Below are 55,655 nucleotides of genomic sequence, written 5' to 3'. Positions count from 1 at the left end.
ACGAGGATCTCAAGTTCTTCGTCGCCGGCTCCGCACAGCATCCCTACTTCGCCGGCGTCAACCCGGACTTCTCGCTCAACAACCCCTACGTCGTGGTGGGTCTGCTGTTCGGTGGTCTGTTGCCGTATCTGTTCGGCGCGATGGGCATGACGGCGGTGGGACGCGCCGCCAGCGCGATCGTCGAGGAGGTGCGGCGTCAGTTCCGCGAGAAGCCGGGCATCATGCAGGGCACCGACAAGCCTGACTACGGCAAGGCGGTCGACCTGCTGACGAAGGCGGCGATCAAGGAGATGATCATCCCCTCGCTGCTGCCGGTGCTGTCGCCGATCGTCGTCTACTTCGTGATCTACTTCATCGCGGGCGGCGGCGCGGTCGGCAAGTCGGCGGCGTTCTCCGCGGTCGGTGCCATGCTGCTCGGCGTGATCGTAACGGGCCTGTTCGTCGCGATCTCCATGACCTCGGGCGGCGGCGCCTGGGACAACGCCAAGAAGTACATCGAAGACGGTCATTTCGGCGGCAAGGGCTCGGATGCCCACAAGTCGGCGGTAACAGGCGACACCGTCGGCGATCCCTACAAGGACACGGCGGGTCCTGCGGTGAACCCGATGATCAAGATCACGAACATCGTGGCCTTGCTGCTGCTGGCGATCCTGGCGCACTGAGCAGCGACAGCTCTCCAAGACAAAACCCCGCGGCGCGAGCCGCGGGGTTTTTGATGATGAAACTTCGCTCCAACTGCGTTTCCCGGACGCTGCGCATCACGAAGTGATGCGCCTGCAGATCCGGGGTCCACACTCGAGGCTCTGGGTCCCGGCTCGGCGGCGCAGCGTTGCACGCTGCACCGCGTCCGGGACGCGAGAGCTACTGCACGTCCATCTGCAGCCCTTCCTTCTGGATGATGCCGGCGAACTTCTTGGTCTCGGCGTCCACGAAGGCGGCGAATTGCTGCGGCGTGCCGTAGTCGGCGCGCGCGCCCATGGCGGCGATCTGCTTCTTGACGTCGTCGCGCTCGAGCATCGCCTTGATCTGGAGATTGAGCGCGTTCAGCACCTCCGGCGAGACGCCCTTCGGCAGGAAGACGCAGAACCAGGAGGACACGTCGAAGTTCGCCAGCTCCGGCGCGCTCTCGCGCATGGTCGGTAGGTTCGGCGCGAGCTCGCTGCGTTCGGTCGTGGTGACGCAGAGGCCGTTGAGCGTGCCGTTCTGCACCTGCGGCAGGCTCGGATAGAGATTGTCGAACAGGATCTGGATGTCGCCGGCAAGCGCGGCCTGGAGCGCGGGGCCGGCGCCGCGGAACGGGATGTGCGTCATCTTCAGTCCGGTGAGCTGGAGAAACCAGGCGCCGGTGAGGTGAGGGCTCTGACCGACGCCGGAGGAGGCGTAGCTGAGCTTGTCCGGATTGGCCTTGAGATAGGCGATCAACTCGGGGATCGACTTGATGCCGGTCTTCGGATGCGCCGACACGATGTTCGGAATCCGGATCATGTTGGAGACCGGCTGAAGCTGGTCCGGCTTGTAGGAGAGATTCTTGAAGATGCTGTAGGCGATCGCGTTCGGGCCGGGATTGCCGACCAGGATGGTGTGGCCGTCAGGCTTGGCGCGGACCACCTCGGCCGTGCCGATAGTGCCGCCGCCGCCGGAGCGGTTTTCCACGACGGCCGACTGGCCCCACGCGTTTTGCAGATGCGCGGCCAGAAGCCGGCCCATCACGTCGGTCGAGCCGCCGGCTGCGGCCGGCACGACCAGACGGACGGTTTCGGTCGGCTTCCAGTCCGCAAGGCTCGATCGCGGCAGGATCGCTGCGGCCGAAAGGCCGGCAGCAGCGGTAAGCACGCGACGTCGGGAAAAAGTCTTAGGCACGAATCTACTCCCTGCTTCTTTCTTTGCAGAGAGCCTAGGAAACCGCAGATGCGACGGCAAGCCGCGCGCGAGCGCAAGCGCCGCATGGAGGGCGGCACGACGCCGCAGGCGAGCACTATTTACCTTGCGGCGGAATTGGAAGGCGCTCCAGACACTTGTCTTGCAGGCTCTGCTGCGTTGTCTCGAGGCGAGCCGGTCCCGACGTCGCTCGAAAACGCTTTCGCGACTCAGTTGAAGCTGAGCAGCTTGAACAGCGGCGTGAGGTAGCTCATCTCCTGACCCGACGTCGGCGTGGTGCGGCTGATGAAGTCGAAGATCTTGCCGTCCTGCAGGCCGTAATTCGCCAGCCGCCGCACGCGCCGGTTCTTATCGAAATAGACCGCGATCACGCGCTGGTCGACCACCTTCTGGTTCATGAAAGCGACCACGCGCTCCGAGCGCTGCGAGATGTAGTAGAAGACTTCGCCGTCGAGCGTGGCGACGGTGGAGGGCGTGCCCATCACGATCAGCACCTGGTCCTGGCTCGCGCCGATCGGAATCTGCTCCAGCGCGCCGGGCGGCAGGATGTAACCCTTCTGGAATTGCTCGCCGGTGCAGCCCGCCAGCGCAGCGCCGACCAGGGTGGCGGCGGCGAGCATGCGCAAGGCGCGCCAGCGTGCATGGAGGCCGCGCCGCGTGTTCGCGCGCAGGCTGGTCTGGTTCGTTGTCGTCATAGCGGAACTGATTCCGTCCCCTTGCGTCGCGCGAGGCGCTGAAGTACCGGGCTGGGCGTCTGAATGCAACTCGCGCGCGCCCGCTTGCGGAAACCACAATGCTTTGGCCGTTCAATCACTTCAGGAAACCCCGGCGAACCCCGCCGGACACCATTGAAGCCATCTATGGCATGATCGTGACGCAGGCGCGAGAACCCATATTTTACCGCGACTTGGCCGTGCCCGATACGGTTAACGGGCGTTTCGACCTATTGCTGCTGCATCTGTGGCTGTTGCTGCGACGCCTGCGCACGGCTCGAGGCGCCAGCGAGCTGTCGCAGGCGCTGTTCGACCGCTTCTGCGAGGATATGGACGACAATCTGCGCGAGATGGGGGTGGGCGACCAGACCGTGCCGAAGCGGATGCGGGCTTTCGGCGAGGCCTTTTACGGCCGCGTCCAGGCCTATGACCAGGCCATCGAGGCCGGGGATAAGGCCCTGGCGGAGGCGATCTGCAAGAATATCTTGAACGGGACCGGCTTGGACCAGGCGGAGCGGCTCGCGGCCTATGCCCGCGCCAGTGAGGCCGCTCTCGGCCGGGCCGAGGAGGCTGCGGTGCTGCAGGCCTCCTTCAGGTTTCCTCCAGCGCTTTCCGAGGACGTCACGCCATGAGCCGACCAGCGACCGGATCCCAGCCCGATCCTTGGCGGGCACCTGTCATCGTTGCCCAGATCCCCGACACCGGCCTGCACCGCAAGCTCGAGGCCTCGGCCGGCGAGCGGCAGGCCATCGCCGAGGTCGGCGGTGTGCGGGAGGTCATGTCCGCCAGCGCCGACCTCGACGTGGTGCCCAGGAGCGGCGGCCGGGTTCAGGTGACCGGCACCGTCCGGGCCAGGGTCGGGCAGACCTGCGTGGTCACGCTGGACCCGATCGAGAGCGAGATCGAGGAGGAGGTGGACCTGATGTTCGCCCCCGAGGCCGAGGCGCGGCGCCTCGCCGACTTGATCGAGGAGGGCCAGGATGACGCGACGCCTGAGGTCGCCGATCCGCCGGAGCCGATCATGGGTGGCATCATCGATCTCGGCCGGGTCGCCACCGATGCCCTGTTCCTCGCCATCGATCCCTATCCGCGCAAGGAAGGGGCCGTGTTCGAGCCTGATGTCACCGCCCCCGATCCGGAGGACCATCCGTTCGCCGCGTTGAAGGCACTTCAGGACAAGAAGAAAGGCCGATAGCCGGGTCCTTCCGCGTGGGATCGCCTTGCGAAGGCACGCGAGGCCTTTGCCTGGATGGTTTCAAAGCATCCTTTATCCGACTGATTTCAATGGATTTCTTGCCAGTTCGGGGCGTTCTTGACCGGATCGCTCGGAAAGCAAAAGGCTGGGGGCAAGAGGTTGTTTCGGGGTAACAAAACGCTATTGTCGCGCCCCGGTCGGGGCGCGGCGTGGCGCCTCACCGGTCGCCACGTCCGTGGCGAACCCATTCCGCGGCCCCGCTCGTTCAGGACCGCACCAGACCAGGTTTTCCAGGACTTTTATGCCAAGCAAGGTTCGCATTGCGCTTGACGCCATGGGGGGCGACGGCGGCGCCGCCGTGGTCATTCCGGGCGCGGCCATCTCGCTTGGCAGGCATCGCGACACCGAATTCCTGCTGGTCGGGGACCGCGCCAGGATCGAGCCCGAGCTCGACCGGCATCCCCAGCTCAAGGCCGCCTCCAGGATCATCCACACCGACGTGGCCGTCAGCGGTTCGGACAAGCCGAGCCAGGCGCTGCGGCGCGGCCGCAAGACCTCCTCGATGTGGCTTGCCATCGACGCGGTGAAGAAGGGCGAGGCGGACGTCGCGGTCTCCGCCGGCAACACCGGCGCGCTGATGGCGATGTCGCGGTTCCACTTGCGCACGCTGAAGGGGATCGATCGCCCGGCGATTACGGGGATCTGGCCGACCAGGCGTGGCGAGTCCGCCGTGCTCGACCTCGGCGCCACCATCGGCGGCGACGCACACCATCTGGTGGCGCTGGCCCTGATGGGCGCCGCGATGGCGAGCGTGCTGTTCGACAAGAAGCGGCCCACGGTGGGGCTGCTCAATATCGGGACCGAGGAGATCAAGGGGCACGAGGAAATCCGCGAGGCCGGGGAGATCCTGCGGGCCAGGAACCTGCCGGAGCTCGACTATATCGGCTTCGTCGAGGGCGACGGCATCGGCAAGGGGCTGGCCGACGTCGTCGTCACCGAAGGTTTCAGCGGCAACATCGCGCTCAAGGCCGCCGAGGGAACCGCCAGGCAGATGGCCGAATTACTCCGCGACGAGATGAAGCGGAGCTGGATGTCCAAGCTCGGCTATCTCTTTGCCCGCAGCGCCTTCCAGGCCCTGCGCGACAAGATGGACCCGAACAAGTCCAATGGCGGCGTGTTCCTGGGTCTGAACGGATTGGTTGTCAAAAGCCACGGCGGAACCAGCGCCGAAGGCTTTGCCTATGCGATCGATGTTGGCTATGAGATGGCTCACTACGATCTCCTGAACAAGATCAATCAGATGCTCAACCGCGAGGGTGGTGCACTCAATTCGGTGCAGGCCGCGCAGGAGGTTGTTTCGTGACTCAAATTCGTTCGGTCGTGCTCGGCTGCGGCTCCTACCTGCCGGAGCAGGTGGTGACCAACGCCCAATTGGCGGCGCGCATCGACACCTCCGACGAGTGGATCGTGCAGCGCACCGGCATTCGCGAGCGGCACATCGCGGCGGAGGGCGAGTTCACCTCGCACCTGGCGATCAAGGCGGCGCAGGCCGCGCTCAGCGACGCCGGCATGGATGCGCAGTCGATCGACCTCATCGTGCTGGCGACCTCGACGCCGGACAACACCTTTCCCGCCACCGCCGTCGCCGTGCAGAACGCGCTCGGCATCAACCACGGCGCGGCCTTCGACCTCCAGGCGGTCTGCTCGGGCTTCGTGTTCGCGCTCGCCACCGCCGACAATTTCCTGCGCACCGGCGCCTTCAAGCGCGCGCTGGTGATCGGCGCCGAGACCTTCTCGCGCATCCTCGACTGGAACGACCGCGGCACCTGCGTGCTGTTCGGCGACGGTGCCGGCGCGGTCGTGCTGGAGGCGCAGGAGCAGCCGGGCAATGCCGCCACCGACCGCGGCGTCGTCACCACGCATCTGCGCTCCGACGGCCGCCACAAGGCCAAGCTGTTCGTCGACGGCGGGCCGTCCTCGACCCAGACCGTCGGCCACCTGCGCATGGAGGGCCGCGAGGTCTTCAAGCACGCGGTCGGCATGATCACCGACGTCATCGTCGATGCCTTCCAGGCGACCGGGCTCAATGCCGACAGCATCGACTGGTTCGTGCCGCATCAGGCCAACAAGCGAATCATCGACGCCTCCGCCCACAAGCTCCATATTGCGCCGGAGAAGGTGGTGCTGACCGTGGACCGTCACGGCAACACCTCGGCCGCCTCGATCCCGCTGGCGCTCTCGGTGGCGCGCAAGGACGGCCGCATCAAGAAGGGCGACATGGTGCTGCTGGAAGCCATGGGCGGCGGCTTCACCTGGGGCTCCGCGCTGGTGCGCTGGTAGAGCCACACTCGATAAAATTTTGCCGGAATCAGCCGCGATTATCGATGCGCCTGCATTGATGAGCGCTGTTGACCGCCGTATCGTAAGCTCATAATTTCAGACAACAATTGTTCGCCGTGAGGTGGGGCAGGGCGATGACCGATCAAAGTAAAACCGTAACGCGAGTCGACCTGTGCGAAGCCGTCTACCAGAAGGTGGGCCTGTCGCGCACGGAATCGTCCGCCTTCGTGGAATTGGTGCTGAAAGAGATCACCGACTGCCTGGAGAAGGGCGAGACGGTGAAGCTGTCCTCGTTCGGCTCGTTCATGGTGCGCAAGAAGGGGCAGCGCATCGGCCGTAATCCGAAGACCGGTACCGAGGTGCCGATCTCGCCGCGCCGCGTCATGGTGTTCAAGCCGTCGGCGATCCTGAAGCAGCGGATCAACGGCCAGCACCGCGCCAATGGCGACGCCACCAGCAAGGCTCAGCAAGAGGCGTAACCCTTTCGCAAAGGATTTGGCATTTGGACAAGGCGCCGGATGCGTTCCGAACCATCAGCGAAGTAGCGCAGGAACTCGACATTCCGCAGCACGTGCTGCGGTTCTGGGAGACCCGGTTCTCCCAGATCAAGCCGATGAAGCGCAGCGGCGGCCGCCGCTATTACCGCCCCGACGACGTCGACCTGCTCAAGGGCATCCGCCGCCTGCTCTACGGCGAGGGCTACACTATCCGCGGCGTGCAGCGGATCCTGAAGGAGCACGGCGTCAAATCGGTGCAGGGCCTCGCCGACAGCGCCGCCGCGGTCTCGTTCGGCGCCATCGAGGACGCCATCGGCGCCAGCCTGATGGAGCCCGAGGACGAGGAGGCGCCGATCAAGGGCGTCACCGACACCGACGACGACGATTACCAGGGCGACGAAGAGGAAGGCATCGACTTCCGCTTCACCGAGGTCGACGACGAGGAGATCCTCACCACGTTCCGCAAGGGCGGCGCCCCCGCCGCGCCCACCGGCCCCAGCGCGCTGGATCGGGAGCGCCTCGGCCGCGCGCTCGCCGACCTCGTCGCCTGCCGCGAGATGCTGGATCAGGCGCTGAAGGACGGGTAGGGCGGTCTTCGGACCGCTTGCGGCCAGTTCCGGGCCTGTGGGGGCGGACCGGCAAAATGCTGCGGCCTCGCCTTGCACATCGCGCCGATCCTAGCTAATGGAACGACGTTCGGAGCGTGGCGCAGCCCGGTTAGCGCACTAGTCTGGGAGACTAGGGGTCGGAGGTTCAAATCCTCTCGCTCCGACCATTTTTCTCGAAGCATCGGTTGGGTGATCGGACCGGGACGTAGGGCTCGCTCCGGCGGTGACCCATGTGCGACGATCGGCGGCGGTGGCTGCTTGGGTGGTCGGTAAACAAAAAATTCCGAAGACGGTTTTGCAGCGCCCTGCTTGGCGGTAGCTGAAGATTATTCATGGATAAATGGGGATGATCGTCGCACTACATTCTTTGCGTCTGTTTGCATCGCGAGATTCCAAGCGGGTTATCGACAGTTGGCTCCTTCGATGGCTTCTGAATTGCCTCACAGCAGTTTAACGGTGACCTTAGCCTTGCCTCCGTTGTTCGGGTAAAACGTGTCGCTGAACCATGGCAGGCCGATCACCGCATCGTTGACGTAGAGAAACAACTCACCGCTGCGCGCAGCCTTGAACGTTGCCTTGTACGTCTGCGGTGTCGTGTTCGGAAGCGGGATGGGATCAAGGAAATACTCGTCCACGCCGGTCTCGCCCACTCGAGCAATGATGCGGTACCAGGGTCTGAACAGGATGCGGCGGAGGAAAATGGCGCTGCGAAACTTCCAACGGTTGGCAAGTTCGACGGTGGAGGTCCGGAAACCAAAGGGTGTAGTCGGCCGCTCTGCGTCGGTCCAGGGCTCGGTGACAGTGATCCTGATCTCATACGAGCGACCGGAAAAGACCTTCAGGCCTGTCGGCGCACAGATCGATGAGGTCGCAAAGTCCGCGCCATCCTGCTCTATGCCCTTATTGACCGGGACGAGCGTTGCCTCCGCCGTGCCCTTGCAGAATGCCCCCATCGAATCCGCGACGTTGAACAGGAAATGGCTCGCGATCGTCGCGCCGACCCAGACCATCACCACCACCAAAACAAAAGGCAGGACGTGCCGCTTCCCGGTGCGGATGATAAACTGATAGGCCGGGTGGGTCCTGAATGCGTAAATGGCGTCGTGCATCAGGCCGGAGAGCGGCACCGGCGCTGCCCGGTCACGCCAGAGCAGGCGCATCCGGTCTTTGATTTTGGCGCTAAGGCTGCTGCCAAGAACCATAAGGATGACTACTGCGGCGATGCCGCCGGCGAACCATTCAGGGTTGGCGGCGTACCAGTCCGTCCACCAGTGAAATGATTTAGGCAGGAACGACTCGATGAACCGCACGAGTTCGGAGACCATCCGGATGGGCGACTCGAACTCATGCTCCTTGATGCGGTCGTGGAACAGCCAGAACGCCGCAAGATGCAGCGTGGCGGCTAGGGTCGCGAAATACGCCAGCCGACGCATCCAGACAAAATTCCAGAGCTTTTCCTGTGCCGCAAAACGGGCGGTCGCGCCCGCTGGCGTCTCGAATGTCGTCGGTCCGAGCGGCGTGAGCTTGCCGTTGCGGGAAACCACCAGATATTCCGGCGGCAAGCCGATCGGAGCATAGGCATTGCAGCCGCTGTCGATACGATCGAACACACTTTCGTGGATCTTCGGCAACTTGACGCTGACGCCGACATACGCGTCATTGCACAGGTCTGAGACCTTCCGTGGGCCATAGCGGTAATAGGAGCCGAGGCCGGAACGCGAGTCGTAGAGGCGGCCGTCCTTGTCCTGCGCTGAATCGATCAGTTTGATGGAGTCGGGGTCTGCGAAGGGGGCCTCCTTGAAAACGAGACCGCGCTTGATGGACTCGTCGACAAGCCAGGACAGCGGCACGAACGATACGGCATCGTCGGGATAACCTCCGCCCACGTTGGCGTGCATACCAACGAACCAGACCTGGACCAGGCGCTCGTCGTCAATGGTGGTGGGGACACTTGGCTTGGATTCGCCTTCCTCGGTCCAGAGCACGGGATGGAAGGTCGTCCGCTCATCGTCGAGCGCAAGCGCGTGCCTTGCGCATCTGACGCGTTGGCTCAGGATCCGGTTCGGAAGCTCAAGGGGCCAGATCCAGTTGCTGACGCCGCGCGTCATCTCGTCCATGGGCAGGCCGTAGGCCGCAACGGTGTCCCACACGCCGATGAACTCTATGGATGCGATGTCCTTGCGGACAATCTTTGCGTAGGGCTTGTTGCCCCGCAGGAAGTCGAACACCGGCACCAGGACGTAGTCGCGCAAGGCGCGGAAGAGCACCTCGATCTGCAAGATCGAGTGGTAGCCCTTGGCCCGGTAGGCCCTGTAAGCCTTGACCGCGCCGTTATGCAGCTCTGCTTCGGTATCCGCCACAACCAGGCCCTGCTGGAGGATGAGCGCGCCGAGGACGCGCACGGTGAACGCGCCGCGGCTGAAGCCGAAGAGGTAGATCTTCGAGCGGTTCTGGTGATCGTAGTTGCGGCAGATGAACTTGTAGGCGTCGAGGATGTTGCGCTTGAGGCCGTATCCGAATGCGCCGCCCAGCACGGCGAGCGGCACGAAGGACGAGGTACCCACGCCATCGTCGTATTTTGCGGCCTGGCTATTGCCTTGCAGGTCGAGCGCCTGGAACATCCGCCAGACGTTCGTGCGCCAGACGCTTGAGGCAGCATTACCGGTGCCATCAGACAGGATAATGATCTTGGGGCTGGCCATGCGAGCGCCGTCCCTCAAAAATGATCGATGAATACGGTGAGCGTAACAGGTGCCGATAGAATTTCAACTTTTGATTGTCGTTGTTCAGATCTAGAATGTTAGACAAAGATCTGGGGCTAATGCCTCTCAAGATCACCTCGGCCCTGCTCAGCACCGTGTTGTGCGCGACCGCTTCGATCGCGCTGACGCAGATGAAGGGCGCGACGTCGAAGTCGATCCTGCGCATCTCCTTGCGGCGGCTTTTCAGACAGGTGCGCACGAGCGCGTGGACCTCGCGGCTGAAGGCCTAGACGTCTTTGAGCTGGCCGGTGCGGGGGATCTGCTCGGCGAGCACGCGGTGCAGATTCGGGTTGATGTGATGGGCCTCGAGCGCGACCGTGACGACCGACGCGGTTGTCAAGCTCCTGTTGACGGCGGCTGCCGCGTATCCGTCCCGCGAGCGACCTGCGCCGCCCCTCCGGCGCCGCGTAGCACAGGATACTCGAGGGGAGCGGTGCTTTCCGGCGCCTTCTTTCCATCGACCGGACTCTCATGTGAAGATTTCTCCACGCGCTTCGACCAGGACCTGTAGTAGGCAACCGCCGTCATGATCGCGATTCCTGCAGCTCCCACGAGCAGTTGAGCGAGGATGCCGTTCCCTGCCAGCTGCAGGATGAAGTACCCGATGAAGGCCAGGAGGATGCCCACACAAAACACTTCGAGGGAGTGCTGGCCGCACTTTACCAGGGGGTGCCAGATGGCGGCTCGTAGCCCGGGCGCATCGATCGGTATGAACCGGGCACCAAGGATGATCAGCACCATCAAATGAAGATAGCGGTAGGGCGCCAGATTGGTCTTGTCGTTGGGATTGAAAAGCTCGAACACGGCAGGCGCAAACAAGGCCCGGAGCTGAGGCTGGTGAGCAGCCAGCGTCATGAGCGCCGCAAAAATCAAATAGGCGATAGCAACAACCAGCACGATCCTGGACCGCAGCAGGAAATGCAGGCGCCCCGCACCCGTCAACGCGAGCCATGCGCCCGTGACAAACAGAAGCTGCCACGCCAGCGGATTGAAGTACCAGCTTCCCGACGGATAGGAGGGCAGGCTCCAATAGAATTGCCGCGCAGCCAGATACAACAGCACCGACCCGATCATGACGGCGTCCGGAAACCTCAACATCAACCAGAGGATCGGAGGAAACAGGCCCATCAAGACGACGTAGAGCGGCAGCACGTCCAAGTTCAGAGGCTTGTATCTCAGCAGGAGCCCCTGCGTCATCATCTCGCTCGGCGCGCCGGTGACCGGTCCGGCGTTGAACAGATCAATCAGATCAGGCGCGTTGAACCTCTCCGACAGGAAATGGACGAAAGCCAGGTAGATTACGAATAGCAGGATATGCGCCGTGTAGATTTGCCAGACGCGCCTGAACAGCCTGCTGGCTCCGAACACGAAACCTCGCTCCATCTTTCGCGTATAAACGAGCGCTGAGGTGTAGCCGGAGATGAACACGAACAGGTCGGCCCCGTCGCTGAACCCATAATTTCGGAACGAACACCACGCCAGCACCGTGCCGGGGACATGGCCGAGAAACATCGCCCAGTTGGCGAGGCCGCGAAACAGGTCGAGACGCAAATCACGTTGCGGTGGTGGCAGCGCAAGCGCGGGCTTCATTCTGCTTTCCATCGTGTAACGATTCACGATCGATGTCCACGATCCGGCACTGCGAAGCCGCCGAGACGCTCACGCTAGAGAGCAGGCTGAGAGCCTCGCTTCAAAGGATCAAACGTGTCTTCGCCCAAGGCAACCTGCACTCGTCAGCAAAATTCTTGGCGGCCTTCCGCGAGTTCAGTTTGATGTAGCTAACAATGTTGGCGCGCTGAGGCCAGCAGGATATTGACCTGGGTCAAGCGGCCTGCCGGGAGCCCCGGCATTATGCACGGTGGCTTAGTCCCGCGCAAAACGCGCGCTGTGTCATCGGGCCAGGCGAGGTGGGCGTTTCCTCGATCCGTCGTGTTCGGATCAGTAGTTTTGCGGGGCCGTCAGGCGTGGCCCTTGATCTCGTAGTGGCCCGGCACGCATTTGTAGCGCTCGAGGCGCCAATTGGCGTGATAGATCGGATGCTCGCCCATCCATTTCGCCAGGGGGGCCTGTGCGCCGACAGCGCACTGCATCATCGAAATCTCGGGCGTCATGTTGCTGTCAGTCACGATTTCCTCGACACAACTGCCTGAGCTGGCTGCGCTCAGCCGGCAGAGCACGGCTACGACGGTCACGAACATTCCTGTCACCTCATCGGTTGTTTCTGACCACGACAAGGATGCAAGCGGAGTGCCAGAGCCTGTGACACGCAAACAACACGCTGGCCTGGCCGACTCGACCCAGCGTCCGAGTGTCCATTTGACGATTCGGATTGTAAAAAATCTGCCCATAAACCGAAGCCGGACAAATACGGGAAAAGTCAACGAAAATGCCGCGCCGCTGCTGCTTCCCTAGGGTAAGCGCGCATGAAGCGGGATGGTCTGCCGGCTTGCTCCGCCTCTCCCGCTTGCGGGAGAGGCCGACGCGCTCGCAGAGCGCGGCGGTCTCGCCGCGCAGGGACGTCCTGATCACTCTCAATAATCCCTGTGCGGAGACACCCTCTCCCCAACCCTCCCCGCAAGCGGGGGAGGGAGCCTACTGCCGATGCCTCATCCTCAGGGCCCGCCAACGGCGGGCGTCTCGAAGGATGCGCCGCGAGCACCCGGGCGGCCGATAGTCCGCGCGCCGAAATAATTGATGATCGCCGATCCGCTTTCATTTGCGCATGCCGCGCTGCTACATTTTGCGCGCGCCGGCGGGCGGCGCGGTGACGAAGAAACATCCCGAAGAAACATACCGACAAGGGAGGGGCCGAAAGTCCCATGAAGGATTTTGCTGGAAGGATCGCGGTCATCACCGGCGGCGGCACGGGCATGGGGCGCGAGCTCGCGCGGCAACTCGTCGCCGAAGGCTGCAACGTCGCGATGTGCGACGTCTCCGAGGCCGCGATGGCCGAGACCAAGCGGCTGTGCGAGAGCGAGAAGCTGCCGCAGGGCCTGCGCGTCACGACCCATGTCGCCGACGTTGCGATCGAGGATCACCTGAAGCGCTTTCGTGACGAGCTCGCCGAGCAGCAGAAGACCGACAGGATCCACCTGCTGTTCAACAATGCCGGCATCGGCGGCGGCGGCAGCCTGTTCACCAACACGCGCGAGCAGTGGGAGCGCACCTTCAACATCTGCTGGGGCGGCGTCTATCTCGGGGTGCGCACCTTCCTGCCGATGCTGGTGGCGGCGGACGAGGCCCACATCGTCAACACCGCGAGCGTCAACGGCTTCTGGGCCTCGATCGGCATGAACCAGGCGCACACCGCCTACAGCTCGGCGAAGTTCGCGGTGAAGGGATTCACCGAAGCGCTGATCAACGACCTGCGCCTGCACGCGCCGCACGTCAAATGCTCGGTGGTGATGCCCGGCCACATCGGCACCTCGATCGTCTCCAACTCGCGCAAGGTGCAGAGCGCCGACGGCTCGGAGCGGCTCAGCGACGACGAGGTCGCGCTGACGCGCAAGCGCCTGGTCGCGGCCGGCGTGCCGGATGCCGACAAGATGTCGGACGAGGACGTCCAGGCGGTGTTCGCCGAGCGCGCCCGCAGCTTCCTGGAGGATGCGCCGACGACGGCGGCACAGGCCGCCAAGATCATCCTCGACGGCGTCAAGGCCGAGCGCTGGCGCATCCTCGTCGGCGAGGATGCCAAGCGCCTCGACGAGCGCGTGCGCGCAACGCCCGAGCAGGCCTATGACCGCGCCTTCTACGAAAGCTTCACGCAGGAGGTCGGCTGGCGGCTCGGTTGAGAGCCTCGGCGGACGCGCGAATGTAGGTAGGATAATCGTCATGACAAGAGGTGCGCGTGCGATGATGCGTGCCACCTCTTGCCAATGTCCGGCCTTCATGCCGGATTGGAATGACAAGCATGCGGCGTGATCGTTCGTTCAAGCGATGGTGATCTCCAGCGGCGCTCATTCGGTGCGCGGCTGCTTGGTCGGCGGACTGAAATGGTTTAGTAAGTCAGGGATAGCGCGATGATAGAGCGTAGCTCCCGATGATGCCCGCATGCCTCTCCGACGACTGGACCCTTTGCCCGGAGCGAGAGGACATCTCCGCTGAGTTCACGCGGCTGCTGACCGCGGCCCAGGAAGGCGGCGCCACCATTGCCGAATGCCTGATGATCGCGCGGCAATTGAAGCGGGGCGACGACGGCTCCTGGCATCGGGAGTGGAAGAAGCTGGCGCAAGCCAACCGGCACCGCGCCGAGGCCGCCTTCGCGGAAGGCCACATGGCGAGCGCACAGCGCAACTGGCTGCGGGCCATGAACTATTATGGCGCGGCGGCGATGCCGCTGGAGCCGGACGACGAGCGCCGTTGGGTCGCCGTGCTCGCGATGCAGGAATGCGCGCGCCGCTACCTTTCGGCGCGCAGCCCGGCGGGCGAGGTCGTGACCATTCCCTGGCTCGAGGGACATGCGCTGCAGGGCTACTTCGTCCCCGCGCCGTCCGGCAGTGTGCGAGCGCCGACCGTGATCTGCATCGGCGAGCCCGGCCACCGCAAGGAAGAATTCCTGTTCAAGCTCGTGCCGCACGCGCGCGAGCGCGGATTCTCGCTGCTGGCGCTGGATCTGTTCGGCGAGCAGCGCGACGATTACATCGAGGCGCTGTTGCGGCGCCGCGATCTCGAGAGCGCGATCCCCTGCGTCATGGACTATCTGGAGGCGCGCAGCGACATCGATTTCGCGCGCGTCGGCATCATCGCCGATGGCTGGGGCTCTTCCTTCGTGGCGCGCGCGGTGCTGCAGGAGCCGCGGCTTGCCGCCGCGGTCTGCGACGGCGGCCTGTGGGATCTGCACGAGCGGGCTTTCTTTGCCAGCCGATTCGCGCTGAGCGACGTCAGCATCGTGCCGGTGCCGCATGCGCCGCTGATGGCCTCCAGCGCCGACTGCCAGGTGCTGATCACGCTCGGCGAGGACGGCTGGCTCAAGGCCGACCGGGCGCGTCAAATCGTTCAGAGCTCCCGGCTCGGCAGCTCGAACGTGGCGTTGAAGGTGTTCACTGCGGCCGAGACCGGCGCGGCGCAGTCCCATGCGGACAATCCGAGCCTCGCCAACGAATACATCTTCGATTGGCTCGAATCGCGGCTCGGCGCCGCCGCCCGGCGAATCTGAGCGGCCGAGGGCTAGAAGTCGAGAGAGATCCGGACGCAGGCCTTCTCGAGGCGATTCTTCAGTGTCGCGAGCTTGCCGGTGAATTCCGTCAGCTCGTCCTCGTCGAACTCCTGGAAGACGAATTCGCGGATGGTCTTGTATTGCTCGTTGAGGCTTGCGATGTGCTTCTGCGTCTTCTCGGCCAGCGACAACCGCACCACGCGGGCATCGGTCGGTGAGGGACGACGGCGCAACAGGCCCTTCTTCTCGAGCAGCTTGGACTGGGTGGTGACGAAGGACGGATCGACGTGGAGGAGCTTGGAAACGACGTTGACCGGGATGCCGTCGTCCTTGTCGAGGTCGGAGATCGCCATCAGGATCAGCCATTGCGGGCCGCTGATGCCGAGCGTCTTCGCCCAGAACTGACGCAACTCCTCCAGATACATGTTGATCGACGAGATCTCCCAGGTGAAGCGCCTGATGATATCCAGATTGCCGGTCGAGCGCAGGCGCGCTCCTTCTTTCCTCGTCGCGGACACAGCGTCACTCCCGTGAACCGATTGTTCAGGCCGGTGTTCGTGGAAGGCCATAGTCCACGCAAGCCTGCCCTGACGCAAGTGCAGGGCAGGGTAATTTCGTCACGAAAATTACAAATATGATCAGCTCAGCTGATCGGCCGGTCCGCGTGTGTTGCTCGCGGGGCACACAGTTAGTGAAACCACAAAGCTTACTAGATAAAGTATTTTGAGTAGTTGTTTGACGCAGATATGTTGCTCGTGGCGGTGGGGGGTACTCGATCGTCCCGTTGCAGGCGGTTCGCTCACGTCCCTCGCGTCGAAAGCGAGTGTGTCCGAAAGCGCAAAGTGGCCGGGCGGATTTGGAGAGACGGGGATCTGGGGGGCCTCACGGTCCAGTCTCCGTAAAATGAGCAACTTGGAGGTTTTAAATGAAGATGGTGAAGAGCCTTTTGCTCGGCACTGCGGCGGGACTGATCGCCGTCGGTGGAGCTCAGGCGGCTGATCTGCCCGTGAAGGCCAAGGCGGTCGAATACGTGCGCATCTGCTCGCTGTACGGCGCCGGATTCTACTACATGCCGGGCACCGACACCTGCATCAAGCTGGGTGGTTACATCCGCGCCGACATGATCCTCGGCGGCGGCGGCGACTATGGCTTCGCGAACAGCTCGGGCAGCGCGAACGGCGGGTCGAACAACCGTCTGACCAACTACTACTACAGCCGCGCTCGTCTGGACTTCAACGTCGATACCCGCACTGCGACCGAATACGGCGTTGTTCGCACCTACGCCGACCTGGTCGTCAGCTACGACACCACGAACGTCACCGGCAGCAGCCCGTCATCGGTTTCGACCAGTGCGGCTTCGCTAGCGCTCTACCACGCGTTCATCCAGTTCGCCGGTTTCACCTTCGGCCGCACCGTCTCGATCTTCGACGCTCCCTGGCAGAGCTATATGGCGGGCGGCCCCGATACCATTCCGGGCGGCTCCAACCACGTCAACGGCGTGAACCAGGTTGCCTACACGGCTGACTTCGGCCAGGGCATCACTGCTTCGTTCGCGCTGCAGGACGAGACTTCGGCGAACAATGGTCAGTCGAACCTCTGGAACGTGTCGTCGGGTACGGCGGCGCAGTTCGTAACCGGCGTCTATGGTGCCAATGCCTGGGGCGGCACGCGTTCGCCCGACATCATCGGTCAGGTTCGCGTCGACCAGGCCTGGGGTCTGGCTCAGCTGTCGGTCGCCGCGCATGAGCTCCATACGGCCTATTACGGCGCGAATGAAGCCACCGGTCATCCCTCCGACAAGTGGGGCTGGGCCGTGGCGGGTGCCTTGTCGATCAAGAACATCCCGACCGGTGCGGGTGACGTTATCAACCTGCAGGCCGTCTACACCGACGGTGCGACTCGGTACAACTTCCAGAGCCTGTTCCCGCAGAGCTTCTTCATGTTCAGCGGCAGCAGCAGCGGCGCCTATCAGAGCACCGGGTTCGCCGGACTTGCTGACGGCGTGTTCGGAGCGGCTACCGGCATCGACACCGTCAAGACCTGGGGCTTCCGCGGTGGCTACACCCACAACTGGAGCCCGAACTGGGCGAGCGGAGTGTACGGTGGCTATGCTCAGCTGAAGTATGGCGATTCGGGCAAGGCCCTGATCTGCACCAACTTCGCGGGGATCGCCGTGGCCGGTTCGACCTGCAATCCGGACTTCAACTTCGCGGTGGTCGGTGTCAACACCGTGTGGACCCCGGTCAAGGGCCTGGCGTTCACGGCCGACCTGAGCTGGTCGCGTCTGGACCAGAAGTACTCGGGCGCAATCAACAGCCCGGGCATTGCCTCGGCTGCGAAGCCGGCGGCCGTGTACGAGCTGAAGGACCAGAACTCGGTGAGCATGCTGCTGCGCGCTCAGCGCAACTTCTGATCATCGATCGCGCCAATCGATCGGAGGACCCCGGCGGGAAACCGCCGGGGTTTCTTCATGGGCAATGGTTTCGGAAAATCGAATGGCCGCTGCGGAACGCGAAGGAGAGCCATGCGATTCAATGACGTCAAACTTATTTACTTACTTGAGTTACTAAGCTATATACCTCTCAGCCAAATACGAAAGTTGCGGCTCTTAGCTTGATGCTAAGCCTCCAGAAACCTCCGGCGATGCCCCGCCGGAGGTTTTTTGTTGTCGCGATGGGCGCAATGTCAGCTGCGTATCGCTCGGGCGCGCACAGGCGGCCGGTAGGCGAGGCGGCTGTGGCCGGCGCAATAGGGCTGGCCGTCAGGCGCGGAATTGCCGCAGAAGCAGAAATCCTCGGCGCCCGGCGTCGAGATCGGCCAGCGGCAGCGGTTCTCGGCCAGCTCCAGCAGCGAGCAGCGATTGGCCTCGTCGATCGGCCCGGTGGCGACGGGAGCGTCGGTGTCGCCATAGATGGTGGCGAGCATCTGATATTGCAGCCGCGGCACGGCCTTCGCGCGCGCCGCGCCTCTGTCCTGAACCTTGCGCTCATCGCTGGTGCGGCCGCGCGTCAGGTTGAGGCGGGACAGCTTGCCGATCACGGCATTGCGGCTGACGCCGATATCGGCGGCGATCTCGCGGCAGGAGAGGCCGGCCTCGAAGTGCTGCTTCAGAAGCTCGATGCGTTCGTCGGTCCAAGTGGGTGAGAGAACAGGCATTTGTGAACGGTCCCAGGTTGCAGGTGCCGGCCAGCCGCCGCGAGATCCGTCCGCCTCACGCTCCGAGCGCGCTCAGGTCCTGCCATTGTCGCGGATCGACAGAAGTCCGTCCTTGATGGCGAGACGGATGCCTTCCTCGATCAAGGTACGAGCGACGCCGGGAACGCTGGTGCCGTGGGTGCCCTGTCTCACCAGCTTCTCCAGGTAGGTGATGGTCGAGAGCGCCAGGGTTACGGGAATGCGGTCAGTCTCGGCTTTTTCGGTGGCCATGGCCCGAACGCTAGCCTCTTACTCGGGTACAGAAAAGTAACGATTAAGACTCTATTTAGGTTCAGGGGTGGAAGTCAAATGCAGGCTTTGCTTGACGCCCAGCATATTGGAATCGCTCCGTAAATTACTCACGACGCAGCGCGCCGCGCGGCAGGCCGGGCGGCGTCGAGGCTTCAACAGGTCAGGAAGGGCTGCTTGGCTCAGCCGTGCACGATGGCCTTTTCGATCATGCAATGGATGCCCTTGGCGCCGTTGACGGTCTGGGTCACCCTGAGGTCGGCGGCGAGGCTGCACAGCGTGTAGGCATCCTCGCGCGACAGGTTTCGCCTCTCGCCGAGCAGCGCGATCATGTCGCGCAGCGCGCGCACCACGCATTGGTCGAGGTCGGGGTCCATCGCCATGGTCATGTAGTGGGTCGCCGTCTCGGCGCGCGGATAGTCGAACCTGAGATCCTTGCGCAGCGTCAGGCGGAAGCGGCCCTGCAGCGCGGTCTCGATCGCGGTGACGCAGACCTCGCCGTCGCCCTGCACGCCATGGCCGTCGCCGCAGGAGAACATCGCGCCCGGCACGAACACCGGCAGATAGAGCGTTGCGCCCGCACCTAGCTCCTTGTTGTCGAGATTGCCGCCCATGGCGCGCGGGATCAGCGAGGAGATCCGTCCCCAGGCTGGCGGCGGCGATACGCCCATCACGCCGAAGAATGGCTTGAGCGGCAGGTCGAGGCCCCACGGCATGCGGCCGGTCATCCTGGTGCGGTCGAGCGGGATGTTCAGGATACGCGTCTCATGGAAATCGTCGGGCAGGGTACCGGCCAGCGGCTTGATCATGTTCCAGCCCCAATCCTGCCGAAGCTGAACGTCGAGGATCTCGACCGCGAGCACGTCGCCGGGCTCGGCGCCCTCGACCGCGATCGGGCCGGTGAGAATGTGGCCGGGCAGCATGCGCTCGTTGCTGGCATGAACCTCAAACATTTCGGGCGGAATGTGAAACTTGTCGCGGTCGGGCAGCATGTCCGGACCGCCGCTGATGGTGTCGATCGTCACCTCGTCACCGCTTCTGATGGTGAGGACGGGCTTCAGCGCGGCTTCGAAAAAGCCCCAATGGCAGGTCTTGGGGCTGGAATGCAGGTGGTGATGGGTCATTTGCCGCGTCCGCTCGCTGTGATCAGGCCGGGCTTGACCGGGCGATCGATCCTCTTTCAAGAAGCTGTCTGAAGATCGCCGGGCAGGTCAAGCCCCGCGCAGACCGGCCAGCTCATTCCCGCGAGGCTCCCCTGTTTTTCGTTCTGTCCAAGACAATCGGTACCGCGCTGCTGCCGATCAACCTTCTGGTCGAGCTCGGCATCGTCTCGCTGGTGCTGATGGCGACACGCTATGCCGCGCTCGGCCGCAGGCTGGCCGTGACCACGCTGGTGCTGCTGGCGCTGGCGGCGTTCTCGCCGCTCGGCAATTTCCTGATCTATCCGTTGGAATCGCGCTTTCCGGCGTGGGACGCCTCGCGCGGGGCGCCCGACGGCATCATCGTGCTCGGCGGCTCGGTCGACACCGATCTGTCTGCGGCGCATCGCACGCCCGTCGTCGCGCACGCCGCCGATCGTCTGTTCGCGCCGGCCGAACTCGCGCGCCGCTATCCGAAGGCGCGCATCGTGTTTACCGGTGGGAGCGCGAACCTCGTCTCCAAGGATGCCAGGGAAGCCGACTATTCCGCGCCGATCCTGGAGAACCTGGGCATCGCGAAAGAGCGTCTGATCCTCGAGCGCAATTCGCGGAACACCTGGGAGAACGCGGCCTTCACGAAGCAGCTGGTGACGCCGAAGCCGGGCGAGCGATGGCTTCTGGTGACGTCGGCCTTCCACATGCCGCGCTCGATCGGAATCTTCCGCAAGGCCGGCTTTGACGTCGAGGCCTATCCGGTCGACTGGCGGATGGGCGGACGTGACGATCTGTTCTCCTTCACCAACATGGCAGCGGACGGGCTGCGCCGGACCGAAGTGGCCGTCCGCGAGTGGATCGGCCTCGTCGCCTACCGCCTGATGGGCAGGACCGGCGAGTTGCTTCCGGGACCCGCGAAGGACTAGAACGAGACCGCACAACAAGAACACGCGGCGCACGATCGCTGCGGCCGGAGGAAGCCATGCAACAGCACAGTGCAGACAGCATCGATCTTGCCGGCCTCGTTGCCGATCTCAACAGCCTGCTGCGGCTGAAGACGACTGTGATCGGCATGAAGCTGTTCGCGCAAACGGCGGAGATGGAGGCGATCCCGAAAATCCGGCGGCCGAACGCGGTCCACACCACCGACCAGATCGTCAGCATGGCGGCGCGGTTGGGCTGGACCGTCGGCATCACCGCCGACGATCTCGTCGGTGCCCAGTGCCGCGCGGTGATCGGGCTTAGCCCGCAGGATGACAAGTGGCTCGCCGGCGAAAACTATGTCGGGGTCTGGCACGGCACGGCAGAGGACGCGCGCAAGCGCCAGGAGGCGCTGGACGTGGTTCCGTTCGGCCAATACCAGGCGCTCGCCGTCAGCCCGCTCGCGAGCGGCCGGCTCGATCCGCCCGACATCTGCCTCGTCTATGCGACGCCCGGGCAGATGATCATCCTGATCAACGGCCTGCAATATACCGGCTACAAGAAGTTCGAATGGGGCGTGGTCGGCGAGACCGCTTGCGCCGATTCCTGGGGGCGGGCGCTCAAGACCGGGGAGCCCAGCCTGTCCTTGCCATGCTATGCCGAACGGCGCTATGGCGGCGTGCCGGACGAGGAGATGCTGATGGCCTTGAAGCCCGCGCATCTCGCCAAGGCGATCGAGGGCATGAAGGCGCTGGCGAAGAACGGCCTTCGCTATCCGATCCCGCCCTATGGCATTCAAAGCGACGTCCGCGCCGGCATGGGCGTGAGTTACGCGAAAAAGTAAGGGACGAGCATGAGCTCTGCGAAATTCGACATCGTCGTCTATGGCGCGACCGGGTTCACCGGCCAGCTCGTCGCCGAATATCTGGCGGCGCATTACAAGGACGACAAGTCCCTGGCATGGGCGATGGCCGGCCGCAGCCTCGACAAGCTGACATCGGTGCGCGAGGCCATCGGCGCGCCCGCCGATACGCCGCTGATCGTGGCGGACGCGTCAGACGCGGCGTCGCTGAAGGCGATGGTGGCGCAGACGAAGTCGGTGATCACGACGGTCGGGCCATATCAGTTCTATGGCGAGGACCTGCTCGCGGCCTGCGTCGCTGCGGGTGTGGATTATTTCGATCTCTGCGGCGAGCCGGTGTGGATGCGGCAGATGATCGACAAATACGAGGCTGCGGCGAAGGCGAGCGGCGCGCGCATCGTTTTCTCGTGCGGCTATGATTCCGTGCCGTTCGAGCTCGGCACCTTCTTCGTTCAGGAGGAGGCAAAGCGCGTATTCGGCGCGCCGGCACCGCGCGTGAAAGGCCGCGTGCGCGACATGCGCGGCACGCTGTCAGGCGGCACCGCGGCGAGCGCGAAGGCGACCTTCGACGCCGTTGCCAAGGACCTCAGCCTCGTCGCCATCCTCAACGACCACTTCGCGCTGACGCCGGGGTTCACCGGCCCCAAGCAGCCCAAGGGCAACAGGGCAGTCTTCGAGGAAGATCTGGAATCCTGGGCCGCGCCGTTCATGATGGCGCTGATCAACACCCGCAACGTCCATCGTTCCAACATGCTGATGGGCTTTCCCTACGGCAAGGACTTCGTCTACGACGAGATGGTTTTGACCGGTCCCGGCGAGAAGGGCGAGGCTAACGCCAAGCGCGTCATGGCCGTCAACGCCGAGAAGACCGGTCCGAACGCGCCGAAGCCGGGCGAGGGGCCGTCGAAGGAAGAGCGCGAGAACGGCCTGTTCGATCTGCTCTATGTCGCGATCGCCCCCGACGGCCGCATGGTGCGTGCCGGCGTCACCGGCGACCGCGATCCCGGCTACGGCTCGACCTCCAAGATGATCTCCGAATGCGCGATCTGCCTGCTGCGCGATGCGAGCGACGTTCCCGCCGGCTTCTGGACGCCTGGCGCAGCGATGCAGCATAAGCTGATCAAGCGGCTGGTCGATCACGCCGGGCTGAGGTTCGAGGTGGAAGGCTAGGTCGGCTCTCGTAGCTCTCGTAGGGTGGGCAAAGCGCAGCGTGCCCACGTTCTTTCGCAATCATAGAGAGGTCGTGGGCACGGCGCGCTGCGCCTTTGCCCACCCTGCGGCACCAATCGTGCAGCTACACCGCCCGCGCATCATAGGCGTACATGAAATCCATGCCTTTGGCTCCGAGCGGCAGCAGCCATTTCAGCATCTGATTCCTGACCCACGCGCCGGTGGCGCTGAACTCGCGCTTGTTGTTGCCGTTGCGGCGAGCGATGGCGACGATCTTTTCCGTGCGCGGCCGGCGCTCGACTTCGAAGGCCTGGAACGTGGCGCCGAGCTCCTGACCCTCCTTCATCAGGCGGGCGAGCCGCATCGCATCTTCCAGCGCCAGCGAGGCGCCCTGGCCGGCATGCGGGCTGGTCGCGTGCGCGGCGTCCCCGATCAGCAGCGAGCGCTTGCGTGACCAGGCCGGCAAGGTCGCGACGTCGAGCGTGTCGGTGACCACGATGTTCTCGGCGGCCTCGATGATCGCGGGGATCGGATCGTGCCAGCCGCGATGGAAGCCGCGCAGGTGCTGCTTCAACGTCGCGTGGTCGAGCGCGCGGAACATTGCCGCGTCCATGCCGTGCGCGGGCTGGGTGCTCCACCACATCACGCCGTCGTTCGGATCCGGACTGCAATAGCCGTAGCCGAAGAAGCCGCTCTGGCCGAAGGTGGTCTCGACGTGGCGGCCGATCGACCGGCCGTTGAGGACAGCGTGCGGCACGAAGCCGCCAAAGCCGATCAGTCCGGTGTCGAACGGCTGCGGCCCATCCGGCACGACCTGGCGGCGCGTGACGGAATGGACGCCGTCGGCGCCGATCAGGAAGTCACCTTCGGCGGTGGTGCCGTCGGCAAAGTAGGCGATGATCGGCTGGTCGCCGCGATCCTCGATCTTGATCAGGCGCTTCTCGAAATAGAGCGAGACGCAAGCGCACCAGGCCTTGTCGATTAGGATCTCGTTCAGCGTCGCACGGGAAATGTTGACGGCCGGCTGGCCGAAGCGCCGCGCCATGTCGCGGTTGATCGAGCCGAGCTTCTGGCCGCCTTGAGAATAGAAGTCGAAGGCCTCGGCGACCGAGCCGCGGCTGGTCAACTCGTTCGCCAACCCGATCTCGTTCATCACCTGCATGCCGTTCGGCGCGATCTGAAGGCCGCCGCCGATGCCCTTCGAATAGGGCCAAGCCTCGTAGATCGCCGATTCGATGCCGGCGCGCCGCAGCAGGATCGCGGCCACGGGCCCGGCAATGCCGGCGCCGATGATCAGCGCCTTGCGGGGACGATAGGACATGGCTTGCTCCCGACGTTTCCGTGGTGCTAGGAGAAATTACGGCCACTAAATCTCTTAGTGGCTAAGATATATATCGCCTAAGATATGAGGCCGACCTTGTCAAGGACGAAGGCGCGCGCGGCGCTGTTGCAGGAGCTCGAGGAGGCGATGCGCCGGTCGTCCGCGCAGGGCGTGCTCTACGGGCAAACCGTTGCCAACGTTGCCGGAATTGCCAATTCCGACCTCGAATGCATGGACATCCTCTATCTCGAGGGCCGCGTCACCGCAGGCAGGCTCGCCGAGGTCACGGGCCTGACGACCGGCGCCATCACCGGCGTGGTCGACCGGCTCGAGAAGGCCGGTCTGGTGCGCCGCGAGCGCGACGACAAAGATCGCCGCAAGGTCTTCATCGCCGTCGTGCCGGAGGCGGCGATGAAGATCGGCCAGTTCTACGTGCCGATGCAGCAGGCGATGGAAAAGGTATTGGCGGCTTACTCAGACGAGGAATTGCGCCTGCTGCTGCGTTTCGCCAATGAGGGCTACAAGGGCGTGCTCGCGGCGACGGAGGCGCTGAAGGGTCTGCTCGACACGCCACCGGAAAAGCGGCCCGCGCTCAAGCTGAAGAAGCATCCTCGCCAGTCCTGATCCTGTAGATCTGTGCGGCCGCGATCATGCCCCACATCGCGCCCAGCATCATCCAGAAGTGCCGCCAGTGATCGGTGTCGATCACGAAGCTTTCGCCGACGGTGCCGAGGAAGGCGGAGAAGACCGCGAGATAGGCGCGCTGCCAGGGTACCCGCACGAAGACGTGGCGGAAGCCCATGATCACGGTAGTGAAGACCAGCGCGGGATAGCACACGCCGGACAGCCAGCCGCCGGACATGAAGGCGTTGAGATAGGAGTTGTGGGTGTCCTCGGGAAAGAAGCGGTGGAACTGCAAGGGACCGATGCCGAACGGCAGGCCGAGCGCCATCTCCGCACCGAGGATGTGACGACCGAACCGGCCGAAGCGGCCTTCGTCATAGCTCTGGCCGAAGCTTGCGCGCTGCTTGAACATCTCCGCGGTCGACTCGAACGACAGCAGCACCGCGATCAGCGCCAGCCCCAGCACCGCGGCCACGATCGCCATGACGATGATGCGCGAGCGCTGCGCGTTGGTGCGGCCGGTCAGCACCATCAGCGCCAGCATGAAGGCCGAGGTCAGCACGAGGCCGCCCCAGGCGGCGCGCGAGAAGGTGAGCAGGATCGCCAGCGACATGACGCCGAAGGCGATGACGTTGCGGCACGCCTTGGCCAGCTTGTCCGAAACCACGCTCTGCAGCGCAAACAGCGCCGGCAGGATCAGGAAAGCGCCGAGCACGTTGGGGTCCTTGAACGTGCCGCGCGCGCGCCCGTAGAGCGTGAGGAGGTCGTTGCCGCCAGGCACGAGGTGGAAATAGCCCGCGACCGCCAGGAGCGATGCCACCATCGCGCCGACCACGAGCCCGCGGCGGAGCATGTCGAGCCGGGCCGCGGTGTCCTCGGACATCACCATGGCAAAGAACACGACCGTGACCGCCATGTACCAGGAGGTCGCGATCCAGCTCACCACCTCCGGCTGCTCGTACAGCGGGATCGCGCTGATCGTGTAGCCGACATTGAGCAGGACCAGCAGCGCGATCAGCGGCATCAGCGCGAGCCGCAAGCGAAGGCCGGTGGCGAAGAACGTGACGGCTGCGAGCAGCGTCATGATCTCGTAGGGGCTCGGCTCGATGAAGACGACCGCGCCGGAGGCGCCGACCAGCCACACCAGCGCGCGCTGCAGCGCCAGCACGCCGGGCGCGGCCGGTGCGGACAGTTTCACTCCATCGGCTGTCGCCGCATACGCCATCACATGCTCATACGCTTACGCAACTCGTACGCCACAACTTCCGCTGTCATCGCCCGGCTTGACCGGGCGATCCAGTACTCCGCGGCTCCAACTGCACGAAACGGTCGGCGCCGCGGCGTACTGGATGCCCCGCCCCAGTGCGCAATGGCGCACAAGGCGGGGCATGACGGAGAACTCAATTCAATACGCGTTCTCGTTCTTGGTCAGGAGCGAGATCGGCGTCTTCAGGAGAATGTAGAGGTCGAACAGCACCGACCAGTTCTCGATGTAATAGAGGTCGAACTCGACGCGCTTCTGAATCTTCTCTTCGTTGTCGATCTCGCCGCGCCAGCCGTTGATCTGGGCCCAGCCGGTGATGCCCGGCTTGACGCGGTGGCGGGCGAAATAGCCGTCGACGGCCTCGTCGAACAGCCGGCTCTGCAGCTTGCCCTGCACCGCGTGGGGGCGCGGGCCGACCAGGGAGAGATTGCCTGAGAACACCACGTTGAAGAGCTGCGGCAGCTCGTCGAGGCTGGTCTTGCGGATGAAGCGGCCGACGCGGGTGACGCGCGGATCGTTCTTGGTCACGACCTTGGAGGCGGTGGGATCGGCCTGGTGGTGGTACATCGAGCGGAATTTGTAGACGTCGATGCGCTCGTTGTTGAAGCCGAAGCGCTTCTGGCGGAACAGCACCGGTCCCGGGCTGTCGAGCTTCACCGCGAGCGCGACGAGGCCCATCACCGGCAGCGCCGCGAGCAGCGCGAGGCTGCCGACGACGCGGTCGAACAGCCATTTCGTCACCAGGTCCCAATCGGTGATCGGCGCCTCGAACACGTCGAGCGTCGGCACCTCGCCGAGATAGGAATAGGAGCGCGGCCGGAACCGCAGCTTGTTGGTGTGCGCGGAGAGGCGGATGTCGACCGGCAGCACCCAGAGCTTCTTCAGCATCTCCAGGATGCGCGTCTCCGCCGAGATCGGCAGCGCGAACAGCACGAGATCGACGCGGGTGCGGCGGGCGAACTCGACGATGTCGTCGACCTTGCCGAGCTTGCGCGCCCCGGCGCAGGTGTCGAGCGCGCGGCTGTCGTTGCGGTCGTCGAACACGCCGAGCACGTGGATGTCGGAATCCTCCTGCGCCTTCAGCGCTTCGACCAGCTGCTCGCCGTTGCTGTCGGAGCCGACGATGATGGTGCGGCGATCGAGCCGGCCCTGGCGCGCCCAGCCGCGCACCAGCGAGCGCAGCACCAGGCGCTCGGCGAGCAGCGCGGCGAGCCCGAGGACGTAGAAAGCGGCCAGCCACAGCCGGGAGATTTCGCTGCCGTACTTGGCGAAGAAGGAGATGCCGATGAACAGCAGGAAGACGAACGACCAGGACGAGATCATTCGCGTCATCTGCCGGAGCTGCCCCCGGAACAGCTGGACCTGATAGATGTCGGCGGCCTGGAAGCAGACCACGGCGGCGACCGCGACGGCGACGACCTCAACAGGATACAGCCAGCTGAAGCCGGAGAGCGGCATCACATAGCCGACATAGAGCGCGATGCCGACGAGGCACAGCAGCGCGAAGTCGGCGAGGCGGACGAAGCCGGCGATCACGATCGGCGAATAGGCGCGGGCGACCTTCTGGTTGACGACTTCGAGCGCTGCGGGCGAGAGCCGGCGACGGCGCTCGACGAAAGATCGGTCAGCGGGCTTCGCCGCAGCGCTGGCCGCGGCGTCGAGCATCGAGCGTGCGTTGAGCGGTTCCACGGGCGTCCACGTCCATTCCAAAGCCCGCGGCACGGCGTCGAGCGCCCGGGCGAGCATCCCCTGGACCTTCGATTATCGAACAAATCGGAAGATTCTCTAAAGCGGCGCTTAAGGATGCTTAATGGTCGGTAAATGCGTCGCGGTAGCCGGCGAGCACGCCGTCGACCATCGCGGCTTGCGAGAAATGCGCGGAGATGCGCTCGCGCAGGGTGACGGCGCGCTGCGCGGTGGTTTGCGGATCGTTCAGCGCCGCCGCGATCGCTTCCGCCATGGCCTCGGGATTGCTGGGCGCGAACAGAGCGGGGCTGTCGGCGCCGAAGATCTCGGGGATGCCGCCGATTCTGGACGCGATCATCGGGATGCCGGCAGCGCCCGCTTCGATCACGACATAGGGCATGGAATCGCCGCGCGAGGGGACGACGAGGAGCCGCCCCTTGGAGAAGCCGTAGCGCGCCTTGACGTGGCCGATGAAACGGATCGCGTGGGTGAGGCCGAGCGTCTCCACCTGCGCCTTCAGCGCCGCGGTTTCCTCGCCGTCGCCGCCGAGCGTCAAGGTGACCTTCTTGCCGCCCTCGTGCAGGCGCGCCACGGCATCGACCAGCAGATCCGCACCCTTGATGTGCCTGAACTCGCCGACATAGCAGAGGTCGGTGGCATCCTCGGCGGTCACGACAGGCTCGAACTCCTCGGGGGTGACGCCGTTGAAGACGCAACGCACCACGCCCTTGGGCGTGCCGACGATGCGTTGATAGGTGTCGCGGGCGAACGCGCTCTCGAACAGGAACAGGTCGGTCGAATCCATCAGCGCGCGCTCCAGCCGCGCGTAGAACTCGCCCTTGAGGGTGTTGAGCGGGTAATGCAGCGAGCCGCCGTGTGGCGTGTAGATGCGGATGGTGTCGTCGGAGCGCCGCCGCATCCGGATGAAGGCGCCGGCCTTGGCGCCGTGGCCGTGCATGACGTCGGGCTTCAGCGTGGCGATCAGGCGCCGCATGCGAAGCCACACCAGCACGTCGTCCGGGGAGGGTTCGCGGCGGATCGCGAGCCGGTGCACGCCGAGGCTCAAGCGCGGCGCGAGCTCGGCAAGGGCCTTGTCGGCACGCTCGCCGCCGGTGAGACTGTCGGCGAGAATGCCGACATGATGGCCGCGGTCGACCTGGCCGTTGGCGACGTCGAGGATGTGGCGGAAGATGCCGCCGACCGGAGCGCGCACGGCGTGGAGAATACGAAGCGGCCGGTCAGGAGAGGGGGGCATGTATCAAAACCAGCGCTCGACGGCGAATGCCGAACAATTCCTTGGAAATATCGAGACGGATTAAGAGCCCTCGTGGTTAACAAACGGTGACGAGCGCGCGTGCGGCCGTCGCCGACGCTGCGATTAACCCAGCGGCAACCTTAATGGAGTGTAATCGCCCCGGTTGAGGTAGCTTGGTGGCGTTGCCCCTGCGGGAGTGTTCGATGCGTTTAGCGTTCTGGCGTGCCGGCAAGGACAAGGCGGTGGTCGCGCGGGCCGTGTCGAAGCCCAAGGCCGACGTCGCGCCCAAGTCCGAGAAGACTGACAAGGCCGAGAAGGCTGAAGTCAAGGCCGAGCCCAGGATTGAAGCAGCGCCTGCGCCGATCGTCACGAAGCAGGCGCAAGTCGAATCCGGCGACATCGACCTGCACGCGCTCGGCGCGGCATTGGCGCGCAAGCGCGGCTGGATCGTCGTGCCGACGGTGCTGGCGCTCGTCGCCTCGATTGCCGCCGTCAGTCTCGTCACGCCGCGTTACAAGTCCGAATCGCGCATCCTGATCGACGGCCGCGAGAACGTGTTCCTGCGCCCGAACAGCGACCGCACCGAGGAGCGCCAGGCGCTCGATCCCGAGGCCGTCACCAGCCAGGTGCAACTCGTGCTGTCGCGCGATCTCGCGCGCGAGATCATCAAGAAGAACAAGCTTGCCGAGCGTCCCGAATTCGACCCGGTCTTGCAAGGCATCTCGCCGCTGAAGTCGCTGGCCGCGCTGATCGGTATCGTCCGCGATCCGTTCGCGATGACGCCGGAAGAGCGCGTGCTCGATGCCTATTACGAACGTCTGCAGGCCTATGCCGTCGACAAGTCGCGCGTGATCGTGGTCGAATTCCAATCCGCCGATCCCGAGCTCGCGGCGCGCGTCGCCAACTCGATCGCCGAGGGCTATCTCGTGCTGCAGCAGGCGGTCCGCCAGGACCAGGCCAAGAACGCCAGCCAGTGGCTCGCCGGGGAGATCGAGAATCTGCGCAAGAAGGTGTCCGAGGCCGAGGCCAGGGTCGAGGACTTCCGTTCCAAGTCGAGCCTGTTCATCGGCACCAACAACACCACGCTGTCGAACCAGCAGATGGGCGAGGTCAACACCCAGCTCAACAATGCGCGCTCGATGAAGGCGGATGCGGAATCCAAGGCGCGGCTGATCAAGGAGATGCTCCAGAGCGGCAAGCCGATCGAGGCCTCGGAGGTGCTGAACTCCGAGCTGGTGCGGCGATTGTCGGAGCAACGCGTGACGTTGCGTGCCCAGCTTGCCGAGCAATCCTCGACCTTGCTCGGCAACCATCCGCGCATCAAGGAATTGAAAGCCCAGTTGGGCGATCTCGACAACCAGATCCGCGACGAAGCCGGCAAGATCTCGCGCTCGCTGGAGAACGACGCGCGGATCGCCGGCGGCAGGGTCGACGGCCTGATCGTGAGCCTGGAGCAGCTCAAGAAGCAGGCGGCCTCGACCAACGGCCAGGACGTCCAGCTCCGCGCGCTCGAGCGCGAGGCCAAGGCGCAGCGCGATCTGCTCGAGACCTATCTCGCCAAGTACCGCGAGGCCAACACCCGCGAGACCATCGACACGGCACCGACCGACGGCCGCATCATCTCGCGTGCCATCGTCTCGAACACGCCGGCCTACCCGAAGAAGCTGCCGATCGTGCTGATCGCGACGATCGCGACGCTGCTGCTCTCGTCTGGCGTCGTCGTCACCGGCGAGCTGTTGCGCCAGACCGCGCCGCGCGCGGTGGCGGCGGTTTTCCCGGCACAGGCCCCGGTGCGGCAAGCGCCGGTAGTCCGACCGGCGGTCGAGCCGGCCTTCGATCCCGGCATCGAGCCCGCTGTGGCGGAGCCCACACCGCTCCAGCCGGAGATGGCGGCCGATAGCGACGTCACCGAATTCACCGAATTCACCGAGATTGAACGTCTGGCCGAGGACCTGCGCGCCGCCGGCGCGGCCGCGAAGAAGGTCACCGTGCTCGGCACCGCCCCGGGAGAATCCATCACGCTGTCGACGCTGACGCTGGCACGGCATCTGGCGCGCGAGGCGCGTGTCGTGGTGGTCGATCTCGCCGCGTCCTCGCCGACGATCGCCGCGGTGTCCGTCGATGCGTCGGCGCCGGGCCTTGCCGAGCTGATGCAGGGCGAGGCGTCGTTCGCGCAAGTGATCACCCGGGACAAGCTGTCGCGGCTGCATCTGGTCATGGCCGGCCGTCCAGGCTTCGACCGCAGCCTGCTGCAATCGCCGCGGGTAACGCTCGCCATCGACGCGCTGCTGCGCGCCTATGATCACGTGCTGATCGATGCCGGCAGCGCTTCTGATCTTCCGGCCGAGCTGCTGACGGCGCATGCCCGCGCCGTCGTGGTGCCCGATGCGTCGATGGCGAGCGATGCGCGCACGTTGATGTGCGAGCAGCTGAAAGCGGTCGGCTTCAACGAGGTGACGATGCTGACCAAGCCGGTGCAGCCATCGAACGCGGCGGAAGCGCCGCGCGTGGTCGCGGCGTAGGTGCTCTCCGCACACGCAGAATCGTAGGGTGGGCAAAGGCGCATTTGCGCCGTGCCCACCACCTGTCCAATGCAGTAACAGGACGTGGGCACGCTTCGCTTTGCCCACCCTACAATTCTTTGCGGCGAAGTTTCACCCGAAGGCCTGCCGCAGCCGGCGGGCCAGGTCGAACAGCATCTGGTTCTGCTTCACCAGCCGCTTGCCGCGGCTTAGCGACGACATCGCCATCGCGGCGAGTGTTCCGCGCGAGGTCAGCGGGACGAAGCTGTCGAAGATGTCTTCGTCGTCCTTGCAGAACATCCGCTTGTACTCGTCCGTGCCGATGCCGAGGTCGAGCGAGCGGCATCCGCGCTCGCCGTAGCGGTCGATGATGTAGCGCATCAGGATCAGGCCGGGACTGTAGCGGGCGTGCTCGGACATCGTGTAGGTGTTGAACATCATCGAGAAGCGCTCGCCATCGGCGACGCCGGCGAAGATCGCGATCACCTCGTCGTCGCATTCGAGCGCATGGATGTCGATGACCCGGCCTTCGCCGCGCGGCGCAAGGCAGGCACTGCGGACGAATTGTTCGACGCCGGGCTCGGCAAAGACGTTCGGGAGCTTCTGCTCCGCCATCCGTACCGGCTTGACGCGAAAGAACCAGTCGAGCAGGCGGATAATGTCGGCGTCGGTGGTGGCCAGGTGGTAGCGATAGCCGGCGAGCGCCTGGAGCTTCTTTTCTTTGCTCTTGAGACGGCGGCGAAGCGAATTGCTGATCCGCGATGCCGGCGGCCCGCCCGGCTCCATCACCAGCCGCGGACAGCCGTTGATGGCGCTCTGTCGCGGCAGCAGCGCGAACGGGTTCGGCTGGTCGTGCCAGTGCAGCGGTTGCTGCGTCAGCGCGAGCACGTCGATGTGCTGGCGCAGCGGCATCATCAGCGCCTCGAGATCGGCGGCATTGGTCTGCGCGGCGCAGGCGGCGTCCCACAGGCCCATGTTGAAGGTCGTATGCTTGCCGCCCATGAAGCTGGCCGTGCGCACGCCGTGGCTGTGGCGCAGCGAGAGCGGCAGCAGCAGCAGCGGATTGCGATCGGCGTCATGGGCGATCACCACGAACGGGCGCGCGCCCTCATGCGTGCCGACTAGCCGCTGCCAGGGGCTCAGCAGATCGAAGCGCTGATAAGGCGTGAAGAGGTGGCCGGGCTCCTCGAAGCTGCGCCAGACCGCTTCGGCGGCGTCGAGATCGGTGACGATGTCGACCTGCGCGATACGGCTCGCTTTCGACCGCGCTGGCGCTTCTGCCGTCCGGCTTTGCATCGCCGCAGCCATGGTCATTCGCGAAACCTGTCGAGAAATCAGAGATAGACGTCAATCGGCCTGTGGCCGACCTTTGCAAAGAAAGGTCAACAAAGGGTAAGGACAGGGGGAGCGGGAACGGGCGCCTCGAGGGCGCCCGTTCCCGCTCCCCCTGTCCTTACCCTGGTGCCAAGGGTGGGGATATTGGCCTCCGACGGCAGATGGTTGGAACGGCTGCGCCTCGAGCTGGCCTGGTTCACGGGCCGGGCCGCGCTGGGCAGCCGCGGTGCCGGCGCCATCCTGCGCTTTGAACGGGTGCGGCCGCGGCGGCGCGGCGGGTTTCAGCCGCTGCGCGCGCACGAGATCACGCCGCAATTTCTCGATCGCGCCATTGGCGCGCTGAAGCGCTGGGGTTACGATTTTATCGGCATGGACGAGGTCTGCCGGCGCGCGGTGACGTTGCCGGAGCCGCGGCGCTTCGTGGCGCTCACCTTCGACGGCGCGCCCAAGGACCTCATCGAATTTGCCTACCCGGTGCTGGCACATCACGCGGTGCCCTTCACGGTCTACGTGCCGACCGCGTTTCCCGACGGCGTCGGACAGGCCTGGTGGCTCGGGCTCGAACAGGTGATCGCGCGCGAGAGCCGCATCAGCCTGATGATGGGCGAGAAGGAGCAGCGTTTCGTCGTCACCGATCCCGCCGAGAAGCAGGCGCTGTTCTCGCATATCGAGAGCTGGTTGCGCTCGCTGCCGCCGGCGGATCTGGCGGCGGCGATCGCCGATCTCTGCACGCGCTACCGGATAGATCTTGCCGCGCTCTCGCGCGAGGCGTCGATGGATTGGGAGGATCTGGCGAAGCTCGCAGCCGATCCGCTCGTCACGATCGGCAGCGCGACCGTGAACTATCCCGTTCTCGCCAACATGAAGGACGGTGCGGCGCTGCGGGAGATGACGATGGGCAAGGCCGTTGCGGAAGCGGCCTTCGGCCGCGAGGTCGGGCATTTCGCCTTTCCGTTCGGTGATCGCGCCTCGTTCCGGCGCAGTCATGTCGTCATGGCGGAGGAGGCCGGCTTCGTCAGCGCGGTGTCGACCATCCCGGGCATCGTGGATGCGGAGGGCCGGACCAATTTGCGCGCGCTGCCGCGGATCGCCTGGGACGGCCGTGTGGACTCGCTGCGCATGTTGCGCGTGTTGGTGTCGGGCGTTGCCTTTGCGCCGGTGAAACCGACCGGCAGCGCTACCGGCCAGACTTGACGCGGTCGGGACGCTGCATCCAGCTCACGATCGGCATCGCCGGCAGCACCCAGCCGATCCCGACGACCACGTAGTAGATCGCCTGCCGCCAGCCGGACTCGGCGATCCACGGCATCTGTGCCGCGGCCATGCCGAGCAGGGCCCAGACCGTGGCCAGCACCAGGAGCAGGATGGCGCCGAGGAACTTACGGGTGCGGATCGTCATGACGTGAGCTTGCCGTTGTCGCGTAACTTGCGCTGCGGGAGCGGGGGACTATAAGGGGCACGCAGTCCGGTTCAAGCCCTGGTTTCAACCCCTGACATGACGACGAATTCCGTTCCAGACAATCCGCATCGCGCCGTGCGCTGGTGGCTGATCTCCGTCGCCGCGCTGATTGCGTTGATGGTGCTGGTGGGCGGTGCGACCCGGCTGACGGAATCCGGCCTGTCGATCGTCGAGTGGAAGCCGGTCACCGGCAGCGTGCCGCCGCTGTCGGAGGCGCAGTGGATCGAGGCGTTCGAGGCCTACAAGAAAATCCCGCAATATCGCGAGCTCAATGCCGGCATGAGCCTGTCCGAGTTCAAGGAGATCTTCTGGTGGGAGTGGAGCCACCGCTTGCTCGGCCGCTTCATCGGCGTCGCCTATCTGTTGCCGTTCTTGTTCTTCCTGTGGCGCGGCGGTCTGTCCGGTGAGTTGAAGCGCCGGCTGTGGCTGCTGTTCGCGCTCGGCGGGCTCCAGGGCGCGGTGGGCTGGTGGATGGTCGCCTCGGGCCTGGCGGGCCGCACCGAGGTGTCGCAATATCGGCTGGCGACGCATCTGCTGCTCGCGCTGCTGATCTTCGCAGGCATCGTCTGGACGGTGCGGCGGCTCGAGGAGCGTCCGCAGATTGCAGCACCGGCGCGGCTGCGGTTCACGAGCGTGCTGCTGCTGGCCGTGACCTTGGTGCAGATCTATTTCGGGGCGCTGGTCGCAGGCTTGCGCGCCGGGCGCGCCTACAACACCTGGCCGCAGATCGACGGCGCGTTCATTCCCTCGGCCGAGCGGCTGTGGTTCGAGACGCCGTGGTGGCGCAACATGTTCGACAATGTCCTGACGGTGCAGTTCGAGCACCGCATGACCGCTTACGCGCTGTTCGTGCTGGCGTTGCTGCACGCCATCGACGCCGTGCGCTCGCGCGCAGGGGCGGCCGCCAGCGGTGCACTGTGGCTGCTCGCCGCGGTGAGCGTGCAGGCGGTGCTCGGCATTCTCACGCTGCTCAACCAGGTGCCGATCGACCTTGCGCTGTCGCACCAGGCGGTCGCGATCGCAGTGCTCACGCTTGCGGTGATGCAGGTGGAACGGCTCGCCTCGCGCCAGCAGAGCCACGCGCAGCCGCGCGCGGTTCCGCTCGGTCAGGCCGGCTGATCACATCGGCCGGCTGATCAGCAATAGCCGTACACGCCGCACGCATAGGGCAGGCGCCAGAAATAGTCGACCTGCTTCCCGCCATAATACGCGCCCTGATAATCGTAACTCCAGGGGCGGCCGTAATAGCCGGGCAGCGTGTGGGAGCCGGGCAGGAGCGGGGTGCCCGGCAGGTTGCGGATGTAGCTGCCGATGCCATAGGCCGGCGAGATCAGTGCATCTGGATCGGTCTCGACATAGACCTGCGGCGGCGGCGCGGCGGCCCGCCGCTTCGGATTGGCTGGCAAGTCGGCGGCAAGCGCGCCTGAAACCGTCAGCATCGCCGCAAGAGCAGGTACCGTCCAGCGCAGCATCGTCGGCTCCGAATCAAAGGAGTGATCCAAAGGCGATATATGCGGCAGATATGGTTAACGACTGTTAACTGACGGTGGCCGAAACGGCCGCCGTCACTCCGGGGCGCGCGCTTCGCGCGCCCCGGAACGCCAGCGACTACGCCCCCAGCGCCTGCTCCAGATCCGCGATCAGGTCTTCCTTGTCTTCGATGCCGACCGAGAGCCGCACCACGTCGGGGCCGGCGCCGGACTTGGTCTTGGCGGCGTCGTCAAGCTGGCTGTGCGTGGTCGAGGCGGGGTGGATCACCAGCGAGCGGGTGTCGCCGACATTGGCGAGGTGCGAGAACAGCTGCAGCTTCGACACCAGGTTGACGCCGGCGTCATAGCCGCCCTTCAGGCTGAAGGTGAACACGGCGCCTGCGCCTTTCGGCGCGTATTTGCGGGCGAGCCGGTGGTACTTGTCGCTCGGCAGACCCGCATAATTGACCGAGGCCACAGCCGGATGTCCCGCGAGGAATTCGGCGACCGCTTTGGCATTGTCGCAGTGCTTCTGCATGCGCAGCGGCAGGGTCTCGATGCCGGTCAGGATCATGAAGGCATTGAAGGGCGAGAGCGCGGGGCCGAGATCGCGCAGGCCGAGCACGCGGCAGGCGATCGCGAAGGCGAAATTGCCGAAGGTCTCCTGCAGGCGGATGCCGTGATATTCGGGGCGCGGCTCCGACAGCATCGGATATTTGCCCCCCGTGGACCAGTCGAAGGTGCCGGCGTCGACGATGATGCCACCGAGCGAATTGCCGTGACCGCCCAGGAATTTCGTCAGCGAGTGCACGACGATGTCGGCGCCGTGGTCGATCGGGCGGATCAGGTAGGGTGAAGCCAGCGTGTTGTCGACGATCAGCGGCACGCCCGCCTTGCGCGCCACCGTCGAGATCGCCTCGATGTCGGTGATGCTGCCGGCGGGATTGGCGATGGATTCGATGAAGATCGCCTTGGTGCGCGGCGTCACCGCGCGCTCGAAGCTCGCGATGTCGTCCGGATCGGCCCACACCACGTTCCAGCCGAAGCTCTTGAAGGCGTGCGTGAACTGGTTGATCGAGCCGCCGTAGAGCTTTCGCGCGGCGATGAACTCGTCGCCGGGCTGCAGCAATTGTTGCAGCACCACGACTTGCGCGGCATGGCCCGAGGCCACCGCAAGCGCGGCCGTGCCGCCTTCGAGCGCGGCGACACGCTCTTCAAGCACGGCGTTGGTGGGATTGCCGATGCGGGTATAGATGTTGCCGAAGGCCTGCAGGCCGAACAGCGAGGCGGCGTGGTCGGCGTCGTTGAAGACGAACGAGGTGGTTTGATAAATCGGGGTCGCGCGCGCGCCGGTGGTGGGGTCGGGCTGTGCACCGGCATGCACGGCGAGAGTTGAAAATCCCGGAAGGCGATCGCTCATTGAGGGCGTCCTGTTCTTGTGGCCTGAAATCGCGCGGCATGCTGATGGGCGCCGTGCTCGCCGTCAAGGCGCCACGTCAGTTCGGAATGATCTTGCTACGCATTGCCTCGTTCGCGAAACGAATCCTTCGCGATTGCGTCAGCTTTGCTCGCTCTTGTTCTTGGCGGCCCGATCGGATGCCGCGGTGTCGCCGCCGCCGACGCTCATCCGATTGAGGGAGAGCCGCATGCCTTGCGTCGGCGCCGGCGCGCGCTTGGAGCTCAGCGTGCGCGAATTCACGCCCATCCAGGAGATCTCGGACGACAAGCGGCCATATTCGATCTTGGGGCAGCGATTCATCACCACCTTGATACCGACAGATTCCGCCTTCGCCGCCGCGGCATCGTCGCGCGCGCCGAGCTGCATCCAGATCACCTTCGGCAGCGGATCGAGCGTGAGCGCCTCTTCGACCACGGGCATGATGTGGCTGGAGCTACGAAAGATGTCGATCATGTCGATGGGACGCCCGATGTCCGAGAGCGAGGCGACAAAGGGTTTTCCGAGCAGCTCCTTGCCGACATGGCCCGGATTGATCGGGATCATGTCGTAGCCGCGCTGCGCCAGATATTTGAACGCGAAATAGCTCGGTCGCACGTTGACGGGCGAGGCGCCGACCATCGCGATCGACTTCACGCCGTTGAGGATGCCGCGGATGTAATTGTCGGGATAGGAGTCGTGGTTCATCGGATCTTCTTTGTTGCTGTCATTGCGAGGAGCGAAGCGACCAAGCAATCCAGTCTGTCACTGCGGAGGGATTCTGGATTGCTTCGCTTCGCTCGCAATGACGAATTCTACTCATCCCGCCATGTCGGCGTGCGCTTCTCGATGAAGGCGCCGATGCCTTCCTCGGCGTCGCGTGCCATCATGTTCTCGGTCATCACCTCTGCCGCATAGCGATAGGCGTCCGCAAGGCTCATCTCGGCCTGACGGTAGAATGCCTCCTTGCCGAGCTTGACGGTGTAGGCGGATTTCAGCGCGACCTGCTGCGCGAGCTCGATCGCGGCGCCGAGTTCGGTGCCGGCCGGCACCACGCGGTTGACGAGGCCGATCTCGCGGGCCCGCTCGGCCGTGACAGGCTCGCCCGTCAGCAGCATCTCCATGGCCTGCTTGCGCGGGACGTTGCGCGACAGCGCCACCATCGGCGTCGAGCAGAACAGGCCGATATCGACGCCGGGCGTGGCGAACTTCGCGTCCTCCGATGCGATGGCAAGATCGCAGCTGGCAACCAGCTGGCAGCCGGCCGCGGTCGCAATGCCCTGGACGGCCGCGACCACGGGCTTCGGCAGATGCACGATGGCCTGCATCATGGCGCTGCAGGCATTCATCATCTCGGCGAAGAAGGCGCGGCCGCGATCGGGATCGGTGCGGCGCGCGGTGAGCTCCTTCATGTCGTGGCCGGCCGAGAAGGCGGAACCGGTGGCGGCGATCACGACGCCGCGGACGGCCCTGTCGTCGCGGATATCGTCGAGCTGCGCATGCAGGCTGGCGATCATCGCGGCCGACAGGCTGTTGCGCGCGGCCGGGCGGTTCAGCGTCAGGACCGCGATGGGACCTGCGCTTTCGCGCAGCAGGATCGGCGGTTGCGGGGAGGGGGCGCGGGCGGCCTGGGCGGACATCGAAGCGTTTCCGTTGGATTATTGCATTTGAATGACGCAGATAACTTAATGTAACAGGACAAGTGAAGCGAGTGTGGGGAACAGCATGGCGTTAGCGAAATTGAGCGTGGCAGAGGTCGAGCAGTTCCTCCGTCTCGAGTTTCCCCAGGCCTTCAGTGGCGACGACATCACCATCGAAAGCGCGGACGGCCAGACCTGCCTCCTGCGGCAGCGCTACAGCGAAAGGATGCTGCGGCCCGGCGGCACCGTGTCCGGTCCGACGCTGATGGCGCTGGCCGATTTCGCCATGTACGTGGTGCTGCTGTCCGCGATCGGGCCGGTCGGGCTCGCCGTGACCACCAATCTCAACATCAACTTCCTGCGAAAGGGCCAGCCTGGCCAAGACGTGCTGGCCGAGGCGCGGCTGCTCAAGCTCGGCAAGCGGCTGGCGGTCGGGGAGGTCAAGCTGTTGTCCGGCACCTCGCCCGATCCGATCGCCCATGTCACCTCGACCTATTCCATTCCAAATGTTTGAGCTTTTTGCAGGTAATATGGCACCATATTTATAAGAGATTGATATTGCACGAGTAATTTACGTTGCTTGGCATTGACCGTGGCGCGTCTCTTCTCTAGAACCCGCGCAGTCCGGTGCGGTGTTCGCGCCGATGCTCCCCGTCCACGGAAACTCTGACATGAAAACCTTTTCGGCAAAGCCGGCTGAGGTGACGAAGAAGTGGGTGCTGATCGACGCCAAGGGTCTGGTCGTCGGCCGTCTCGCCACCATCGTCGCCATGCGCCTGCGCGGCAAGCACCTCCCGACCTACACCCCGCACGTCGATTGCGGCGACAACGTCATCATCATCAACGCGCAGCATGCGGTCCTCACCGGTCGCAAGCGCGAGCAGAAGACCTACTACAAGCACACCGGCTATGTCGGCCACGTCAAGGAGCGCACCGCGCGCCAGATCCTCGAAGGCAAGCATCCCGAGCGCGTGCTCGAGAAGGCCGTCGAGCGCATGATTCCGCGTGGCCCGCTCGGTCGCGTGCAGATGGGCAACCTGCGTGTCTACGGCGGGGCCGATCATCCGCACGAGGCGCAGCAGCCCGAGAAGATCGACATCGCCAAGTTGAACCGCAAGAACACGAGGGCCGCATAACATGGCCGAATCCATCCAGTCGCTCGACCAGCTCTCGCAGCTCAAGACGGCGGCCGCGCCCGACGCGCCCAAGCACGAGAAGAAGGTCGACAAGTTCAACCGCGCCTATGCCACCGGCAAGCGCAAGGACGCGGTCGCCCGCGTGTGGATCAAGCCGGGCGCCGGCAAGGTCACCGTCAATTCGCGCGAGGTCGAGGTCTATTTCGCCCGTCCCGTGCTGCGGATGATGATCGAGCAGCCGTTCTCGGTGGCCCAGCGTTCGGGCCAGTACGACGTGATCTGCACCGTCGCCGGCGGCGGCCTGTCCGGCCAGGCCGGCGCGGTCCGTCACGGCATCTCCAAGGCGCTCACCTATTTCGAGCCGGAGCTGCGCGGCGTGCTCAAGAAGGGCGGCTTCCTGACCCGCGACTCCCGCGTGGTCGAGCGCAAGAAGTACGGCAAGGCCAAGGCCCGCCGTTCCTTCCAGTTCTCGAAGCGTTAATCGCTTCTGCCGCATTCGCCGCGAAAGCGGCTTCAATGAGATGCAAAAGGGCGCTGATTCCAGCGCCCTTTTTGCTGTTCGTTTGTATGCAAATTGATGGCGTGTTTCCGGAAAACTTGGCCTCCCGCGAAAACCTGAATGGAACCCGTCAGACCTAGCGTCGCCTTCGGAAGGGCGCGCAAATCGGATCTACCGATCGCGTACTGCTATGTTCTAGAGGGGGCCGACATGATGTCGCTCGATAGCATCACGCTCTATTTGGTCGCCACCATGGTCGCCGCATTGCTCGGCGCGATGATGGTGTTTTTCGGCAGGCAGGAAAACAGCCCTGCACTGAAATGGTGGGGCACCGCCTATCTGCTCGGTGCCGCATCCGTCGCGCTATGGACCGCTGCCGGCGACAGGCTCGGCCCACATCTTTACCTTGCGCTGAATGCCGCCGGCTTCGTCGCCTGCGGCATGGTGTGGAACGCCGCGCGCGTCTTCCACGGCCGCAAGCCGAACTGGCCGGGCCTCGTGCTCGGCGCGCTCGCCTGGGTCGCCGCAGTGACATTGCTGGATCCCGCGGCATCCATGCTGCGCATGATCGTCGGTGCCGGCATCGTCTCGGTCTATGCGGCGCTGACCGCCAGCGAGCTCTGGACCGAACGGCGCAAGAGCGTGCAACGACGCTGGCCGGCCCTCGTGATGCCGGTGATGCACGGCTGCGTGTTGATGCTGCCGATCCTGATCGGCAGCTTCCTGCGCCCGAACGATGCGGGCTTCTCCGGCAGCATCTGGGTCACCGTATTCGCGGTCGAGCTCATCCTCTATGCCGTCGGCACCGTCTTCGTGATCTTCATGCTGGTGTCCGAGCGCACGGTGACCGCGCACCGGACCGCGGCTTCCACCGATCCGCTGACCGGCATGCTCAACCGCCGCGGCTTCTCCGAGGCCTGCGGCCGCGTCATCGAGCGCGAGGCCAAGGCCGGGCGCCCCGTGACCGTGATGATCTTCGACATCGATCACTTCAAGTCGATCAACGACCGCTTCGGCCATCCCGCCGGCGACGAGATGCTGAAGCTGTTCTCGACCGTCGTCGTCAGCAATCTCCGCATCACCGACCTGTCGGGCCGCATCGGCGGCGAGGAATTCGCAGCGCTCTTGCCGTGCTCGCTGGAAGAGGGCGTGCTGGTCGCCGAGCGCGTGCGCGAGGCGTTCGAGACCTCCGGCGTCGTGGTCGATGAGGGGCCGGTCGATACCACGGTCAGCATCGGCGTTGCCGGCGGGCCCGCCGGGACCGAGCTCGAGGTGCTGCTGGCGTCCGCCGACACCGCGCTCTACCAGGCCAAGCGCGGCGGCCGTAACCGCGTCGAGGCCGCGGAGGAGCTGCCGTTGTCGCTGGAGAACTGGCGCCGCCAGAGCGCCGCGCGGATCGGCGCATCGCAGGCGCGGCCGGTCACCGCCTGAGACGAAGGCGGCGCTGCGGGTAATGCTCTGTTTACCATTCGATCCCTACCATCGCGGTCATGGAATCGATCCGCCGACAGAACCCGCAAGCCGCCCTGATGTCGCTCGAAGCCGCCGCGGCCTCGGCGCGCAGCGGTTTCGCCTGCCTGTTCTCGACCGCGGACGAATACGAAAGCGCGCTGATCAGCGAGCGCCGCGCGCAGGGGCGCTACACGCAGAGCCGCCGCAGCACTTGGCCGCTCGCGCTGTTCGTCGGTTGCGCCCTCATCGTGGCGGGCACGGTCCTGCTGCTGATCTGAGAGATCTGCATTTTTGGACCGACCAGGGCGCCGCTTCGGCGCCTTTTTCTTTTTCGCCGGTTGCGGTAGACACGCCCATCGAGCAAAAAAGGGTGGAAACCGATGATCACCGAGATCGCGCAAATCGACGTCAAGCCGGGCAGCGAGAAGGACTTCGAGGCCGCCGTCGCCAAGGCCAAGGCCGCTTTCGGCCGCTCCAAGGGCTTTCACGGCTTCGAATTGCACAAATCGATCGAGAAGCCGCAGCGCTACCGGCTGATGGTGAAGTGGGCGACGCTGGAGAACCACACCGTCGATTTCCGCGGCTCGGAGAATTTCGCCGAATGGCGCGGCCTCGTCGGCCAGTATTTCGCCTCGCCCCCGGAGGTCGAGCACACCGAGACCGTGCTGACGAGCTGAGCTGAGTGAGGCGGCTTCACGCCGCCTCCATCAGCGGCGGCGCCTCATAGGTCTTGAAATGGTCGATCATGACCTTGGCGATGGCGACCAGCGGCAGCGCCAGGGCCAGGCCCCAGATTCCGAACACGACGCCGAGCAGGATCTGGAACGCGAATAGCGTGGCCGGCGGGATGTCCAGCGCCTGCCGCTGCAGGATCGGCGTCAGCACATAGCTCTCCATGGCGTGCACGCCCATGAAGAGCAGAAAGGCCGACAGGGCCGGAATCCAGCCCGAGGCGAGGCTTGCCAGCACCACGATGACGCCGGCGATGATGGCCCCGACGGTCGGAATGAAGGCCAGCAGGCCGGCCTGAATCCCCAGGATGAACGAGCCGGGGATGCCGATGAGGGCCAACCCGACCCAGGTCACCACGCCGACCGCGAGCATGACGATGATCTGCGCGATCAGCCAGCGCTCAAGGGTCTCGGCGATGCGGTCGATGACGAGGGTGACGCGGGTGCGGTGCCTGGCCGGCGCCAGGAACAACAGACCATCGTGATAGGCCGCCGGCTGGGCCGCGAAGGCGAAGCCCAGGAACAGCACGATGAAGATGTTGCCGACACCGTGGATGGTGCCGAGCAGCAGCTTGAAGGTCTGGCTCACGATCGCCCCGCCGCTGGAGGCCAGCGCGCCCGCGCCGGGTAAGGCACTGCGCGGGGGCGTCGCCGGCGAGGGGCTCGTCTCCGCCGGCGGACTGACCGCGGACTCGGCTCCGCCGTTGCCGAGATCGAAGAAGCTGGTGTCGAAGCCGTGGCTGTCCAGGAACGACCTGACATTGGCGAGCTGCGACTTGAGGGTCTTGCTCAGCAGCGAAGCCTGCTCGGCAATGGTGGCGCCGCCGAGATAGGCGACGCCGGCGAGCATCAGGGCCAGCGCGGTGCAGACGATGGCGAGCCGCACAGCATGCGGCAGAGGCACGCGGCGGCCGAGCGCGATCGTCAGTGCGTTGAGGCCGAGACCGAGCAGCATGCCTGTGAAGATCAGCAGCAAGGTGGCGGCGAAATACCAGGTGAAGGCGAGCAGCGCGGTGAACAGCACGACGCCGATGCCCCCGACCGAGACCGCCCAGGCGAGGTCGCCGCGGGAAAGGGAGCGTCCGTCTGCGGGTCTCGTCACGTCACATCTACTTTCTGGTTTCTGGCCTTGCGCCATGCCTGGGATGATCGACTGGGGAAGGGATTTGCCGGAAGAGCGCCCGGGAGCCAAGCGTTTTTGTGGAACCAAAGTCAAGGCGCCCGCTGGGCCACCGGCACGAAGTGTTCGGCGCGGATCATTCCGAACGATCAACCTGGGCGCGATGTGGAGGCCGAACGCCCTTGAGAAACAGGCTTCGTCCTGCTAATTCGCCTGTAGGAAAGGGCAGGTTTCATGGTCCAGATCTCTCGTCCGCTTCGGCCTGTCCCGATCGACGCGCTCAAGACTGGGGCAGATACCTATTCGAGCGCGATTGCGGACGCGCAGAACTACATGAACTGGGTCATCGACCAGTTCCGCCCTTATCTGCGGGGACAAATCGTCGAAATTGGATTTGGTCACGGGCACTACAGCAAGGCGCTGGGTGAGCTCGGGGATTATTGCGGCGTGGACCACGACCGCGACAGCGTCGAGCAGGCCACGCGGCAGATGCCCGGCCGCAAGTTTGCGGTCTGCGATATCCTGGTCCGGGATCAGTTGCGGTCGCTGTTTCCTGAAGGCGTCGATGCGGTCTTCACCATCAACGTGCTCGAGCACATCGAGGACGACGCGACCGCGATTGCCAACCTGGTCGATGTGCTGAAGCCGGGAGGTCATCTCCTGATCAGCGTGCCGGCCCTGATGCTGCTCTACAACGACCTCGATCGCCTGGCGGGACACTGCCGTCGCTACACCACGACGCGTCTGGCCGATCTGCTCAAGGATCAGCCGGTCGAGCTCGTCCGGCTGAGCTATTTCAATCCCATCGGCGGATTGGGCTGGCTTGCCAATCGCCTGAAGCGGCATCACTCGCTCAACGACGACGCCGTGAATGGGCAGATTGCATTGTTCGACAAATACATCGTGCCGCTGTCGCGGGCGCTCGATCCGCTTTCGCGAAGTTTCTTCGGGCAATCCGTTACCTGTATCGCACGTCGCTTATGATCTCAGTCATCATTCCCGCGCTCAACGAGCGCAACGGCATCGTTGAAACCATCGATCGGGGCAGGGCGGCTCTCGAGGGCGCTCAACTCACCCCCTACGAAATCGTCATCGTCGACGACGGGTCGGTCGATGGCACCGGCGCGCTCGCCGAACAGGCGGGCGCCAGGGTGATCAGGCATCCCCACAACATCGGCTATGGCCGCTCGCTGAAGGACGGAATTCGCGCCGCGTCCTACGACACGATCGTCATCAGCGACGCGGACGGCTCCTACCCGATGGAGGCGATCCCCCGACTTGTCGCCCGTTACAAGCAGGGTTTCGACATGGTCGTCGGCGCCCGGACCGGGCCCAATTACCGGGAGTCGATGTTGAAGTCGCCGCTGCGCGCAATCCTGAAGGCGATCGTCGAGTTCACCGCCAACCGCGACATTCCCGACATCAATTCCGGCCTTCGCGTGTTCGACAGGAAGGTTGCCATCTCCTATTTCGAGCATGTCAGCGACCTCTTCAGCTTCACGACGTCGCTGACGCTTGCCTACATGATGAACGCGAAGTTCGTCGACTACGTCGAGATCGACTACAGGGAGCGGATCGGCCGCTCCAAGGTGAACCTGTTCCGCGACTCCATCCGGACCCTGCAATACGTCCTGGAGGCCTGCACCTATTACAATCCGCTGAAGATCTTCGTGCTGCTGGCGATGATGTGCACGGCGCTCGCGGTGGTTTCCCTGATCGGCGGCATCGCGCTGCAGCTCGTCAGTGCCTTCGTCCTGGGCGTCGGCGCGATCCTGCTCAGCATCCTCGTCGTCGCCATGGGGCTGCTCGCGGTGCTTCTGAAGCAGATCATGAATCAGCGGCCATGACCTCCCTCGGCAGGGGAACGCAATGTGCGGCGTAGCCGGCATCTTTCATCGTGACGGCCGCGCCGCAGATCCGCGGGCGGTTGCGGCGATGTCGGCTGCGCTGGTCCATCGCGGTCCGGACGGGGAGGGCACCTGGCTGGAAGGACCCGTCGGCCTGGCTCATCGCCGCCTCGCCATCCGCGATCTCTCCGAGGGCGGCCATCAGCCGATGCTCGATGCCTCCGGTCGCATCGTCGTCACCTATAACGGCGAGATCTACAACGATCGCGAGCTGCGCAGCGAGCTCGAGCGATCCTTCGGTTTCCGCTTTCGCAGCAGCTGCGACACCGAAATCCTTCCCTACGCCTACCTCGCCTGGGGCGAAGCGATGTTCGAGCGGCTCGAAGGCTTTTTCGCCATCGGCCTGTGGGATCGCCGGGAACGCCGCCTGATCCTTGCGCGCGACGGCATCGGGATCAAGCCGCTGCATTATTTCGAGAGCGACGGCAGCGTGCTGTTTGCCAGCGAGATCAAGGGAATCACCGCCAGTGGCGAGGTCTCGGCGCAGATCGATCCCGTCGCGCTCCACACCTATCTCGCCGCGGGCCATACCGGCACGCGGCAGAGCCTGTTTCAGGACATCAAGCAGGTCCCGCCCGGCACGGCGATCTGTTTCACCGACCGGGAGCGGACCGAGCGGCGCTTCTGGCGGCCGGTGCGCGCGCCGGAGATCGACGACCTCGACGAAGCGGTCGTCCGGCTGCAATCGACCATCGAGACGGTGGTGAAGAGCCAGATGGTGAGCGACGTGCCGCTCGCCGTGCTCCAGAGCGGAGGTATCGACAGCTCGCTGATCAGCCTCACGCTCGGGCGGCTCGGCTTGAAGCCGCCCTTGTTCACGGCAGGCTTCAGCGAGAAGAGCCATGACGAAACGTCGGTCGCGCGGCAGATCGCCGCCGCCGCCGGCCTGCCGCTCAACGTCATCGATGGCGAAGCGGGCGAGGGGGCCGAGGCTGCGCTGCGGGCCGTGGTCTATCATTTCGACGGCCAATGCGCCGATACCGGCGCGCTCGGCTTCTATCACCTCGCCGGTGCGGTCCGGCGGCATTCCACCGTGGTGCTCTCGGGCGATGGCGGCGACGAGTTCTTTGCGGGATACGAAACCTACGCCGCGACCATGATGGCGGAGGGCGCGCGTCACCTGGTGCCGCGCCGCGTCGCAGGCCTGACCGGTCGCCTTGCCTATGCGTCCGTGCGCGGCAACGAGAAGCGGCTTCCGGTAGCCGCGCAACTCGCCCGCTTCGCGCTCGGTCTCGGCGACGGCGGCAGCAGCCCGCATCTGCAATGGCGGCGGCTCGTTCCCCGGTTTCTCGCCGAGAGAATCTATGGCCGCGGGATGGCCGATCTTGCATCGGCGGACCCGTTCGCGGAATACGCCGAGTATTATGCGGAGCCGCACGAGAAGGTGCTGGATCGGGCGCTGATCGCCGACCAGCGCTTCCACCTCCAGAGCGTTCTCACCAAGGTCGATGCCATGAGCATGGCGCATGGTCTCGAGGTGCGCGTTCCAATCCTCGACCGGCGCGTCATGGACCTCGCCGGCAGGCTCGACGTCTCGCTGCTCAATCCCTGGCCCAAGGGCGCGCCGAAATACGTGTTGCGCAAGCTGGCCGAGCGCCTGGGCATGCCGGCCGAGGCCGCATGGTCGCGCAAGCGCGGCTTCAACGTGCCGATCGCGCAATTGATGCGGCGCGGCGGATTGCGGCCGATCTGCGAACGGGTGCTCGACCGCGAAGCTGACGTCTTCGCGCCCTTGATGAAGCCGGACGCAATCCGGCAGCTGTGGAACGCGCATCGCGAAGCCAGCAGCGACAACGCATTTGCGCTCTGGCCGATCCTGACGCTGGGCATCTGGTTGACGGGGCTGGCAGCGCCGGCGCCGCGCCAGGCATGAGCGGCTAGGTGGACGCATGCCGGACCTGAAGGATCAGACGATCAGCGATTTTGGCGAGCAGTGGACCGCCTTCCGCGACAATCCCGGCTATTACGGCTCGGCCGATCTCCTTGCCGATCTGTTCGGTCCGCTGCTCGCCCTCGAAGACGTCGCGGGCAAGCGGATCGCCGACATCGGAAGCGGTACCGGACGCATCGTCAACATGCTGCTCGATGCGGGGGCGGCCCGCGTCGTTGCGGTCGAGCCGTCCGACGCCATGCGGGTCCTGAAGGACAATACGGCGGCGCGAGCCGACCGCATCGAGTATTTGCAGGCACCAGGCGACCGGTTGCCGCCCGATCTCGGGCTCGACTACGTGGTTTCGATGGGGGTCCTGCATCACATCCCCGAACCGGCCCCCGTGGTTCGCGCCGCATTCGCGGCCCTGCGTCCGGGAGGACGCTGCATCGTCTGGCTCTATGGCTACGAAGGCAACGAGACCTATTTGTCGCTCGCGATCCCGCTGCGCAAGCTCACGGTGCTGCTGCCGCACCGGTTGCTCGTGGTGCTGTCCCACGGCCTTGAATGGGCACTCACGGCCTATATCGGGCTGTGCCGGATCTTGCCGCTGCCGATGCGGTCCTACATGCGCTCGGTGCTTGCGAAGTTTCCCCGCAGCGTCCGCCGCTTGACCATCTACGACCAGCTCAATCCCGCTTACGCAAAATATTATACCCGCGCCGAGGCAGAAGCGCTGTTGTCGGATGGCGGATTTGGTGACGTCAGGCTCTACCATCGCCACGGCTATAGCTGGACGGTGTCCGGCACCCGCCCGGCGTGATCTGATCTTCCTGGCGCGGGGCCGCTGCCGCCTTCGCGCCGCCAGTGCATTTGGAGAATCGATTTGCCTGCTAGCGACATCGGGGGTGGGTGGGGGCCAAGTCGGAAGTGGCAGGCGCTCCTCGCACGGGCGAGCCGTATCACGTGGCTCGGGATCTGGGTCTGGGCCATCGGTCTTGCCCTGATGGTTCATCTGGCGTTTCTGGTGGCCTGGCCGGATCATTTCGTCCACGAGGATAGCGATGCCTATCTGGACGAAGCGCAGGCCATTCTGAACGGCCATTACATCGATAATACCGGGAAGCGGCCGTACGGCCTGGCGGTGTTCCTGGTGCTGCTGTCCAAGCTGTTCGGGCCGCATATCGTGGTCTTCGTCATCGTCCAGCATCTGATGAGCATCGGCACGGCTCTTCTCGTCGCCGCGACGGTGCGCTTTGCCGGTGCGCCCCGGATCCTGTCGGTCCTGGCCTTTCTGATCGCCGCGCTCTACGCGCGCACGGTTCACTACGACAACACGATCGGCGCCGAGAGCATCTCGAACTTTCTGGTCAGCCTTGCGGCCTTCCTCGCCGCAGGCATCGTCTTCAGGAACTGGTCGCCCTTTGTCGCCGCAGCGGCGCTCGGGGCAAGCCTGGGGGCCGTCATGACGTGCCGGTCGGCCGCGGTCGGACAAGCTGCGGTCATCCTGCTCTGGTTGGTCGTGGTGCTGGATGCCGGATGGCTCCGCCGACTGAGCGTGGTGGCGCTCGCAGGCGGCCTCGCCACGGCCGTGTACCTGATCCCCACGGCGGTGAATTACGCGATTGGAAAACGTCCGGCCGGCAGCGAAAGCGTGGCCGTTATGGCATTCGTGGTCGGCTATTCCGGCGACTTCGATCACGGGGTCCATCTCGACCGGAAAGCCAAGGCGCGGGCCTATGTCGAGCGGATGCGGGCACTGGATACGCCCACCGGCTGGTCCGACATCGTGGTCTATCAATGGCCCTTCGGCGCTCTGGAGGAGCTGAAGAAGCCGGGCGACACCCCGGAAGAATTCGAGAAGGTGGTTCGCGACATCTTCATCGAGACGCTGACGACACCGTCGACGCTGTACCGGCACATCAGCAAGCATTTTCTGCGCGAAATGTACTTCCTTCTGTTTGACGGCAATGGCGCGGCGCGGCGCGCCGTCAATCCGCAGGGCTACGAATTCTTCGTGCGCCGGGACGCCTATCCCATGTTTGGAAGCCCAACCGGGCTCAAATATCGGCGGCTGATCTACGACTATTACAAGCCTCACTGGCGGCTCGAGCGGTGGCTCTTGCCGTCGCCGGACTATGTGCAGGTGAAACTGGACCGTCTCCTGACGTTCGGCTACCAGCCGCGGCCGGATCTGGCCGATCTCTGGTACGGGCTGACCATATCGAGCGAGTATGATGAGCTTCCGGGACCGATCCGCTGGGTGTCCGCGGCAACCCTGATCCTCGCGGTCGTCCTGTTTGCAGGCGCCATCGGCGCCCGCTACGGATTCTTGCGCCCGCTCCCCCCTGGTCTGGTCGCCGGCGGCAGCCTGATGATCCTGCTCGCACTCGTCAGCCTCGCGTTTCCGGCGTTTCTGGTCTACGGCTTCAACCGCTACGCCTATTATGCCGTCCCGTTTCTGGGCGGCGCGAGCGCCATTCTGGCGGCGGTTCTGTTTGACCGGATCCGGCTTTTCGTCGCTGGAGCGTGGAAGCATCTGCGAGGTGGCCGGGCGGCCGGGGCGGCGGCATTTGCGCGAAAATAGCATTGCCGTCCCGCGATCCCTTCGGTTGAATTTGTTACATCCGGGGGGCATGTTACGGGAATCTTCTGACGGAGAGGCGCGGAACGACAGATGAGAAAGCCGGTCGTCGGCGTGATCGGGAACGCCCATCGCGTCGAAAATCGATTTCAGGTCCAGATGGTGGGCGAGCGAAACTTGCGCGCCGTGGCCGAGGTCTCCGGCGGCTTGCCGGTGATGTTCGCGGGCTCGCCCGACATCACCGATATCGCGGCATTGCTCGACACGGTGGACGGCATCATCCTCACCGGCGCCCGGGCCAACGTGCATCCGACCCGCTTCAACGTCGACCCCTGCGAGAAGCACGAGCCCTACGACATCCACCGCGACGAGGTGGCGCTGGCCCTTTCGGTCGCCTGCGTATCCCGCGGCATCCCGCTGTTTGGCATCTGCCGCGGCCTGCAGGAGATGAACGTTGCCTTCGGCGGCTCGCTGCATCCCGAGATCCGCGAAATTCCCGGCCGCATGAACCATCGCATGCCCCGGCTCGAGAATGGCGAGATCCATCCCGATCCGACCGTCGTGTTCGCCGACCGCCACGATGTCGACCTGACGCCGGGCGGGGCGTTCGCGAGAATCCTCGGTTGCGAGAAGATCAGGGTCAATTCGCTGCACGGCCAGGGCATTCTCGATCCCGGCAAGCGCGTTCTGATCGAGGGCGTCGCCGAGGACGGCACCATCGAGGCGATCCGGATCGCGGAAGCCCCGAGCTTCGCGCTCGGCGTGCAATGGCATGCCGAATACGATCCCCAGCACAATCCGATCAACCGCAAGCTGTTCGAGGCGTTCGGCGAGGCCCTGGTCGCGCGGCAGAAGGCGGCGGCGTAGCGGACGCTCGACGGGAAAGGGGCGCACTCCCGCCGCGCCGTCATTGCGAGCGCAGCGAAGCAATCCAGACTGCCTCTGCGGTGGGACTCTGGATTGCTTCGCTGCGCTCGCAATGACGGAATATGGGTGACAACTTGCCTCTCCAACTGACGCGGTCATTCCCCGCGCAGGCGGGGAATCCAGTACGCCGCGGCTTCTCGGTTCGATCACGGGCTTTTCTGGAATACTGGATCGCCCGCCTTCGCGGGCTATGACAGCGAGTGCGTGGTTGCAGACGCGCCTTCGCATCCCCGCGGCTTCTTTCGCCCGAGCTTTGCTGTTCGTTTCGCCCCATGAAAGGCCAAAGGGCGCAGGGAATGCCGGGCGCCGGCGCACCCGCAGGTCCGTGGGCGTAAGAACGCACACGGGGTGGACCACAGGTGTGCCGGTCGCCCGGCCTTCCCTGCGCGGATGGTTTTAACGGTGTCCTTCGTGCTCTCCTCGGGGAGCGTTGCACTATTGCCCCCGTTGCCTTGCGGCTGATCGATGCGCGCGCCGGTTGGCGCCGCATCACCGCGAGATTTGACGCCAGAACCCCGGGCGTCGGGACCACACGACTTCTCCGTCCGCGGACGTTCCTGCCTCAGCATCTGGGGCCCGATGTGCGCGCCCCCGACCATCAACAGAAACGCTGTGACCGCGCCGTGTCGTAGCGTGCTGCGCATGACTCAACGGTCGCCCGTCCCTGTCACCGCCTGTCGCGCCGGCGCTACCGCGTCCACCGCACCCCAACCCGCATCTCGTGACGATCGCGAAGCGCCCCTTTGGCAGGGCCGGGATGAGTGCTCTATGCCACAAAACCGAAATTCGGGAAAGTGGAATATTTTTGAAGGGAGGGCTTGACCCGGGTGTTTTGCCCGACGCCTCGCGTGTTTGGGGTATCCTGCGGGCTGGACATCAATGCGAGAGCGTTGCGACATAGGCTTTGGTCGGATCGGCGTAACCCTTGAGACGCAAGCTGCGCTGCTCGGCCGAAATGCCCGTCGATGCGTCGTCCCAGACCGCCGGGCTGACGACCATCTCGCCGCCTTTTGCCGCTGCCACCAGCCGCGCGCAGAAGTTCATGGGGTCTCCGAGCGCGGCAAACTGGTAGTTGCCGTCCTCCACGCCGATCGAGCCGACAAAGGTCTTGCCGGCGTGCACGCCGACGCCGATGGACAGCCACGGGCCCGCGGGATCGTCATGTCCGGTCGCGCGCAGAAGCGCAAGCCCGGCCTTGACCGCGAGCCGACGGTAGTCGCTGCCTGAAATACCGGGAGGAAAAATTCCGATCACCTCGTCGCCGACCATCTTGTCGACCACGGCATTGGTCTCGGCGAACACGTCGGTCGCCACCCGGAAGAAGCGCTGCATCAGCGCGGCAAAGCCGGTTGGACCGATGCGCGCAGCCAGCTCGGTCGATCCGCGCACGTCGGCATAGAGCATCGCGATCTCGATCTCGGCGCCGCCGCGCTCCTTGGCGAGCACCGTCTCGCACTGCTCGCAGATGTGCGGATTGCGCCGCCACGGCCGAAAGCCCGCAAGCCGCAAGGCCGGCGCGGTGAAGCCGTCGAAACCCACGCAACAGAGCCGGCAGCGTTTGTCCGCGGTCGGCGACAGCATGCGCATCACCGCGCGGCCGCGACGGAGTGAGGGGTGCTCGCCGGACAGCATCTGCTGCCAGAATGCGTTGCGATCCTGTTTGTCCCTGGGGTCCGACATCTAACTTCTCGTTCGATCGCCCGAAGTTAGTCCCCTGCATCGTAGTCCGTCGGCGGGAAGCCGGCAACGACGCTTGCGCGCCATCGCCGTGGCTCGGTTGCTCGCGATCTGCGATTGCTTCACCGGGCTGCGATGATGTGCAGTTGTACCGGGGCCGGTTGAACAGGCTACCTACTCGCCGAGGCAGGGTTGTTTCCTCGGGATTGGGCAGGAGATCGCAGCAGCGGCGGTGACTTTGGCGAATCTGCGTGAGCGTTGCGAACAGTCGGCGGATTACGCCTTCGGCTAATCCGCCCTACGGGACTGCGCCATGTGTTTCGAGTAAACCAATCGGTAGGAATTGGTCCGCCCTGATTTTTGCGGCTCTGATTTGTTCTTTGAGAACGAAGTGGAGTCAGATGCAGAACGAAAGCTGACGCGTCCGAGATGCGAGCTGCACGGCTGCGACGCGGACGAAGCGCAGGCGCGCCAGCCGAGCGTCCGGCTTCAGCTCGTGCCTGAGTTCAATGTCGCTGAAACGAAAAGGCGCTCCCTTTCGGAAGCGCCTTTTGCTTGTCGCGGACAGTTCGGGCCGCTTAGCCCGAATAGTACATCTCGAACTCGACCGGATGCGGGGTCATCTCGAAGCGGGCGACCTCGGTCATCTTCAGCTCGATATAGGCGTCGATGAAGTCGTCGTCGAACACGCCGCCGGCCTTGAGGAAGCCGCGGTCCTTGTCGAGGTTCTCGAGCGCCTCGCGAAGCGAGCCGCACACCGTCGGGATCTGCTTCAGCTCTTCCTTCGGCAGGTCGTAGAGGTCCTTGTCCATCGCCGGACCCGGATCGATCTTGTTCTTGATGCCGTCGAGGCCGGCCATCAGCATCGCGGCGAAGCCGAGATAGGGATTGGCCATCGGATCGGGGAAGCGCACCTCGACGCGCTTGGCCTTGGGCGAAGCGGTGTAGGGGATGCGGCAGGAGGCCGAGCGGTTGCGCGCGGAATAGGCGAGCAGCACGGGAGCCTCATAGCCCGGGACCAGACGCTTGTAGGAGTTGGTCGAAGGGTTGGTGAAGGCGTTGATCGCCTTGGCGTGCTTGATGATGCCGCCGATGTAGTGCAGGCAGGTCTCCGACAGGTCGGCATATTTGTTGCCGGCGAACACCGGCTTGCCGTCCTTCCAGATCGACTGGTGCACGTGCATGCCCGAGCCGTTGTCGCCGAAGATCGGCTTCGGCATGAAGGTGGCGGTCTTGCCGTAGATGTGCGCGACCTGGTGGATGCAGTACTTGTAGATCTGCATGTGGTCGGCCATCAGCGTCAGCGTGTCGAACTTCATGCCGAGCTCGTGCTGGGCGGAAGCGACCTCGTGGTGATGCTTCTCGACCTTGACGCCCATCTTGGCCATGGCGCCGAGCATCTCCGAGCGCATGTCCTGCACCGAATCCTGCGGCGGAACGGGGAAGTAGCCGCCCTTGGTGCGGATGCGGTGACCGAGATTGCCGCCTTCATATTCGGTGTCGGAATTGGTCGGCAGCTCCGAGGAGTCGAGCCGGAAACCGGTCTTGTAGGGCTCGGCGGAATAGCGCACGTCGTCGAACACGAAGAACTCGGCTTCGGGGCCGACGAACACGCTGTCGCCCACGCCCATCGACTTCACCATGGCCTCGGCCTTCTTGGCGATGCCGCGGGGGTCGCGGTTGTAGGGCTCGCCGGTGGTCGGCTCGAGCACGTCGCAGGTGATGACCATGGTGGTCTCGGCGAAGAACGGGTCGATCGTCGCGGTGACCGGGTCGGGCATCAGGCACATGTCGGACTCGTTGATCGCCTTCCAGCCGGCGATCGAGGAGCCGTCGAACATCGTCCCTTCGGCGAAGATGTCTTCATCGATCATGCTGACGTCGAACGTCACATGCTGCCACTTGCCGCGCGGATCGGTGAAGCGCAGGTCGACGTACTTGACGTCGTTGTCCTTGATCGATTTCAGGACGTCTTTGGCGGTCTTCATGCATACCCCTTTTGGCTCTGCGGGTCGGTTTCCAGATGAGCAAATTGTTCTCGCTGAGGGCGAGTTTTGCGCGACCGCACAAACGAAATCAGGCCGCCGAAGCAGCCTTCATTCTAGTCGGAGTGTCGCAAAATTCGGGATAGCACCCGGCTCAGATAGCGTCCAGCCCGGATTCGCCGGTTCGGATGCGGATCGCCTCTTCGATGTTGGAGACGAAGATCTTACCGTCGCCGATGCGCCCGGTTTGCGCGGCGCGGCGGATCGCGTCGATGGCGCGCTCGACCAGATCGTCGCCGATCACGATCTCGATCTTCACCTTGGGCAGGAAGTCGACGATGTATTCTGCGCCGCGGTACAGCTCGGCGTGCCCCTTCTGCCGGCCAAAGCCCTTGGCCTCGGTCACGGTGATGCCCTGAAGGCCGACTTCCTGCAGCGCTTCCTTCACCTCGTCGAGCTTGAATGGCTTGATGATGGCTTCGATTTTCTTCACTGCGCGCCTCCGGCCTTTCGATCAAATCGCAACGTCTTCGTCAGGATGCGCTTCTCTAACGCACGATCTTGTCTTCGCTATGCCGGAAGTCCTGACCTGTCCGGCACCAACGGCCGGCGACACCCTGAAAATGCCAGTGAGCACGACGAACCGAAGCGGCTTCCTCGAAAGCAGGGTCTATGCCAAGTTGCAAATGCCCTGATTATTGGAGCGTTATCAGCCTTTTAACGAGCATCTCTGAATGGTGGCGCCGACTTGCACAAAATACCGAAGACTACGAAATAGGCAAACGGTTCAATATGTGTGCAGATCGTTGTTCCCCACGTCGCATCCGCGCCGAAGGTGCCTGCTGAAAAGGCGATTGTACTAGGGAAGTGGCATGGAAGTTCTGAGCAACGCCGAAATGCAGCGCGCGGACCAGCTCACCATCGCGGCCGGCACGCCCGGTTTCAAGCTGATGCTGAGCGCGGGCCAGGCGGTCGCCGAGGCCGCCCAGGCACTGGTGGAGGAGGGGCCGATCCTGATCGTGGCCGGTCCCGGCAACAATGGCGGTGACGGCTTTGTCGCAGCCGCCGAGCTCGCCGCC

The 55,655-nt window shown here is 64.6% G+C and carries 54 protein-coding genes and 1 tRNA gene (2 of these 55 only partly in view); 32 read left to right on the top strand and 23 right to left on the bottom strand.

Going from position 1 to position 55,655, the window contains the following annotated elements:
* On the top strand, positions 1–662 hold the 3' end of the coding sequence (locus DCM79_RS12475) for a sodium-translocating pyrophosphatase (protein WP_257180091.1). The gene continues 1,459 nt to the left of window position 1, outside the view; 662 of the gene's 2,121 nt are visible here — the last part of the coding sequence; the start codon falls outside the window, past its left edge; the stop codon is at positions 660–662.
* 199 nt (positions 663–861) lie between these two features.
* Here DCM79_RS12475 and DCM79_RS12470 read toward each other — a convergent pair whose 3' ends face one another.
* Together DCM79_RS12470 and DCM79_RS12465 are read right to left on the bottom strand one after the other, a co-directional pair.
* Positions 862–1,860, bottom strand: coding sequence for a tripartite tricarboxylate transporter substrate binding protein (locus DCM79_RS12470; protein WP_028135997.1), 999 nt, complete (start codon positions 1,858–1,860; stop codon positions 862–864).
* A gap of 227 nt (positions 1,861–2,087) precedes the next feature.
* The gene (locus DCM79_RS12465; protein WP_028135998.1) at positions 2,088–2,573 is read right to left on the bottom strand and encodes an outer membrane protein assembly factor BamE; all 486 of its coding nucleotides are present in this window, start codon (positions 2,571–2,573) and stop codon (positions 2,088–2,090) included.
* Between the two features lie 98 nt (positions 2,574–2,671).
* On the opposite strand from DCM79_RS12465, the gene DCM79_RS12460 reads away from it, so the two are divergent.
* The 7 genes from DCM79_RS12460 to DCM79_RS12430 all read left to right on the top strand — a co-directional run bounded on the left by DCM79_RS12460 (position 2,672) and on the right by DCM79_RS12430 (position 7,398).
* On the top strand, positions 2,672–3,223 hold the full coding sequence (locus tag DCM79_RS12460) for a ubiquinol-cytochrome C chaperone family protein (RefSeq protein WP_257180090.1): 552 nt from the start codon (positions 2,672–2,674) through the stop codon (positions 3,221–3,223).
* A complete protein-coding gene (locus DCM79_RS12455) occupies positions 3,220–3,786 on the top strand; it encodes a DUF177 domain-containing protein (protein ID WP_257180089.1) in 567 nt (188 codons plus the stop codon). The genes DCM79_RS12460 and DCM79_RS12455 overlap by 4 nt, the downstream gene beginning before the upstream one ends.
* 301 nt (positions 3,787–4,087) lie before the next feature.
* Positions 4,088–5,149, top strand: coding sequence for a phosphate acyltransferase PlsX (plsX, locus tag DCM79_RS12450; protein ID WP_257180088.1), 1,062 nt, complete (start codon positions 4,088–4,090; stop codon positions 5,147–5,149).
* Complete coding sequence (locus DCM79_RS12445) at positions 5,146–6,126, top strand: beta-ketoacyl-ACP synthase III (protein ID WP_028136002.1); 981 nt, start codon at positions 5,146–5,148, stop codon at positions 6,124–6,126. The genes plsX and DCM79_RS12445 overlap by 4 nt, the downstream gene beginning before the upstream one ends.
* A gap of 134 nt (positions 6,127–6,260) precedes the next feature.
* Positions 6,261–6,605, top strand: a complete 345-nt coding sequence (locus DCM79_RS12440) for an integration host factor subunit alpha (protein ID WP_028136003.1) — start codon at positions 6,261–6,263, stop codon at positions 6,603–6,605.
* Between the two features lie 23 nt (positions 6,606–6,628).
* Positions 6,629–7,210 carry a MerR family transcriptional regulator gene (locus DCM79_RS12435; RefSeq protein WP_257180087.1) on the top strand — a complete coding sequence of 194 codons (582 nt, stop codon included), beginning with the start codon at positions 6,629–6,631 and terminating at the stop codon, positions 7,208–7,210.
* 110 nt (positions 7,211–7,320) lie between these two features.
* Positions 7,321–7,398, top strand: a tRNA-Pro gene (locus DCM79_RS12430).
* Between the two features lie 273 nt (positions 7,399–7,671).
* Here the strand turns inward: DCM79_RS12430 and DCM79_RS12425 are convergent.
* Entirely contained in the window at positions 7,672–9,933 is a 2,262-nt protein-coding gene (locus DCM79_RS12425; RefSeq protein WP_257180086.1) for a DUF2235 domain-containing protein, read from the bottom strand.
* 119 nt (positions 9,934–10,052) lie between these two features.
* On the opposite strand from DCM79_RS12425, the gene DCM79_RS12420 reads away from it, so the two are divergent.
* Complete coding sequence (locus DCM79_RS12420; RefSeq protein WP_257180085.1) at positions 10,053–10,223, top strand: hypothetical protein; 171 nt, start codon at positions 10,053–10,055, stop codon at positions 10,221–10,223.
* Positions 10,224–10,329: 106 nt separating this feature from the next.
* Here the strand turns inward: DCM79_RS12420 and DCM79_RS12415 are convergent, their stop codons facing one another.
* Positions 10,330–11,583, bottom strand: coding sequence for an OpgC domain-containing protein (locus DCM79_RS12415; RefSeq protein WP_257180084.1), 1,254 nt, complete (start codon positions 11,581–11,583; stop codon positions 10,330–10,332).
* A gap of 368 nt (positions 11,584–11,951) precedes the next feature.
* The gene (locus DCM79_RS12410) at positions 11,952–12,191 is read right to left on the bottom strand and encodes a hypothetical protein (RefSeq protein WP_015685698.1); all 240 of its coding nucleotides are present in this window, start codon (positions 12,189–12,191) and stop codon (positions 11,952–11,954) included.
* Positions 12,192–12,812: 621 nt separating this feature from the next.
* On the opposite strand from DCM79_RS12410, the gene DCM79_RS12405 reads away from it, so the two are divergent.
* Positions 12,813–13,784 carry an SDR family oxidoreductase gene (locus DCM79_RS12405; protein ID WP_257180083.1) on the top strand — a complete coding sequence of 324 codons (972 nt, stop codon included), beginning with the start codon at positions 12,813–12,815 and terminating at the stop codon, positions 13,782–13,784.
* A 248-nt stretch (positions 13,785–14,032) separates the two neighbouring features.
* Positions 14,033–15,148: a S9 family peptidase gene (locus DCM79_RS12400; RefSeq protein WP_257180082.1), complete on the top strand. Its 1,116-nt coding sequence runs from the start codon at positions 14,033–14,035 to the stop codon at positions 15,146–15,148.
* Positions 15,149–15,159: 11 nt separating this feature from the next.
* Here DCM79_RS12400 and DCM79_RS12395 read toward each other — a convergent pair whose 3' ends face one another.
* A complete protein-coding gene (locus DCM79_RS12395) occupies positions 15,160–15,666 on the bottom strand; it encodes a MarR family winged helix-turn-helix transcriptional regulator (protein WP_028136009.1) in 507 nt (168 codons plus the stop codon).
* 407 nt (positions 15,667–16,073) lie between these two features.
* On the opposite strand from DCM79_RS12395, the gene DCM79_RS12390 reads away from it, so the two are divergent.
* On the top strand, positions 16,074–17,561 hold the full coding sequence (locus tag DCM79_RS12390) for a porin (protein WP_257180081.1): 1,488 nt from the start codon (positions 16,074–16,076) through the stop codon (positions 17,559–17,561).
* Positions 17,562–17,833: 272 nt separating this feature from the next.
* On the opposite strand, the gene DCM79_RS12385 is transcribed toward DCM79_RS12390, so the two are convergent.
* From DCM79_RS12385 to DCM79_RS12375, 3 genes are all read right to left on the bottom strand, one after another.
* Entirely contained in the window at positions 17,834–18,304 is a 471-nt protein-coding gene (locus DCM79_RS12385; protein WP_257180080.1) for a GcrA family cell cycle regulator, read from the bottom strand.
* A 72-nt stretch (positions 18,305–18,376) separates the two neighbouring features.
* On the bottom strand, positions 18,377–18,574 hold the full coding sequence (locus DCM79_RS12380; RefSeq protein ID WP_007603456.1) for a hypothetical protein: 198 nt from the start codon (positions 18,572–18,574) through the stop codon (positions 18,377–18,379).
* A gap of 200 nt (positions 18,575–18,774) precedes the next feature.
* Positions 18,775–19,716, bottom strand: coding sequence for an acetamidase/formamidase family protein (locus DCM79_RS12375; RefSeq protein ID WP_257180079.1), 942 nt, complete (start codon positions 19,714–19,716; stop codon positions 18,775–18,777).
* 167 nt (positions 19,717–19,883) lie between these two features.
* On the opposite strand from DCM79_RS12375, the gene DCM79_RS12370 reads away from it, so the two are divergent.
* From DCM79_RS12370 to DCM79_RS12360, 3 genes are read left to right on the top strand one after another with little or no spacing between them, the layout of a single operon-like run.
* Positions 19,884–20,651 (top strand): YdcF family protein, encoded by a 768-nt coding sequence (locus DCM79_RS12370; protein ID WP_373568133.1) that lies wholly within the window; start codon positions 19,884–19,886, stop codon positions 20,649–20,651.
* 56 nt (positions 20,652–20,707) lie between these two features.
* Positions 20,708–21,490, top strand: a complete 783-nt coding sequence (locus DCM79_RS12365; RefSeq protein WP_257180077.1) for a DUF169 domain-containing protein — start codon at positions 20,708–20,710, stop codon at positions 21,488–21,490.
* 9 nt (positions 21,491–21,499) lie between these two features.
* Complete coding sequence (locus tag DCM79_RS12360) at positions 21,500–22,678, top strand: trans-acting enoyl reductase family protein (RefSeq protein WP_257180076.1); 1,179 nt, start codon at positions 21,500–21,502, stop codon at positions 22,676–22,678.
* A gap of 124 nt (positions 22,679–22,802) precedes the next feature.
* Here DCM79_RS12360 and DCM79_RS12355 read toward each other — a convergent pair whose 3' ends face one another.
* Complete coding sequence (locus tag DCM79_RS12355) at positions 22,803–23,999, bottom strand: FAD-dependent monooxygenase (protein ID WP_257180075.1); 1,197 nt, start codon at positions 23,997–23,999, stop codon at positions 22,803–22,805.
* Positions 24,000–24,146: 147 nt separating this feature from the next.
* On the opposite strand from DCM79_RS12355, the gene DCM79_RS12350 reads away from it, so the two are divergent.
* Positions 24,147–24,623, top strand: a complete 477-nt coding sequence (locus tag DCM79_RS12350; RefSeq protein ID WP_257180749.1) for a MarR family transcriptional regulator — start codon at positions 24,147–24,149, stop codon at positions 24,621–24,623.
* Here the strand turns inward: DCM79_RS12350 and DCM79_RS12345 are convergent.
* The 3 genes from DCM79_RS12345 to DCM79_RS12335 all read right to left on the bottom strand — a co-directional run bounded on the left by DCM79_RS12345 (position 24,592) and on the right by DCM79_RS12335 (position 28,828).
* Complete coding sequence (locus tag DCM79_RS12345) at positions 24,592–25,848, bottom strand: O-antigen ligase (protein WP_257180074.1); 1,257 nt, start codon at positions 25,846–25,848, stop codon at positions 24,592–24,594. The two genes, DCM79_RS12350 and DCM79_RS12345, sit on opposite strands and share 32 nt — an antisense overlap.
* A gap of 180 nt (positions 25,849–26,028) precedes the next feature.
* Positions 26,029–27,576 carry an undecaprenyl-phosphate glucose phosphotransferase gene (locus DCM79_RS12340; RefSeq protein WP_257180073.1) on the bottom strand — a complete coding sequence of 516 codons (1,548 nt, stop codon included), beginning with the start codon at positions 27,574–27,576 and terminating at the stop codon, positions 26,029–26,031.
* Between the two features lie 118 nt (positions 27,577–27,694).
* Entirely contained in the window at positions 27,695–28,828 is a 1,134-nt protein-coding gene (locus tag DCM79_RS12335; protein WP_257180072.1) for a glycosyltransferase family 4 protein, read from the bottom strand.
* A gap of 203 nt (positions 28,829–29,031) precedes the next feature.
* Between DCM79_RS12335 and DCM79_RS12330 the strand changes: the two genes are divergently transcribed.
* Positions 29,032–31,350: an exopolysaccharide transport family protein gene (locus tag DCM79_RS12330; protein WP_257180071.1), complete on the top strand. Its 2,319-nt coding sequence runs from the start codon at positions 29,032–29,034 to the stop codon at positions 31,348–31,350.
* 132 nt (positions 31,351–31,482) lie between these two features.
* On the opposite strand, the gene DCM79_RS12325 is transcribed toward DCM79_RS12330, so the two are convergent.
* Positions 31,483–32,664, bottom strand: coding sequence for a GNAT family N-acetyltransferase (locus tag DCM79_RS12325; RefSeq protein WP_257180070.1), 1,182 nt, complete (start codon positions 32,662–32,664; stop codon positions 31,483–31,485).
* Positions 32,665–32,829: 165 nt separating this feature from the next.
* On the opposite strand from DCM79_RS12325, the gene DCM79_RS12320 reads away from it, so the two are divergent.
* Positions 32,830–33,879 carry a polysaccharide deacetylase family protein gene (locus DCM79_RS12320; RefSeq protein ID WP_257180069.1) on the top strand — a complete coding sequence of 350 codons (1,050 nt, stop codon included), beginning with the start codon at positions 32,830–32,832 and terminating at the stop codon, positions 33,877–33,879.
* Here DCM79_RS12320 and DCM79_RS12315 read toward each other — a convergent pair.
* Positions 33,863–34,084 (bottom strand): DUF2842 domain-containing protein, encoded by a 222-nt coding sequence (locus DCM79_RS12315; protein WP_028136024.1) that lies wholly within the window; start codon positions 34,082–34,084, stop codon positions 33,863–33,865. The genes DCM79_RS12320 and DCM79_RS12315 overlap by 17 nt on opposite strands.
* Before the next feature lie 96 nt (positions 34,085–34,180).
* Here DCM79_RS12315 and DCM79_RS12310 point away from each other — a divergent pair, with 96 nt between their 5' ends.
* Positions 34,181–35,263, top strand: coding sequence for a COX15/CtaA family protein (locus tag DCM79_RS12310; protein ID WP_257180068.1), 1,083 nt, complete (start codon positions 34,181–34,183; stop codon positions 35,261–35,263).
* A gap of 17 nt (positions 35,264–35,280) precedes the next feature.
* Here the strand turns inward: DCM79_RS12310 and DCM79_RS12305 are convergent, their stop codons facing one another.
* The 4 genes from DCM79_RS12305 to DCM79_RS12290 form a co-directional block, all read right to left on the bottom strand.
* The gene (locus tag DCM79_RS12305) at positions 35,281–35,616 is read right to left on the bottom strand and encodes a hypothetical protein (protein WP_257180067.1); all 336 of its coding nucleotides are present in this window, start codon (positions 35,614–35,616) and stop codon (positions 35,281–35,283) included.
* 136 nt (positions 35,617–35,752) lie between these two features.
* Entirely contained in the window at positions 35,753–37,033 is a 1,281-nt protein-coding gene (locus DCM79_RS12300; protein WP_257180066.1) for an O-acetylhomoserine aminocarboxypropyltransferase, read from the bottom strand.
* A gap of 138 nt (positions 37,034–37,171) precedes the next feature.
* Positions 37,172–37,756, bottom strand: coding sequence for a CoA-binding protein (locus DCM79_RS12295; RefSeq protein WP_257180065.1), 585 nt, complete (start codon positions 37,754–37,756; stop codon positions 37,172–37,174).
* A gap of 107 nt (positions 37,757–37,863) precedes the next feature.
* Complete coding sequence (locus DCM79_RS12290) at positions 37,864–38,688, bottom strand: enoyl-CoA hydratase (RefSeq protein ID WP_257180064.1); 825 nt, start codon at positions 38,686–38,688, stop codon at positions 37,864–37,866.
* 85 nt (positions 38,689–38,773) lie between these two features.
* Here DCM79_RS12290 and DCM79_RS12285 point away from each other — a divergent pair, with 85 nt between their 5' ends.
* The 6 genes from DCM79_RS12285 to DCM79_RS12260 all read left to right on the top strand — a co-directional run bounded on the left by DCM79_RS12285 (position 38,774) and on the right by DCM79_RS12260 (position 42,452).
* Complete coding sequence (locus tag DCM79_RS12285) at positions 38,774–39,202, top strand: PaaI family thioesterase (protein ID WP_028136030.1); 429 nt, start codon at positions 38,774–38,776, stop codon at positions 39,200–39,202.
* A 157-nt stretch (positions 39,203–39,359) separates the two neighbouring features.
* On the top strand, positions 39,360–39,824 hold the full coding sequence (rplM, locus tag DCM79_RS12280) for a 50S ribosomal protein L13 (RefSeq protein WP_011087726.1): 465 nt from the start codon (positions 39,360–39,362) through the stop codon (positions 39,822–39,824).
* Between the two features lies 1 nt (position 39,825).
* Positions 39,826–40,305, top strand: a complete 480-nt coding sequence (rpsI, locus tag DCM79_RS12275) for a 30S ribosomal protein S9 (RefSeq protein ID WP_028136031.1) — start codon at positions 39,826–39,828, stop codon at positions 40,303–40,305.
* A 228-nt stretch (positions 40,306–40,533) separates the two neighbouring features.
* Positions 40,534–41,754, top strand: coding sequence for a diguanylate cyclase (locus DCM79_RS12270; RefSeq protein ID WP_257180061.1), 1,221 nt, complete (start codon positions 40,534–40,536; stop codon positions 41,752–41,754).
* Between the two features lie 59 nt (positions 41,755–41,813).
* Entirely contained in the window at positions 41,814–42,053 is a 240-nt protein-coding gene (locus DCM79_RS12265; RefSeq protein ID WP_257180060.1) for a hypothetical protein, read from the top strand.
* Between the two features lie 102 nt (positions 42,054–42,155).
* Complete coding sequence (locus DCM79_RS12260) at positions 42,156–42,452, top strand: antibiotic biosynthesis monooxygenase (protein WP_257180059.1); 297 nt, start codon at positions 42,156–42,158, stop codon at positions 42,450–42,452.
* Positions 42,453–42,468: 16 nt separating this feature from the next.
* Here the strand turns inward: DCM79_RS12260 and DCM79_RS12255 are convergent, their stop codons facing one another.
* The gene (locus DCM79_RS12255) at positions 42,469–43,608 is read right to left on the bottom strand and encodes an AI-2E family transporter (protein WP_028136035.1); all 1,140 of its coding nucleotides are present in this window, start codon (positions 43,606–43,608) and stop codon (positions 42,469–42,471) included.
* 252 nt (positions 43,609–43,860) lie between these two features.
* Here DCM79_RS12255 and DCM79_RS12250 point away from each other — a divergent pair, with 252 nt between their 5' ends.
* From DCM79_RS12250 to DCM79_RS12225, 6 genes are all read left to right on the top strand, one after another.
* Positions 43,861–44,610 carry a bifunctional 2-polyprenyl-6-hydroxyphenol methylase/3-demethylubiquinol 3-O-methyltransferase UbiG gene (locus tag DCM79_RS12250; protein ID WP_257180058.1) on the top strand — a complete coding sequence of 250 codons (750 nt, stop codon included), beginning with the start codon at positions 43,861–43,863 and terminating at the stop codon, positions 44,608–44,610.
* On the top strand, positions 44,607–45,473 hold the full coding sequence (locus DCM79_RS12245) for a glycosyltransferase family 2 protein (protein WP_257180057.1): 867 nt from the start codon (positions 44,607–44,609) through the stop codon (positions 45,471–45,473). The genes DCM79_RS12250 and DCM79_RS12245 overlap by 4 nt, the downstream gene beginning before the upstream one ends.
* Positions 45,474–45,495: 22 nt before the next feature.
* Positions 45,496–47,406 carry an asparagine synthase (glutamine-hydrolyzing) gene (asnB, locus tag DCM79_RS12240; RefSeq protein WP_257180056.1) on the top strand — a complete coding sequence of 637 codons (1,911 nt, stop codon included), beginning with the start codon at positions 45,496–45,498 and terminating at the stop codon, positions 47,404–47,406.
* A gap of 16 nt (positions 47,407–47,422) precedes the next feature.
* On the top strand, positions 47,423–48,226 hold the full coding sequence (locus DCM79_RS12235) for a class I SAM-dependent methyltransferase (RefSeq protein ID WP_257180055.1): 804 nt from the start codon (positions 47,423–47,425) through the stop codon (positions 48,224–48,226).
* Positions 48,227–48,409: 183 nt separating this feature from the next.
* Positions 48,410–49,990, top strand: coding sequence for a hypothetical protein (locus tag DCM79_RS12230; RefSeq protein WP_257180054.1), 1,581 nt, complete (start codon positions 48,410–48,412; stop codon positions 49,988–49,990).
* A gap of 90 nt (positions 49,991–50,080) precedes the next feature.
* A complete protein-coding gene (locus DCM79_RS12225; protein WP_028136040.1) occupies positions 50,081–50,854 on the top strand; it encodes a gamma-glutamyl-gamma-aminobutyrate hydrolase family protein in 774 nt (257 codons plus the stop codon).
* A 936-nt stretch (positions 50,855–51,790) separates the two neighbouring features.
* On the opposite strand, the gene DCM79_RS12220 is transcribed toward DCM79_RS12225, so the two are convergent.
* From DCM79_RS12220 to DCM79_RS12210, 3 genes are all read right to left on the bottom strand, one after another.
* Entirely contained in the window at positions 51,791–52,594 is an 804-nt protein-coding gene (locus DCM79_RS12220) for an adenylate/guanylate cyclase domain-containing protein (protein WP_257180053.1), read from the bottom strand.
* Between the two features lie 575 nt (positions 52,595–53,169).
* Positions 53,170–54,579: a type I glutamate--ammonia ligase gene (gene glnA / locus DCM79_RS12215; protein WP_100179304.1), complete on the bottom strand. Its 1,410-nt coding sequence runs from the start codon at positions 54,577–54,579 to the stop codon at positions 53,170–53,172.
* A gap of 151 nt (positions 54,580–54,730) precedes the next feature.
* Positions 54,731–55,069, bottom strand: a complete 339-nt coding sequence (locus tag DCM79_RS12210) for a P-II family nitrogen regulator (RefSeq protein ID WP_007603495.1) — start codon at positions 55,067–55,069, stop codon at positions 54,731–54,733.
* Between the two features lie 379 nt (positions 55,070–55,448).
* On the opposite strand from DCM79_RS12210, the gene DCM79_RS12205 reads away from it, so the two are divergent.
* A protein-coding gene (locus DCM79_RS12205; protein WP_257180052.1) for an NAD(P)H-hydrate dehydratase crosses the window boundary here: on the top strand, positions 55,449–55,655 show its 5' portion. The gene runs 1,293 nt beyond the window's last position; 207 of the gene's 1,500 nt are visible here — the first part of the coding sequence; the start codon lies at positions 55,449–55,451; its stop codon lies beyond the right edge, outside the window.

Source organism: Bradyrhizobium sp. WBOS07 (assembly GCF_024585165.1).
Lineage (GTDB): Bacteria > Pseudomonadota > Alphaproteobacteria > Rhizobiales > Xanthobacteraceae > Bradyrhizobium > Bradyrhizobium japonicum_B.
Note: the sequence above shows the minus strand (reverse complement) of the source record. Positions and strands in the feature narration are given on the sequence as shown.

Excerpts from the sequence above, each read along its gene's own strand:
- DCM79_RS12465 (WP_028135998.1), bottom strand. The coding sequence starts at position 2,573 with ATGACGACAACGAACCAGACCAGCCTGCGCGCGAACACGCGGCGCGGC.
- DCM79_RS12460 (WP_257180090.1), top strand. The coding sequence starts at position 2,672 with ATGCTTTGGCCGTTCAATCACTTCAGGAAACCCCGGCGAACCCCGCCG.
- DCM79_RS12455 (WP_257180089.1), top strand. The coding sequence starts at position 3,220 with ATGAGCCGACCAGCGACCGGATCCCAGCCCGATCCTTGGCGGGCACCT.
- plsX (WP_257180088.1), top strand. The coding sequence starts at position 4,088 with ATGCCAAGCAAGGTTCGCATTGCGCTTGACGCCATGGGGGGCGACGGC.
- DCM79_RS12440 (WP_028136003.1), top strand. The coding sequence starts at position 6,261 with ATGACCGATCAAAGTAAAACCGTAACGCGAGTCGACCTGTGCGAAGCC.
- DCM79_RS12425 (WP_257180086.1), bottom strand. The coding sequence starts at position 9,933 with ATGGCCAGCCCCAAGATCATTATCCTGTCTGATGGCACCGGTAATGCT.
- DCM79_RS12420 (WP_257180085.1), top strand. The coding sequence starts at position 10,053 with ATGCCTCTCAAGATCACCTCGGCCCTGCTCAGCACCGTGTTGTGCGCG.
- DCM79_RS12415 (WP_257180084.1), bottom strand. The coding sequence starts at position 11,583 with ATGAAGCCCGCGCTTGCGCTGCCACCACCGCAACGTGATTTGCGTCTC.
- DCM79_RS12410 (WP_015685698.1), bottom strand. The coding sequence starts at position 12,191 with ATGTTCGTGACCGTCGTAGCCGTGCTCTGCCGGCTGAGCGCAGCCAGC.
- DCM79_RS12405 (WP_257180083.1), top strand. The coding sequence starts at position 12,813 with ATGAAGGATTTTGCTGGAAGGATCGCGGTCATCACCGGCGGCGGCACG.
- DCM79_RS12400 (WP_257180082.1), top strand. The coding sequence starts at position 14,033 with ATGATGCCCGCATGCCTCTCCGACGACTGGACCCTTTGCCCGGAGCGA.
- DCM79_RS12390 (WP_257180081.1), top strand. The coding sequence starts at position 16,074 with ATGAAGATGGTGAAGAGCCTTTTGCTCGGCACTGCGGCGGGACTGATC.
- DCM79_RS12385 (WP_257180080.1), bottom strand. The coding sequence starts at position 18,304 with ATGCCTGTTCTCTCACCCACTTGGACCGACGAACGCATCGAGCTTCTG.
- DCM79_RS12380 (WP_007603456.1), bottom strand. The coding sequence starts at position 18,574 with ATGGCCACCGAAAAAGCCGAGACTGACCGCATTCCCGTAACCCTGGCG.
- DCM79_RS12375 (WP_257180079.1), bottom strand. The coding sequence starts at position 19,716 with ATGACCCATCACCACCTGCATTCCAGCCCCAAGACCTGCCATTGGGGC.
- DCM79_RS12365 (WP_257180077.1), top strand. The coding sequence starts at position 20,708 with ATGCAACAGCACAGTGCAGACAGCATCGATCTTGCCGGCCTCGTTGCC.
- DCM79_RS12360 (WP_257180076.1), top strand. The coding sequence starts at position 21,500 with ATGAGCTCTGCGAAATTCGACATCGTCGTCTATGGCGCGACCGGGTTC.
- DCM79_RS12355 (WP_257180075.1), bottom strand. The coding sequence starts at position 23,999 with ATGTCCTATCGTCCCCGCAAGGCGCTGATCATCGGCGCCGGCATTGCC.
- DCM79_RS12350 (WP_257180749.1), top strand. The coding sequence starts at position 24,147 with ATGCGCCGGTCGTCCGCGCAGGGCGTGCTCTACGGGCAAACCGTTGCC.
- DCM79_RS12345 (WP_257180074.1), bottom strand. The coding sequence starts at position 25,848 with ATGGCGTATGCGGCGACAGCCGATGGAGTGAAACTGTCCGCACCGGCC.
- DCM79_RS12335 (WP_257180072.1), bottom strand. The coding sequence starts at position 28,828 with ATGCCCCCCTCTCCTGACCGGCCGCTTCGTATTCTCCACGCCGTGCGC.
- DCM79_RS12330 (WP_257180071.1), top strand. The coding sequence starts at position 29,032 with ATGCGTTTAGCGTTCTGGCGTGCCGGCAAGGACAAGGCGGTGGTCGCG.
- DCM79_RS12325 (WP_257180070.1), bottom strand. The coding sequence starts at position 32,664 with ATGACCATGGCTGCGGCGATGCAAAGCCGGACGGCAGAAGCGCCAGCG.
- DCM79_RS12315 (WP_028136024.1), bottom strand. The coding sequence starts at position 34,084 with ATGACGATCCGCACCCGTAAGTTCCTCGGCGCCATCCTGCTCCTGGTG.
- DCM79_RS12310 (WP_257180068.1), top strand. The coding sequence starts at position 34,181 with ATGACGACGAATTCCGTTCCAGACAATCCGCATCGCGCCGTGCGCTGG.
- DCM79_RS12305 (WP_257180067.1), bottom strand. The coding sequence starts at position 35,616 with ATGCTGCGCTGGACGGTACCTGCTCTTGCGGCGATGCTGACGGTTTCA.
- DCM79_RS12300 (WP_257180066.1), bottom strand. The coding sequence starts at position 37,033 with ATGAGCGATCGCCTTCCGGGATTTTCAACTCTCGCCGTGCATGCCGGT.
- DCM79_RS12295 (WP_257180065.1), bottom strand. The coding sequence starts at position 37,756 with ATGAACCACGACTCCTATCCCGACAATTACATCCGCGGCATCCTCAAC.
- DCM79_RS12290 (WP_257180064.1), bottom strand. The coding sequence starts at position 38,688 with ATGTCCGCCCAGGCCGCCCGCGCCCCCTCCCCGCAACCGCCGATCCTG.
- DCM79_RS12285 (WP_028136030.1), top strand. The coding sequence starts at position 38,774 with ATGGCGTTAGCGAAATTGAGCGTGGCAGAGGTCGAGCAGTTCCTCCGT.
- rplM (WP_011087726.1), top strand. The coding sequence starts at position 39,360 with ATGAAAACCTTTTCGGCAAAGCCGGCTGAGGTGACGAAGAAGTGGGTG.
- rpsI (WP_028136031.1), top strand. The coding sequence starts at position 39,826 with ATGGCCGAATCCATCCAGTCGCTCGACCAGCTCTCGCAGCTCAAGACG.
- DCM79_RS12270 (WP_257180061.1), top strand. The coding sequence starts at position 40,534 with ATGATGTCGCTCGATAGCATCACGCTCTATTTGGTCGCCACCATGGTC.
- DCM79_RS12265 (WP_257180060.1), top strand. The coding sequence starts at position 41,814 with ATGGAATCGATCCGCCGACAGAACCCGCAAGCCGCCCTGATGTCGCTC.
- DCM79_RS12260 (WP_257180059.1), top strand. The coding sequence starts at position 42,156 with ATGATCACCGAGATCGCGCAAATCGACGTCAAGCCGGGCAGCGAGAAG.
- DCM79_RS12250 (WP_257180058.1), top strand. The coding sequence starts at position 43,861 with ATGGTCCAGATCTCTCGTCCGCTTCGGCCTGTCCCGATCGACGCGCTC.
- DCM79_RS12245 (WP_257180057.1), top strand. The coding sequence starts at position 44,607 with ATGATCTCAGTCATCATTCCCGCGCTCAACGAGCGCAACGGCATCGTT.
- asnB (WP_257180056.1), top strand. The coding sequence starts at position 45,496 with ATGTGCGGCGTAGCCGGCATCTTTCATCGTGACGGCCGCGCCGCAGAT.
- DCM79_RS12235 (WP_257180055.1), top strand. The coding sequence starts at position 47,423 with ATGCCGGACCTGAAGGATCAGACGATCAGCGATTTTGGCGAGCAGTGG.
- DCM79_RS12230 (WP_257180054.1), top strand. The coding sequence starts at position 48,410 with ATGGTTCATCTGGCGTTTCTGGTGGCCTGGCCGGATCATTTCGTCCAC.
- DCM79_RS12225 (WP_028136040.1), top strand. The coding sequence starts at position 50,081 with ATGAGAAAGCCGGTCGTCGGCGTGATCGGGAACGCCCATCGCGTCGAA.
- DCM79_RS12220 (WP_257180053.1), bottom strand. The coding sequence starts at position 52,594 with ATGTCGGACCCCAGGGACAAACAGGATCGCAACGCATTCTGGCAGCAG.
- glnA (WP_100179304.1), bottom strand. The coding sequence starts at position 54,579 with ATGAAGACCGCCAAAGACGTCCTGAAATCGATCAAGGACAACGACGTC.